At 61.8% G+C, this 57,369-nt stretch carries 53 protein-coding genes, 2 tRNA genes and 3 pseudogenes (2 of these 58 running past the window's edge); 38 read left to right on the forward strand and 20 right to left on the reverse strand.

The annotated features are described in order from the left end of the window. Positions 1-169: pseudogene (gene istA / locus BVG12_RS19980) on the forward strand (IS21 family transposase) (its annotated part extends 950 nt beyond the left edge of the window); the annotation flags it as partial. Between the two features lie 399 nt (positions 170-568). Here the strand turns inward: istA and istB are convergent. From istB to BVG12_RS20000, 5 genes and pseudogenes are all read right to left on the reverse strand, one after another. Continuing rightward, positions 569-1,321 (reverse strand): annotated as a pseudogene (istB, locus tag BVG12_RS19985) (IS21-like element helper ATPase IstB). A gap of 90 nt (positions 1,322-1,411) precedes the next feature. Then, positions 1,412-1,882, reverse strand: coding sequence for a hypothetical protein (locus BVG12_RS19990; RefSeq protein WP_156895686.1), 471 nt, complete (start codon positions 1,880-1,882; stop codon positions 1,412-1,414). Positions 1,883-2,116: 234 nt separating this feature from the next. Then, positions 2,117-3,811: a S8 family peptidase gene (locus BVG12_RS19995; protein ID WP_229503663.1), complete on the reverse strand. Its 1,695-nt coding sequence runs from the start codon at positions 3,809-3,811 to the stop codon at positions 2,117-2,119. Then, a complete protein-coding gene (locus BVG12_RS35215; protein ID WP_229503664.1) occupies positions 3,708-4,646 on the reverse strand; it encodes a hypothetical protein in 939 nt (312 codons plus the stop codon). Before BVG12_RS35215 ends, BVG12_RS19995 begins: the two co-directional genes overlap by 104 nt. A 53-nt stretch (positions 4,647-4,699) precedes the next feature. Beyond that, positions 4,700-5,677, reverse strand: coding sequence for an AAA family ATPase (locus BVG12_RS20000; protein WP_075793933.1), 978 nt, complete (start codon positions 5,675-5,677; stop codon positions 4,700-4,702). A 1,017-nt stretch (positions 5,678-6,694) separates the two neighbouring features. Between BVG12_RS20000 and BVG12_RS20005 the strand changes: the two genes are divergently transcribed. Beyond that, positions 6,695-6,970, forward strand: coding sequence for a hypothetical protein (locus BVG12_RS20005; RefSeq protein ID WP_075793934.1), 276 nt, complete (start codon positions 6,695-6,697; stop codon positions 6,968-6,970). Between the two features lie 156 nt (positions 6,971-7,126). Here the strand turns inward: BVG12_RS20005 and BVG12_RS20010 are convergent, their stop codons facing one another. The 4 genes from BVG12_RS20010 to glmS form a co-directional block, all read right to left on the reverse strand. Next, a complete protein-coding gene (locus BVG12_RS20010) occupies positions 7,127-8,377 on the reverse strand; it encodes an IS256 family transposase (RefSeq protein WP_075791135.1) in 1,251 nt (416 codons plus the stop codon). A gap of 92 nt (positions 8,378-8,469) precedes the next feature. Next, on the reverse strand, positions 8,470-8,679 hold the full coding sequence (locus BVG12_RS20015; protein ID WP_075793935.1) for a hypothetical protein: 210 nt from the start codon (positions 8,677-8,679) through the stop codon (positions 8,470-8,472). After that, complete coding sequence (locus BVG12_RS20020; RefSeq protein ID WP_218921025.1) at positions 8,676-8,894, reverse strand: hypothetical protein; 219 nt, start codon at positions 8,892-8,894, stop codon at positions 8,676-8,678. Before BVG12_RS20020 ends, BVG12_RS20015 begins: the two co-directional genes overlap by 4 nt. 578 nt (positions 8,895-9,472) lie before the next feature. Beyond that, entirely contained in the window at positions 9,473-11,302 is a 1,830-nt protein-coding gene (gene glmS / locus BVG12_RS20025; RefSeq protein WP_075793937.1) for a glutamine--fructose-6-phosphate transaminase (isomerizing), read from the reverse strand. Between the two features lie 145 nt (positions 11,303-11,447). On the opposite strand from glmS, the gene BVG12_RS20030 reads away from it, so the two are divergent. Continuing rightward, positions 11,448-11,921, forward strand: a complete 474-nt coding sequence (locus tag BVG12_RS20030) for an Lrp/AsnC family transcriptional regulator (RefSeq protein WP_075793938.1) — start codon at positions 11,448-11,450, stop codon at positions 11,919-11,921. A 240-nt stretch (positions 11,922-12,161) separates the two neighbouring features. Here the strand turns inward: BVG12_RS20030 and glmU are convergent, their stop codons facing one another. After that, a complete protein-coding gene (gene glmU, locus BVG12_RS20035; protein ID WP_075793939.1) occupies positions 12,162-13,538 on the reverse strand; it encodes a bifunctional UDP-N-acetylglucosamine diphosphorylase/glucosamine-1-phosphate N-acetyltransferase GlmU in 1,377 nt (458 codons plus the stop codon). Positions 13,539-13,565: 27 nt separating this feature from the next. Here glmU and BVG12_RS20040 point away from each other — a divergent pair, with 27 nt between their 5' ends. The 7 genes from BVG12_RS20040 to BVG12_RS20070 all read left to right on the forward strand — a co-directional run bounded on the left by BVG12_RS20040 (position 13,566) and on the right by BVG12_RS20070 (position 19,207). After that, a complete protein-coding gene (locus BVG12_RS20040; RefSeq protein WP_075793940.1) occupies positions 13,566-14,462 on the forward strand; it encodes a DUF6279 family lipoprotein in 897 nt (298 codons plus the stop codon). Positions 14,463-14,559: 97 nt separating this feature from the next. Then, a complete protein-coding gene (rsmD, locus tag BVG12_RS20045; RefSeq protein WP_075793941.1) occupies positions 14,560-15,201 on the forward strand; it encodes a 16S rRNA (guanine(966)-N(2))-methyltransferase RsmD in 642 nt (213 codons plus the stop codon). Positions 15,202-15,322: 121 nt separating this feature from the next. Further along, the gene (coaD, locus tag BVG12_RS20050; RefSeq protein WP_036237176.1) at positions 15,323-15,823 is read left to right on the forward strand and encodes a pantetheine-phosphate adenylyltransferase; all 501 of its coding nucleotides are present in this window, start codon (positions 15,323-15,325) and stop codon (positions 15,821-15,823) included. A gap of 14 nt (positions 15,824-15,837) precedes the next feature. Continuing rightward, the gene (locus BVG12_RS20055; protein ID WP_075793942.1) at positions 15,838-16,101 is read left to right on the forward strand and encodes a YfhL family 4Fe-4S dicluster ferredoxin; all 264 of its coding nucleotides are present in this window, start codon (positions 15,838-15,840) and stop codon (positions 16,099-16,101) included. A gap of 73 nt (positions 16,102-16,174) precedes the next feature. Then, the gene (locus BVG12_RS20060; RefSeq protein WP_075793943.1) at positions 16,175-16,723 is read left to right on the forward strand and encodes a DUF1003 domain-containing protein; all 549 of its coding nucleotides are present in this window, start codon (positions 16,175-16,177) and stop codon (positions 16,721-16,723) included. A 237-nt stretch (positions 16,724-16,960) separates the two neighbouring features. Next, positions 16,961-18,556: a methyl-accepting chemotaxis protein gene (locus BVG12_RS35680; RefSeq protein WP_307189078.1), complete on the forward strand. Its 1,596-nt coding sequence runs from the start codon at positions 16,961-16,963 to the stop codon at positions 18,554-18,556. Between the two features lie 51 nt (positions 18,557-18,607). Next, complete coding sequence (locus BVG12_RS20070; protein ID WP_075793944.1) at positions 18,608-19,207, forward strand: chalcone isomerase family protein; 600 nt, start codon at positions 18,608-18,610, stop codon at positions 19,205-19,207. 577 nt (positions 19,208-19,784) lie between these two features. Here the strand turns inward: BVG12_RS20070 and BVG12_RS20075 are convergent. After that, positions 19,785-20,024, reverse strand: a complete 240-nt coding sequence (locus BVG12_RS20075; protein WP_156895687.1) for a hypothetical protein — start codon at positions 20,022-20,024, stop codon at positions 19,785-19,787. Between the two features lie 168 nt (positions 20,025-20,192). On the opposite strand from BVG12_RS20075, the gene BVG12_RS20080 reads away from it, so the two are divergent. Further along, complete coding sequence (locus BVG12_RS20080) at positions 20,193-21,173, forward strand: LysR family transcriptional regulator (RefSeq protein ID WP_075793946.1); 981 nt, start codon at positions 20,193-20,195, stop codon at positions 21,171-21,173. Positions 21,174-21,285: 112 nt separating this feature from the next. On the opposite strand, the gene BVG12_RS20085 is transcribed toward BVG12_RS20080, so the two are convergent. Beyond that, on the reverse strand, positions 21,286-21,741 hold the full coding sequence (locus BVG12_RS20085) for an Lrp/AsnC ligand binding domain-containing protein (RefSeq protein WP_036171419.1): 456 nt from the start codon (positions 21,739-21,741) through the stop codon (positions 21,286-21,288). Between the two features lie 183 nt (positions 21,742-21,924). On the opposite strand from BVG12_RS20085, the gene putA reads away from it, so the two are divergent. After that, positions 21,925-25,560 (forward strand): trifunctional transcriptional regulator/proline dehydrogenase/L-glutamate gamma-semialdehyde dehydrogenase, encoded by a 3,636-nt coding sequence (gene putA, locus BVG12_RS20090; RefSeq protein ID WP_075793947.1) that lies wholly within the window; start codon positions 21,925-21,927, stop codon positions 25,558-25,560. A gap of 93 nt (positions 25,561-25,653) precedes the next feature. After that, complete coding sequence (gene ald, locus BVG12_RS20095) at positions 25,654-26,769, forward strand: alanine dehydrogenase (RefSeq protein WP_075793948.1); 1,116 nt, start codon at positions 25,654-25,656, stop codon at positions 26,767-26,769. Here ald and BVG12_RS20100 read toward each other — a convergent pair. Continuing rightward, positions 26,739-27,536 carry a 5'-methylthioadenosine/adenosylhomocysteine nucleosidase gene (locus BVG12_RS20100; protein ID WP_075793949.1) on the reverse strand — a complete coding sequence of 266 codons (798 nt, stop codon included), beginning with the start codon at positions 27,534-27,536 and terminating at the stop codon, positions 26,739-26,741. The genes ald and BVG12_RS20100 overlap by 31 nt on opposite strands. A gap of 1,142 nt (positions 27,537-28,678) precedes the next feature. On the opposite strand from BVG12_RS20100, the gene BVG12_RS20105 reads away from it, so the two are divergent. From BVG12_RS20105 to BVG12_RS20140, 8 genes and pseudogenes are all read left to right on the forward strand, one after another. After that, positions 28,679-30,304, forward strand: coding sequence for a GMC family oxidoreductase (locus BVG12_RS20105; RefSeq protein ID WP_075793950.1), 1,626 nt, complete (start codon positions 28,679-28,681; stop codon positions 30,302-30,304). Positions 30,305-30,448: 144 nt separating this feature from the next. Further along, positions 30,449-31,222 (forward strand): ABC transporter ATP-binding protein, encoded by a 774-nt coding sequence (locus tag BVG12_RS20110; protein WP_075793951.1) that lies wholly within the window; start codon positions 30,449-30,451, stop codon positions 31,220-31,222. Beyond that, the gene (locus BVG12_RS20115; RefSeq protein ID WP_075793952.1) at positions 31,219-31,926 is read left to right on the forward strand and encodes an ABC transporter ATP-binding protein; all 708 of its coding nucleotides are present in this window, start codon (positions 31,219-31,221) and stop codon (positions 31,924-31,926) included. The genes BVG12_RS20110 and BVG12_RS20115 overlap by 4 nt, the downstream gene beginning before the upstream one ends. A gap of 20 nt (positions 31,927-31,946) precedes the next feature. After that, positions 31,947-33,149, forward strand: a complete 1,203-nt coding sequence (locus BVG12_RS20120) for an ABC transporter substrate-binding protein (RefSeq protein WP_075793953.1) — start codon at positions 31,947-31,949, stop codon at positions 33,147-33,149. 68 nt (positions 33,150-33,217) lie between these two features. After that, positions 33,218-34,102 carry a branched-chain amino acid ABC transporter permease gene (locus tag BVG12_RS20125; RefSeq protein WP_075793954.1) on the forward strand — a complete coding sequence of 295 codons (885 nt, stop codon included), beginning with the start codon at positions 33,218-33,220 and terminating at the stop codon, positions 34,100-34,102. 10 nt (positions 34,103-34,112) lie between these two features. Next, positions 34,113-35,096, forward strand: coding sequence for a branched-chain amino acid ABC transporter permease (locus BVG12_RS20130; RefSeq protein ID WP_075793955.1), 984 nt, complete (start codon positions 34,113-34,115; stop codon positions 35,094-35,096). A 49-nt stretch (positions 35,097-35,145) separates the two neighbouring features. Then, positions 35,146-35,982 (forward strand): alpha/beta fold hydrolase, encoded by an 837-nt coding sequence (locus tag BVG12_RS20135; RefSeq protein ID WP_229503665.1) that lies wholly within the window; start codon positions 35,146-35,148, stop codon positions 35,980-35,982. A 61-nt stretch (positions 35,983-36,043) separates the two neighbouring features. Further along, positions 36,044-36,813 (forward strand): annotated as a pseudogene (locus BVG12_RS20140) (TSUP family transporter). A gap of 18 nt (positions 36,814-36,831) precedes the next feature. Here BVG12_RS20140 and BVG12_RS20145 read toward each other — a convergent pair. Then, positions 36,832-37,878: a DUF1176 domain-containing protein gene (locus BVG12_RS20145; protein WP_075793956.1), complete on the reverse strand. Its 1,047-nt coding sequence runs from the start codon at positions 37,876-37,878 to the stop codon at positions 36,832-36,834. A gap of 157 nt (positions 37,879-38,035) precedes the next feature. Between BVG12_RS20145 and mnmG the strand changes: the two genes are divergently transcribed. From mnmG to BVG12_RS20225, 16 genes are all read left to right on the forward strand, one after another. After that, positions 38,036-39,970 carry a tRNA uridine-5-carboxymethylaminomethyl(34) synthesis enzyme MnmG gene (gene mnmG, locus BVG12_RS20150; protein WP_075793957.1) on the forward strand — a complete coding sequence of 645 codons (1,935 nt, stop codon included), beginning with the start codon at positions 38,036-38,038 and terminating at the stop codon, positions 39,968-39,970. After that, a complete protein-coding gene (rsmG, locus tag BVG12_RS20155) occupies positions 39,967-40,614 on the forward strand; it encodes a 16S rRNA (guanine(527)-N(7))-methyltransferase RsmG (RefSeq protein WP_075793958.1) in 648 nt (215 codons plus the stop codon). Before mnmG ends, rsmG begins: the two co-directional genes overlap by 4 nt. Positions 40,615-40,730: 116 nt before the next feature. Continuing rightward, positions 40,731-41,501, forward strand: coding sequence for a ParA family protein (locus BVG12_RS20160; protein ID WP_075793959.1), 771 nt, complete (start codon positions 40,731-40,733; stop codon positions 41,499-41,501). Between the two features lie 18 nt (positions 41,502-41,519). Further along, on the forward strand, positions 41,520-42,404 hold the full coding sequence (locus BVG12_RS20165) for a ParB/RepB/Spo0J family partition protein (RefSeq protein WP_075793960.1): 885 nt from the start codon (positions 41,520-41,522) through the stop codon (positions 42,402-42,404). Between the two features lie 449 nt (positions 42,405-42,853). Continuing rightward, positions 42,854-43,198 (forward strand): ATP synthase subunit I, encoded by a 345-nt coding sequence (locus BVG12_RS20170; RefSeq protein ID WP_075793961.1) that lies wholly within the window; start codon positions 42,854-42,856, stop codon positions 43,196-43,198. Further along, the gene (atpB, locus tag BVG12_RS20175; RefSeq protein ID WP_075793962.1) at positions 43,195-44,025 is read left to right on the forward strand and encodes a F0F1 ATP synthase subunit A; all 831 of its coding nucleotides are present in this window, start codon (positions 43,195-43,197) and stop codon (positions 44,023-44,025) included. The genes BVG12_RS20170 and atpB overlap by 4 nt, the downstream gene beginning before the upstream one ends. Before the next feature lie 98 nt (positions 44,026-44,123). Continuing rightward, on the forward strand, positions 44,124-44,366 hold the full coding sequence (gene atpE / locus BVG12_RS20180; RefSeq protein ID WP_036171449.1) for a F0F1 ATP synthase subunit C: 243 nt from the start codon (positions 44,124-44,126) through the stop codon (positions 44,364-44,366). Between the two features lie 72 nt (positions 44,367-44,438). Continuing rightward, on the forward strand, positions 44,439-44,909 hold the full coding sequence (locus tag BVG12_RS20185) for a F0F1 ATP synthase subunit B (protein ID WP_075793963.1): 471 nt from the start codon (positions 44,439-44,441) through the stop codon (positions 44,907-44,909). 2 nt (positions 44,910-44,911) lie between these two features. Next, entirely contained in the window at positions 44,912-45,445 is a 534-nt protein-coding gene (locus BVG12_RS20190) for a F0F1 ATP synthase subunit delta (protein ID WP_075793964.1), read from the forward strand. Positions 45,446-45,520: 75 nt separating this feature from the next. Further along, positions 45,521-47,056, forward strand: a complete 1,536-nt coding sequence (gene atpA, locus BVG12_RS20195) for a F0F1 ATP synthase subunit alpha (protein ID WP_075793965.1) — start codon at positions 45,521-45,523, stop codon at positions 47,054-47,056. Between the two features lie 64 nt (positions 47,057-47,120). After that, entirely contained in the window at positions 47,121-48,002 is an 882-nt protein-coding gene (gene atpG, locus BVG12_RS20200) for a F0F1 ATP synthase subunit gamma (RefSeq protein ID WP_075793966.1), read from the forward strand. Positions 48,003-48,056: 54 nt separating this feature from the next. Beyond that, positions 48,057-49,460 carry a F0F1 ATP synthase subunit beta gene (gene atpD / locus BVG12_RS20205; RefSeq protein ID WP_075793967.1) on the forward strand — a complete coding sequence of 468 codons (1,404 nt, stop codon included), beginning with the start codon at positions 48,057-48,059 and terminating at the stop codon, positions 49,458-49,460. Between the two features lie 25 nt (positions 49,461-49,485). Next, positions 49,486-49,911 (forward strand): F0F1 ATP synthase subunit epsilon, encoded by a 426-nt coding sequence (locus BVG12_RS20210; RefSeq protein WP_075793968.1) that lies wholly within the window; start codon positions 49,486-49,488, stop codon positions 49,909-49,911. A gap of 224 nt (positions 49,912-50,135) precedes the next feature. Continuing rightward, complete coding sequence (locus BVG12_RS20215) at positions 50,136-50,567, forward strand: CoA-binding protein (RefSeq protein ID WP_075793969.1); 432 nt, start codon at positions 50,136-50,138, stop codon at positions 50,565-50,567. Further along, complete coding sequence (locus tag BVG12_RS20220; protein WP_075793970.1) at positions 50,564-51,400, forward strand: PPK2 family polyphosphate kinase; 837 nt, start codon at positions 50,564-50,566, stop codon at positions 51,398-51,400. Before BVG12_RS20215 ends, BVG12_RS20220 begins: the two co-directional genes overlap by 4 nt. A 60-nt stretch (positions 51,401-51,460) precedes the next feature. Beyond that, complete coding sequence (locus BVG12_RS20225; RefSeq protein ID WP_075793971.1) at positions 51,461-52,054, forward strand: glutathione peroxidase; 594 nt, start codon at positions 51,461-51,463, stop codon at positions 52,052-52,054. Positions 52,055-52,175: 121 nt separating this feature from the next. On the opposite strand, the gene BVG12_RS20230 is transcribed toward BVG12_RS20225, so the two are convergent. From BVG12_RS20230 to BVG12_RS20240, 3 genes are read right to left on the reverse strand one after another with little or no spacing between them, the layout of a single operon-like run. Then, on the reverse strand, positions 52,176-54,029 hold the full coding sequence (locus tag BVG12_RS20230) for a chorismate-binding protein (protein WP_075793972.1): 1,854 nt from the start codon (positions 54,027-54,029) through the stop codon (positions 52,176-52,178). Positions 54,030-54,037: 8 nt separating this feature from the next. Next, complete coding sequence (gene slmA / locus BVG12_RS20235) at positions 54,038-54,616, reverse strand: nucleoid occlusion factor SlmA (RefSeq protein WP_075793973.1); 579 nt, start codon at positions 54,614-54,616, stop codon at positions 54,038-54,040. Positions 54,617-54,620: 4 nt separating this feature from the next. Beyond that, positions 54,621-55,367 (reverse strand): HAD-IA family hydrolase, encoded by a 747-nt coding sequence (locus BVG12_RS20240; RefSeq protein WP_229503666.1) that lies wholly within the window; start codon positions 55,365-55,367, stop codon positions 54,621-54,623. 165 nt (positions 55,368-55,532) lie between these two features. On the opposite strand from BVG12_RS20240, the gene BVG12_RS20245 reads away from it, so the two are divergent. Beyond that, entirely contained in the window at positions 55,533-56,432 is a 900-nt protein-coding gene (locus BVG12_RS20245; protein WP_075793974.1) for a TraB/GumN family protein, read from the forward strand. Between the two features lie 457 nt (positions 56,433-56,889). Here the strand turns inward: BVG12_RS20245 and BVG12_RS20250 are convergent. The 3 genes from BVG12_RS20250 to argB all read right to left on the reverse strand — a co-directional run. Further along, positions 56,890-56,966: transfer RNA gene (locus BVG12_RS20250), tRNA-Asp, on the reverse strand. A gap of 159 nt (positions 56,967-57,125) precedes the next feature. After that, positions 57,126-57,200, reverse strand: a tRNA-Thr gene (locus tag BVG12_RS20255). 38 nt (positions 57,201-57,238) lie between these two features. Further along, positions 57,239-57,369: the end of an acetylglutamate kinase gene (gene argB / locus BVG12_RS20260; RefSeq protein WP_075793975.1), read on the reverse strand. 799 nt of this gene lie beyond the right edge of the window; the window shows 131 of its 930 coding nt (coding positions 800-930); its start codon lies off the right edge, out of view; the stop codon is at positions 57,239-57,241.

Below are 57,369 nucleotides of genomic sequence, written 5' to 3' on the forward strand. Positions count from 1 at the left end.
GCGCTACGAGTACGCCGAATGGAAGGTGGCCCGGGTGGGCATCGACTATCACGTCGAGATCGACGGGCACTACTACTCGGTACCATGCCAGCACGCGCGCGCCCAGGTGGACGTGCGCGTCACCAAGATGACCGTCGAAATCTTCCAGCGCGGCCAGCGCATCGCCAGCCAAGCTATCGAGGCTACGCAGAACGATGTACAGAAGCGCCTGACCGAATTGCTCAATCAAGCAAGTCAAGCCTCCATTGATCTCGCAAGCGGCTTACAAGCACTTACCGATACCGAGCGCGACACCGAAGAACAGCGGGCAGCGATGAGCGCTGCCGCCCAATCGGCCGATGAGCATGTCGACGCTCAGAAAGCAGTCCAGGCGGCCGCAAAAGCAGCTGTCACTGCTGCCCGCACGAGCCACCAACAGGCGAATCAAGCTTGGATGGGGTGCGTATTCCGCCGAAACTGGACACCCGTTCCGCCGCAAACTGGACACGCATTCCAGCGCAAACTGGACACCTGTTCCAGGCCAAACTGGACACTCGGGGCGTGACGGCACGGGGTCGAGGTTCGGGTTTTACTCCTGATGAGCTGGTCTTGTCAAATTGGCCCGTTTTTTTCGCAGGGAATCTCCTTTCAAGTTGAGCTGGTGGGCGTTGTGGACGAGCCGGTCAAGGATGGCGTCGGCCAGGGTCGGGTCGCCGATGGCGGGATGCCAGTGCTCGATGGGCAGCTGGCTGGTCACGATGGTCGAGCGGGTTCCGTGGCGGTCGTCGAGCACTTCCAGCAGGTCGCGCCGGTGGGCATCGTCGAGCACAGCCAGGCCCCAGTCGTCGATCACGAGCGTGTCGATCCTGGCCAGTTGCTTGAGCAGCTTGCCATAGCGCCCGTCGGCACGGCCAATGCCCAGTTCGTCGAGCAGGCGCGGCAAGCGCACGTAGTACGCGCTGTAGCCCTGGCGGCAGGCCTAGTGTGCCAGCGCGCATGCGAGCCAGGTCTTGCCCACGCCGGTGGGGCCGGTCAGCAGCACGTTCTGCCTGTCAGTCAGCCATTGCCCGGCCAGCAAGCGCTGAAACAGCGCCTTGTCGAGGCCACGCGGGTGGCGGTAGTCGATGTCCTCGGCGGCTGTGTTGGGTTTGAGCCTGGCGCGCTGTAGGCGCAGGGCCAGTGCCTTCCCGTCGCGCTCGGTCACTTCATGGTCTACCAGCAGGCCGAGACGCTCTTCGAAAGTCAGATGGTCCAGGTCCAGTGCGCTCTGCTCGGCAAAGGCGCGCGCCATTCCAAACAGCTTCAGGCGCGTCAGTTTGTCGTGGGTGGGATGATGCAACATGGTACGTCCTTTCATGGTTGCAGAGCGCGCCCGGGGGGGCGCAGCTTCCGCGTTCAATGCATAAATTGTTTATATCGTTTATTCGCGATGTCAGTGCAGCTGATGCGATTGGTAGTAGGCGGCGCCGCGCAGGTTCTCGTGCTCGGGCAAGTCGAGCGTGCGCTGCACGCCCTGCGGTTGCTGGTCGAGTCCGTTCTTGAGGATGGCCTGCACGCTCTTCCAGCTCACCGCACCGTGCTTGAGGGCGTGGGCGCAGGCCGCCTCCAGGCGTTCGACGCCATATCGCTGGCCCAACGACAGCACGCCGAGGCAGCTGCGGTAAGCCTGCTGGGGATGACGCCGCTGATGCAGCAGCCGCTCAACCAGCACCGCGCAACGCGGCCCGATCGCAGCGGCCCGCGTCGTCAGCGTGGTGGCGTTCCAGCCGGCGACTTCACGGTGCGCCGCGGGCATGTGCGCGTCGATCGTCGTATGGCGGCCCTTGACGGTGCAGTAGGCGTGGCTGGCGATGCGCTGGCCGCGCTGGAAGATTTCGACGGTCATCTTGGTGAGCCGAGCCAAGGGCGAACCTCTCGTACGCTGGCGTCTTCTACGCACCGCCGGATTGACCTGTCCTTTGGCACCTCAAGTTGAAAAGCTCCTGGGCGTACTTCTCCAAGGCAGGTGACAGACCACGTCGATTCACGATAAACATTCGATGAACAAACACTATTCCTATACGTCAAAGCTCGCCAAGAACGTGTTTCGGTTGCTGTCGCCGCTCCCGATTCTCGTAATTGAGGTAAATGTGTGATTTTAGGAGACGATATCAATCGTCGTCGCTTGCGCTGGCACCGCGATCGTCGTTTTCACCGCAATCGGCGCATACAGGTCGACGGCCGTCGTGACGCTTTCAGACACCTCCAGCGAGACGACAAGGGCATAGCGCGCGGTTGTCCTGAACTGACCAGCTTCCTTCCAGTCCTTCCACCAGCCACCGACGGGGATGACCGCAATCTGGGATTTGGTCGCCAATTGCGCGGCGGTGCCAACCCACACATCTGAGTGAACCGAGCCCTTTGCGCGAAGTTGTGTGCCCATTATCCAGTTCTCACTGTCGGGATCCCCATGCGTATCCGTGTCATCCTCGTCGCGTTCAAGCTTGTTAATGCGTTTGAGGAACATCTCTTCGGATTCGGTGGCGCCGCGTACGGCAAAGCGCAAGGCGTAGGACTGATAGCGGAACTTGCTTTGCCAGCCCCGCCGTGCCGGATTCGGCTCGACGAAATACGACAGCGTCACTCGCATCGCCACTTCGCCATCGAGTGCGAGCAGCTCGTCCCGGGGCCAAGGCAGGTCATGTAGCTGCATCTGTCCGAGCTTGACGTTGGAGCCGTCGAGACGATAGGGATAAAATTCCCGTTCGATGACCATGGTCGCGCGGCGCCGGGTAGATGACCGGGACCTCTCCGCGCTGACCAGGCCATAACCAAACGTGCGCAGCAGGTTAATCTTGTCCTGCTTTCGTACGTTAACCGGCAGGAGCCCCCGCATGGCGGGCGTATACCGTGCGCCGTGGACGACAAGTGCTCGGATCGTCTCGGGCCAGTAGGCCGGATATACCGCGCTGATATGGGCGCACAGGCGGGCCACTTCCGCCGCGGCCGCACTGGTGTCGCCGGATTCGGTCAGTGGCTCGTCGACCGGGTCTGGCGACGTCGTGAGCAGGCGCACGGATTCCGGCCCGACCGACACGTGCAAGCCGTGCTCCAGACAGCCGTTCCCTCCTTCTGCAACGACGTCCGGCTTGTAGGGCCAGGCGCCGCTCCATGCCGTGGACGTCCTTGAGGAGGGACTCAATGCGCCGGCCGCGGCAATTGCCACGTAGTTGGGATAGGTCGACGCATCCACATGCGTCAGGTCGGTCATGGCGCCGACGGTGATTGCATTCCAGGATTGCGCCGGGTTCTCGACGGTGCGCACCGCGTTCACGTGCGGGTATTGACTCCACTCTTGCCACGGCACATTTCCGGCGGATAGCACGAACAAACGCTGCTTCCGAACTTCCGGCTCGTCGTCGTCCTCGCTGCCAATCTCGGGGGCCGTCCTGCCGAACGATAGCTGGTCGATCGTCGCAGACCATTCGGACGGGGCACCGAATATGTCGCCAGACGAGGTGGTCATCATAGCGAAGGTCCGCCTTCTGCCGGGCGCCTGGATCTCAACCCGGTTGGTTGCCAGGGCGGTGACCGCGCCATACAGGTGCACAGGGTTTTCGCCCTCTGGTGGAAGGATTTTCACCGACTCGAGACCGTGCGGTATCGTCACCGGCTCGCCAGAGGCGAGCGGCTCAGTCAGGTCTCCATAAAGGGCGAGACCGGCCATGCCGGTGCCGTGGCCATGGTGATCAGACACACCCCAGGTCGGCTCGACAGCGTGACAGTCGTCCGTATGCAGCGCCGGCCGTAACAGAGGATGGCCGTTGTTCACGCCCGTGTCGAGGAGCGTCACGAAAGGTCCGTCGTCCTCTCTCTTGCGTGGTGCGATCCGCCAAATCCTTAATCCAGCCGGCTTGTTCTTCTGGACTCAGGTCGGCCAGGAAGAACGCCGCGGTCGGCGGCACCGCGCGTACCTCAGCCACCAGATCCAACAGCTGCAGGGCGTTCTCGAACATCGGCCGGTTGCCCTTGGCCGCCACCACGACCCTTCCTGGGAAGGTGACGAAGCCCGGATCGACCTCGATTCCAAGACGCCCCGCCAGGTCCGCGAACCTGTCCCTGACGGCGCTGGATGACAGCTTCGACTTTCTCAACCATACTTGGCACCAGGTCGGCTCGTCGGCGGGCATGGCCGCCGTGTCCGTCCAGAGCTGGGCAAACGCGGCGCGCCGGATATCGTGGATGGCGTTGACTAGGTTGGCATTGGCTGGCTTGTCGGTGTTGCGATAATTCTTGGACTGGTAGTCCTGGATGCGGCTGGCAAGTGCCGTCAGCTTTCCGTCCGGGACGAAAAGCGTGACCGTATCCGCAGCGCTGCCTTCGACCACTGAAAGCAGCTCCACACCATCTTTCTTCCATTCGAAGGTTTTATAATCGATCGAATTTTTCGGAACAATGTCGACGGCAATCGTCAGGCCACTTTGCTGCGGGAGTTCGAGTTCCGCTCGTTGCGCATTCAAGTCCTGCTCGTGGACTTGTAGGGCAGCGACTTTGGCAAGCAACTGGCGCCCGTGCTCTTCCCGATCACGCTGCGGCGCGGTTTGCCGTCGAACAGAAAGCGGGGACTGAAAATCCTGTGATTGAACGAATCCGTTAATCACAATATGCGGAAGATTCTGTTCTGCCATGCAAGGCCTTTCGAATTATCTCTTCGATAATTCTACAGGTTTCCTTGTGGATATTACAATGGTTTGCTGGCAGCTCTTTCCTGCAGATGTAGAACAACGTTATCGAACGATATTTGCTCGTCGCCCGCGATGACAGCGTCCTTTACCGCGTCCTGGCACGCGCGAACGATGTCCGCATGCGACTCACCCTGGCCGTATTTGGCCAGTTCGCGATAATCGAATGTATCTGGCGCATATAAGGCCAACTTATTCCGTAACAGAGCCTCAATCTGACGTTCGTCAGGTGCATCGTAGCGAATGATATCGTCAAAACGACGGAACAGGGCAACGTCCAGATCTTTCGCATGGTTGGTGGCGGCGACAATCAGGCTGTCGGACCCGTCTTGCTCGATCAGCTGGAGGAACATGTTGAGCGTTCTACGCATCTCGGCGACGTCATGCTGGCTTCCTCGCTGCAAGCCAAGCGAATCGAACTCGTCGAAAAAATACACGCCCTTGGTCGACTTGAGGGCGTCGAAAACGAGGCGAAGTTTAGCGGCGCTCTCTCCCATGAACTTGGTGATCAAGCTGTCAAACCGGGCTGTAAACAGGGGAAGTCTCAGCTCTCCGGCCAATACCGCCGCCGTCATCGTTTTACCGGTGCCGGGAGGACCTACGAGGAGAAGCTTGCGTCGCGGACTCAGGCCATGCGCCTTCAGTTGCGCGCCATGCCGCTGCTCCTTGAGCACCCGCTGCAATTTTCCTGAGACTCCCTCGGACAGCACCATCTGGTTAAAGTGCTCATGGGGGTACTGAACCGTCAGCAACTCCGAAAGTTCGCCTTTCGGTTGCGCCAGGGGTATCGGTTTGCCAGCCGCCGGTGTCGCCTCGACCTTGGCACGGTCGATCAGGTCGCGTAACTCAGCCGCCAACCTGACATGCCCCCGTAGCGCCTCGTCCGCAGCTACTTGCATTGCAACGGCATAGAAATGGTCGTTATCGTTGCTAGCATGCGCCTTCAACAGCGCTTTCATTTGGTCAGAACGGGCCATAGGAACTCCGGTAATCCTGGTGTGTTCGAAGTACGAACACCACAGTGCGACGACGTTGAGAAGCGAACCAACATGTCTCAACGGCAGAAAGACGTCCGGACAACATTGAGGTTACCAAAATGCTATGATTCAATCAAGCAATAAAAGCTTGGATTGCCTTTTGGTTCGTATGACTGCGAGTGTAGCTAGGCAGTCAAAGAAAAACCTATGATTCTATCATGCCACCATACGGTTGCGCGTGGCGCCATGCATCTCAAGCGTTGCCAACGAGAGGACAGGCGCTTACACCCTACGGTGCGCTCGATGTCCCAGCGCCATCAGCCGAGCCTTTCACGCGACTCAACGCTGTATCGCGCGATACATGCTGCGATACCTCTTCGGCGCAAACAAGCACGATCTGCACGTCAAGCGTACGCTTGGTCGGCGCGCAGCTTACCTGGACGCTTACGCGCACGGCCGATAAGTTTCTTAACCGCTGGGATGGCTTCGACGAGTGGAATAAGAAAACGCGAATCGTGCAACAAGTACACGAAATCTCGGCTACCGGCGGCAACCCACGTTGATCCACAAGCAGATGATGTTTGCAGCCGAGTTTGCCGCGATCTGTCGGATTTCGGCCCTTATGCTCTGCCCGCAGGGGCCGACACACTGGCAGCGTCAACGCAAGCTCGATCCCCTGGTTTGGTCGTGCTCGCGCAGGCGTCAGAGCACTGCCTCTTGGACGCGCTGCCGAACGCGATCTTTCATCCATTCGTGGGCCGGGGCCAGCAAGTTATGCCACCGCCGCAGCCGAGTTCACGCAGCGAATATTCCCACGATATCCCGGTCTTCGCACAAACAGAATCCCGGTTAGGGTCGCGCAATCGTCGAAACGTCGCCATCTGCCTTTCGGCTATCTGCGATGGGTCGGAAGATGGGCTGTTACAAGCGACCAAAAGTCTTCCGGGAGAAGTGCCTGGGCCATGACGTCAGTCCGGCTGGGAACACGGACGTCATCTTAGCTGCCAAACTACGGGTGTGTACTTCCGCTATCGATCCGAAGCAGACCTGAGCGAACAGCAAGCGCACACCCCGGATGACGTTATCGAATCAATCGAAGTCGATCTTTCTCTCGTTCACATGGTGCGCCACGTGAGGAGCCGCATTCATGACTTCGATGTTATCCAGATTCAAGGCCTGATCTGGATCGTCTGCTTTCCTGATCTTGTGATGAGCCTGGGCATTCGGTTCGAGCGGTTCTCCAGTCCGTTCGCAAGCCGTGATGTTGTCTCTCTCGATTTTTTGCTGCTTTAGATGTTTCTGCCTGCCTGAGCTCAGGGCAGGGCCCATGTGCACGTGGATACTTTGGATGAGGCGCGCTAGCGCCGCGGCGCCAAGTAAGCAGCTCGGAAGAAAAACGCTGGCTTCGCGCCAGGGGGTGTACCAGATTCTGTGTAAACGATTCTTCGTTTAAGTCTGCGGCACCCGGTCTTCAAACTGGATGGCGAAGCGGTTTAACGCAGCTTTCCAGTCCCGTATCGGCATCGTCCACTTCTTGCTGATGTTGTTCAGGGCAAGATAAAACAGCTTGCTGACAGCTTCATCGGTCGGAAAGGAACTGCGGGCCTTGGTCACTTTTCGCAGGCTCATGTTAATCGATTCAATAGCGTTCGTGGTGTATATCACCTTTCGGATTTCCGGCGGGTAGTCGAAGAACGGTATGACGCGCGCCCAGTTACGGCGCCAGGACTGACTTATCGGTTTATACTGTTTATCCCATTTATCTTCGAATTCGGCAAGCCTGAGTTCAGCCTCGTCGGTAGTGGCTGCACTGTAAATCAACTTCAGATCGGCGGCGACTTCCTTCTGCGCTTTCCAGGGCACGAAATTCAGGCTGTTGCGCACCATGTGAACGATGCACAGCTGAACCGAGGTCTGCGGGTAGACCGCCTCGATGGCGTCCGGGAAGCCTTTCAGGCCGTCGACGCAGGCGATGAATATGTCCTGCACGCCACGATTTTTTAGCTCGGTCACGACCTGCAGCCAGAACTTCGCGCCTTCAGTTTGGGAGATCCACAGGCCCAGCACCTCCTTGTGGCCATCCATGTTGACGCCGATGGCCAGGTAGACCGCCTTGGTACGCACCGCGCCGTTGTCGCGCACCTTGACGTGAATGCAGTCGAGATAGAGGATCGGGTACACGGCGTCGAGCGGGCGGGCCTGCCAGAGCTTCACATCCTCGCTGACAGCGTCCGTGACGTTGGAAATGAGGGTCGGTGACACCTCGGTGCCGTACATCTCTTCCAGATGGCTTTGGATCTCCCGCACGCTCAGGCCACGCGCGTAGAGCGAGATGATTTTGTCGTCGAAGCCGGTCCAGCGTGTCTGATGCTTGACGACGATCTGCGGCTCGAACGTGCCCTGGCGGTCGCGAGGAACGTCAAGCGGCAGCGCGCCGAAATCGCCCTTGAGCGTCTTGATGCTATGGCCGTTGCGGGTGTTGGCAGTGCTGTTGGTCACCTCGCCGCTTTTGTCGTGGCCCAGGTGGTCGGTCATCTCGACTTCCAGCGCGCGCTCGACCAGCATCTTGGTGAGCTGCTTGAGCAGCCCATTTTCGCCGATCAGGTCCTCGGGCTTCTGGTAGTTTGCCAGCAGGCCGTCGGCAAGTTTGAGCAGTTCCGGATCGGGCTTGGCCCGCTTGTTACGCTTTACAACGGTCATCGTTTCTCCTAATGGCGGCAGTGTCCTGCCAAATGACCGTTTACACAATATTATTTACACCCTCGCGAGCCAGCGTGTCCTTCCTGCTGCGACTACTTGAAGGGTAGCGTCATTTCCGTGGTCTTATTCGAGGTCGGGTCTTGGCGAACTTTGACGACAGCTTTGCCGCTACCGACCAGCAGCTGCTGGGTGTGCGGGTCAGTGTCGAACTCGATGCGCACTGACGTCAGAACGAACCCGGCCGGGGCGTTGACGAGCTCGGGCAGGCCAGTGGTGTTGTTGAAGGAAACGTGCACGGTCATTCCTCCTTTGAGTCGAGCGCGTCGTTGAAGAACTCGACGCCAGGCTGATTAAACCAAGCGACCGCCTCGCCGGTGTTGCCAATGTCTAGCGCGGCCATGACATGCGCCAGTCCGCCGATCGCCCGCTCACGGCTGACTTCACCGGCCCGAATGGCGTCGTACAGGCGACCGATCATGCCGTCCATCTGATTGTGTTGCTTGTTCGAAAGGGCCAAGGTGTTCCCCTTGTAGTTGTTGGCAAGCCTACATCGGGTTGATTTCCTTTTTTGCAAGGGACGCGAACGTCGATTTGCCTTCCTATTTTGTTGAAAAACTCGGCCAAGTTGGCGGCTGAGCAAAAATCCTGTAAGGCTCGACTTACCAGAACCGCCCCTATTCTACGATCTCGAAGTGGTTGGACGTTTGTGACCACCCCAAATTGTTGCCTTTCGATTTTTTCAACACAATAGGCCGAAAGCGGAAGTTCGTCCGGGGGCAGTGTACCTCAGCAGTACCGTGGACCGAAACCTTCAGTCAGTCACTTTTTTGTGTAATCGCGTTAATAGATGGAATCGACATTAACTGAACGATTATTCTGACGCTGGATGGACCACGAAAAATGGGAGGTTGCAACAATGCAAGCGCTTGAGGAATTCTTGGCTACGGTGACATAAAAAGAGCCGCCTACGCTCGTATGAACGTTGGCGGCTCTGCATTCACTAGTGTCAAACTTTATTGTTTTGTGTCCGACTTTATTGTTTTGTGTCCGACTTTATTGTCTGTCTACAACGGGCATCCCGATGTTCCATACGGCTTATTCGACCGTCACCGACTTCGCCAGGTTACGCGGCTTGTCGACGTCGGTGCCGCGCGCCAGCGCCGTGTGATACGCCAGCAGCTGCAGCGCCGCCACGTGCAGGATCGGCGACAGCAGGCCGTAGTGTTCCGGCAGGCGGATCACATGCACGCCCTCGCCCGACGTGATCTGGGTGTCGACGTCGGCGAACACGTACAGCTGGCCGCCGCGGGCGCGGACTTCCTGCATGTTCGACTTCAGTTTTTCCAGCAGGGCGTCGTTCGGGGCGATCGTCACCACCGGCATTTCTTCCGTCACCAGCGCCAGCGGGCCGTGCTTCAGTTCGCCGGCCGGGTAGGCTTCGGCGTGGATGTACGAGATTTCCTTCAGTTTCAACGCGCCTTCCAGGGCGATCGGGTAGTGCAGGCCGCGGCCCAGGAACAGGGCGTTTTCCTTGCGGGCGAATTCCTCGGCCCAGGCGATCACCTGCGGCTCCAGCGCCAGCACGGACGACAGCGCGACCGGCAGGTGGCGCATCTGTTTCAGGTAGTTCGCTTCCTGCTCGTCGCTCAGGCGACCGTTGACCTGGGCCAGCGTCAGGGTCAGCAGGAACAGCGCGGCCAGTTGCGTGGTGAAGGCCTTCGTCGAGGCGACGCCCACTTCGACGCCGGCGCGGGTGATGTAGGCCAGCTTGCACTCGCGCACCATGGCGCTGGTCGAGACGTTGCAGATGGTCAGCGTGTTCGTCATGCCCAGGCTGCGCGCATGTTTCAGCGCGGCCAGCGTGTCGGCCGTCTCGCCCGACTGCGAGATCGTCACGACGAGGGTGCCCGGGTGCGGGACGCTGTCGCGGTAGCGGTATTCGCTGGCGATCTCGACGTTCACCGGCAGCTTGGCCACCGACTCGATCCAGTACTTGGCCGTGAGGCCCGCATAATAGCTGGTGCCGCAGGCCAGGATCAGCACGCGGTCGATTTCCTTGAACACGCGGAAGGCCTGGTCGCCGAACAGTTCCGGCATGATGCCCGTCACGCCTTCCAGCGTGTCGCCCACGACGCGCGGCTGTTCGAAGATTTCTTTCTGCATGTAGTGGCGGTACGGACCGAGCTCGGCGGCGCCCGTGTGCGCGTGCACGGTCTTGACCTCGCGCTCGGCCGGACGGCCCTCGGCATCGACGATCCAGTAGCGGGCCAGTTGCAGGTCGACGACGTCGCCTTCTTCCAGATAAATGATCTGGTCGGTGGTGCCGGCCAGCGCCATCGCGTCGGAGGCGACGAAATTCTCTCCTTTGCCCAGGCCGACGATCAGCGGCGAGCCCTGGCGCGCGGCCACGACGCGGTGCGGTTCTTCGCGGCAGAACACGGCGATCGCATACGCGCCGTGCAGGCGTTTGACGGCCTGCTGCACGGTGTCGAACAGGTCGCCGTTGTACATGTGGTCGATCAGGTGGGCGATGACCTCGGTATCGGTCTGGCTCTGGAACACGTAGCCCAGGCCGGTCAGTTCGGCGCGCAGCTCGTCGTGGTTCTCGATGATGCCGTTGTGGACGAGGGCGATGCGCGCATCGTCGCTGTTCGGCGAGAAGTGCGGGTGGGCGTTCTTGGTGGCCGGTGCGCCGTGCGTCGCCCAGCGGGTGTGGGCGATGCCCGTAAAGCCTTGCAGATGGGTTTCCTGGATCTGGGACTCCAGATCGGCCACGCGCGACGTGCTGCGCGAACGCGCCAGACGGCCATCCACGTGCAGCGCCACGCCACAGGAATCGTAGCCGCGGTATTCAAGACGCTTCAGACCTTCGATGAGAACTGGGGTGATATTGCGCTGGGCGACTGCTCCGACGATGCCACACATGGAAAACCTCCGAAATTGGTGATGCATGCACTGTAGAGCAGAGGCAACGAAATAAGCTTTCTAAGTGCGCCATCTTTTGGTAGATTATTTCATGCCACCTTCAGCATGAAATATACTTTCATTTTTCTCTAAATATTTTATCGATATGTCGCCCGACACCCCGATACTGGACGATGTGGATCGTCGCATCCTGAATATCCTGCAGGTTGACGCATCGCAGACGAATGCAGAGTTGGCGGAATTGGTACACGTCTCGCCGCCGACTTGCTTGCGCCGCGTCAAACAGCTCACGGAGAACGGTGTTATCGAGCGGCAAGTCGCGATCGTCGCGCCGGACAAGGTCGGCTCCCGCCTGTCCGCCATCGTCGAGATCACGCTGGACGTCCAGGCCGCGGACCGCATGGAAGAATTCGAGCGCGTGGTGGCCGACGAGGCCGCCGTGCTGCAGTGCTATCGCGTGTCGCCCGGACCGGACTTCGTACTCGTCGTGCAAGTGGCCGACATGCCCGCCTACCACGCTCTGGCGCACCGCCTGTTCACCACGCACAGCAATGTGCGCAACGTGAAAGCGTATTTCTCTACGTTCCGCAGCAAGTTCGAAACGCGTATCGCGATCTGACAACCTGTGGATAACTCTGTGCGCTTACCCCCTGCGCATCGACGCGCGATTGGCATGATCTCCCGTCACCTGTGCATTTCATCGGGTTTCTGAAACGATCGGGCCTGCCGGAAAACGCGGCAGGCCTGTGGATGACTCTGTGGATGATGTTGTGGAAGGGCAGTTGACATCCCTGTGCACAGGCAGTGGACCAAGCTGTGAATTTGCCGTGGACTGCCTGTGTGTACCCGGTGGACAGGTTTACTTCTTGACCTTGACCGGCCGCTTCCAATTCTCGACCGTCAGCTGTTTCGGACGCGAGATCGTCAGCTTGCCGGCCGGCGCATCCTTGGTCAGCGTGGTGCCGGCGCCGATCGTCGCGCCCTTGCCGACCGTGACCGGGGCCACCAGCTGGCTGTCGCTGCCGATGAACGCCTCGTCTTCGATGACGGTGCGGAATTTATTGGCGCCATCGTAATTGCACGTGATCGTGCCGGCGCCAATGTTGACGCGCGAGCCGACGTCGGCATCGCCCACATACGCCAAGTGGTTTGCCTTGCTGTGCGCAGCGACCTTGCTGTTCTTGATCTCGACGAAGTTGCCCACGTGAACGTCCTCGCCCAGTTCCGTGCCCGGGCGCAGGCGCGCGTATGGGCCGATGATGGATTTTTCGCCGACAGACGCGCCTTCCAGGTGGCAGAACGGTTTAATTTGGGCGCCCGCCGCGACGGTCGCGTTCACGAGCACATTGTTGGCGCCGATCGTCACGCCGTCGCCCAGTTCCACGCGGCCTTCGAACACGCAGCCGACGTCGATGGTGACGTCGCGTCCGCAAATAAGTTCGCCGCGCACGTCGATGCGGGCCGGATCCAACAACGTCACGCCCTTTTCGAGCAGGGCGGTGGCGATGTTCAGCTGGTGACGACGCTCGAGCTCGGCCAGCTGCACCTTGCTGTTCACGCCCGCCACTTCCCATTCGGCCGACGGCTGGGCCGACACGACGGGCACGCCGGCCGCCACGGCCTGGGCCACGATATCGGTCAGGTAGTACTCGCCCTGGGCGTTATTGTTCTTCAGCGCGCCGAGCCAGCCGGTCAGGAAGCGGGTCGGGATGACCATGATGCCGCTGTTGATTTCCTTGATGGCACGTTCAAACTCGTTCGCATCCTTTTCTTCCACGATGCGCACGATGTTGCCGTTCTCGCGGACGATGCGGCCCAGGCCGAACGGATTCGCCTGCTCGACGGTCAGAATGGCCAGCTTATCGTTACCGGCAGCCTCGACCAGGCGGCGCAGCGAGGCGGCCGTCGTCAGCGGCACGTCGCCGTACAGGACGAGCGTCGGCGCATTTTCGTCGATTTGCGGCAGGGCCTGCATCACGGCGTGACCGGTGCCCAGCTGCGGTTCCTGCAAGGCGGTATCGATCACCACGCCACTTTCCGCCGACCAGGCTTGAACCGCACTCGGCACCGCTGCGCCGCCGTGCCCGTAAATCACGCATAATTTACTCGGGTTCAAGCTGCGTGCCGTATTGATAACATGCTGCAATAGCGGCTTGCCGGCCAATGGATGCAAGACTTTCGGCAGTGCGGATTGCATACGCTTTCCCATGCCGGCGGCGAGGATGACTACGTTCATAAGCCGTTCTCAAACGAGTTAATAAAGATGAAAAAGTTTAACACGCTACCTACCGCGTTCCAGCGAGCACGTCTGTTGTTCGTGATTGCCTTCATGGCGCTGCTGAGTGCGTGCAGCACGATCCGCTTCACCTACAACCACGGCGACACCTTACTGTACTGGTGGCTGAACGCTTATCTCGACCTCGACAGCGATCAATCCGACTGGGTCAAAAAGGACATCGACAACCTGTTCCAGTGGCACCGCACGACGCAGCTGCGCGATTACGCCGGCCTGCTGAGTAAAATGCAGCGCCAGCTCGGCGACGGCAATGTGACGCAGGATGAATTGCTGGCCGACTACCGCGACATCAAGGCGAGAACGGAATTGCTGGCCTTTAAGGCGCTGCCGGAATTGGCCGACCTGGCGATGTCGATCAAGCCGGAGCAGATCGCGCAAATGGAAAAGAAATTCGCCAAGAATAACGAAGACTTCCGCAAGAAATTCATGAGCGGCAGCGTCGAGGACCAACATAAAGCCCGTTTTAAAAAGGCGATGGAACAGCTCGACTTATGGTTCGGCAGTTTCAGCCGCGACCAGGAAGCCGCATTGCGCAAAGCATCGGACGCGCGCCCGCTCGACAACGAGATCTGGCTGCAGGAACGCGTCATGCGCCAGAAAAAGATCATCGCGCTGCTGCAGCGTATTCATAAGGATAAGCTGAACAAGGAACAGACGATGTCGGCGGTGCACGACCTGTTGCGCGAATTCTTCGACCGCATGGACGCGCCCGACCGCAAGGCCTTCTTCGACGCCTATATCGACAACACGTCGAAATTCATCCTGACGGCGATCCGCCTCACGACGCCGGATCAGAAAGCCCATGCGCAGAAACGCATGCAAGGTTGGATCAACGATTTCAACGCGCTGGCGGCCGGGAAATAAGCCGTAGGGTGGGTGGCCGTCCGCCCGCCCAATGCACGCGTTACGGCGATGCCATGGTGGGCACGGAGTGCCCACCCTACGTGCTATATTCCGGCCCATGCAAAAAAAGAAGTCCGCTCCCACCTATGCCCGCCGTCCCGGCCCGCCACAACAAGTCCGCATCATCGGCGGCACTTGGAAACGCACCCCGCTTCCCGTCCTTGATGCGCTGGGCCTGCGTCCCACGCCCGACCGCGTCCGTGAAACAGTCTTCAACTGGATCAACCACCAGATGACGGGCGACTGGGACCGCGCCGACTGCCTCGACCTGTTCGCCGGCAGCGGCGCCCTCGGCTTCGAGGCAGCCAGCCGCGGCGCGCGCTCCGTCACGATGATCGACACCGTCGGCGCCGTCGTGCGTCAGCTCGAACTGATCAAGGACAAGCTCAAGGCGGATAACGTGCGCGTGCTGCGCGCCGACGCCCTGGCCGTCGCGCGCGATTTTATTCAGCGCGGCCAGCGCTTCGACGTGATCTTTCTCGACCCGCCTTATCAACAGGATTTCCTGGTCCAGGCCCTGCCGCTGTGCGCGCAACTGCTGAATGAAGGCGGCCTCGTGTACGCGGAGTCGGGCGAGCGCCTGCCGTTCCCGGAAGCGATCGATGCCGCCGGTGACGTGCCCGAATGGCTGCAACCCTGGCAGCTGGTGCGTGCCGACAAGGCCGGCATGGTGCACTTCCACCTGCTGAAGTTGCATTAAAACACCGCTTTTACCTATAAAACTGCTTAAAGAATAAGCAAATGGTGCCCCAACCCGGGGCGGCTGCCGAAATTTCAGGCATAATGCGCGTCTATTCAGGTGCATTCTCCAGGGAGCCGCAATGGTTGTAGCCGTTTATCCAGGAACTTTCGATCCGCTCACCCGCGGCCACGAGGATTTGGTGCGTCGCGCATCGGGTCTGTTCGACACCCTGGTGGTCGGGGTCGCCGACAGCAAGAACAAGCGTCCCTTCTTCTCGCTCGCCGAGCGCCTGGAAATCGCCAACGAAGTACTGGGCCATTATCCGAACGTGAAGGTCGAAAGTTTTTCCGGCCTGTTGAAGGATTTCGTGCGCCAGCACGATGCACGGGTGATCGTACGCGGCCTGCGTGCCGTATCCGACTTCGAATACGAGTTCCAGATGGCGGGCATGAACCGCTATCTGCTGCCCGACGTCGAAACCCTGTTCCTGACGCCGTCCGACCAGTACCAGTTTATCTCCGGCACCATCGTGCGCGAGATCGCGATGCTGGGCGGCGACGTATCCAAATTCGTGTTTCCCTCGGTCGACCGCTGGCTGCAAAAGAAAATCGCCGACATGGCGGCCGCGCCGAAAGCGTAAGGTTAAAGTTTGTCATGGCATTACTGATTACCGACGACTGCATCAATTGCGACGTATGCGAGCCCGAGTGCCCGAACGAAGCCATTTCGATGGGCGCGGAGTTCTACGAGATCGATCCGCGCAAATGCACGGAATGCGTCGGCCATTTCGATGAGCCGCAGTGCCAGCAGGTGTGCCCCGTCGCGTGCATCCCGTTCAATCCCGAATGGCGGGAGACGCGCGAAGAACTCCAGGCGAAATACGAACGCCTGACCGCGGACAAGGCCAAAGCGGCCTGATCAGAAAGCCGGCCTTGCGCCGGCTTTTCTTTTGCGTCTGCGGCCATTCGATCGCCCATGCTATGCTGGTTTCATGAGCGACGATCCCTTGCCCTCCTCGGTCAGCGAAAACATCGACACCGTCGCCGAGTTTTATGCGCGGCACGAACAACGCGCGTCGGCAACGCAGCGCATCATGGAAAAGGTCGCGCTCTTCCTCGGCAGCCCCGGCTATGTCGCCGCGAACGTGTTGTTCATCGTGGTCTGGATCGCGGCCAATCTGTTCGCGCAGGACCTGGGCTGGAAGCAGATCGACGAACCGCCGTTCTTCTGGCTGCAGGGCATCATCGGCCTGAACGCCTTCGTCATCTCGACCACCGTGCTGATCCGCCAGAACCGTATGTCCAAGCTGGCCGACCACCACGCCCACCTCGACCTGCAAGTGAACCTGCTGACCGAGGAAAAGACCAGCAAGATCATCCAGTTGCTGGAGGAACTGCGGCGCGATATGCCCGGCGTACGCGAAAAGCACGATGACGAGGCGGCCGAACTGGCCAAGCCGGCGGATCCCAAGGCCGTGCTGACGGCGATCGAGCGCACCCGCGACGAAGCGTATGGCCGGGCGGGCGGGCGCAAATCCTGACGACGTATCAGGATTGACTGTTCCAAAACACAACACTCCGATGCCCCGCTTTGGTGCGCAGCAAATCCTCGCTGTCATTCATGGGCTTGGCATACCCGGGCCCGGGATTGTGCACTTGCAGCAATGAAATAGTTTTGAGTCTCTAATTTTGCCAACACATCGGTGCTATATTTATCTTGCAAAATTAGCACGCTCATTCTTTTTTTGGACGAGAGACTCACAATAATGATTAGAAATATGAGTATCGGCCAGCGTCTGGCCATCGGATTCGGTGTCGTGATTGCCTTGCTGGTTCTGCTGGCAGGGCTTTCTTATGTCAGGATTGCCAGCCTGAACAAGGAAATGAATACCTTAGTAAAAGTGCGCTACGCCAACACGGTGGCAGCGAACCGTATCAAGGAAGACGTGAGCGAAGCGACGCGCAGCATGCTCAACGTCCTCATCATGACCGATCCGGACCAGATCAAAAAAGAACTGGCGAACACGGAAGCGCGCAGCGCCAGCGCCACCGCCGAGGTCGCCGAACTGGCGAAGAGCACGGGCGATGCCGAGGCCGCCGACATCCTGAAAGCGCTGGCCGCCATCCAGAACAAATTCCTGCCCGCGCAAACCACCTTCATCAAACTCGTCAACGAGGACAAGAAGGACGAGGCGATGATGAAGTTCATGTTCTCGCTGCGTCCCCAGCAGACGCGCTATTTCGAACAACTGGACAAATTCGTCGCTTGGCAGAACACCGCGATGCATCAGGCAGGCGATAACACGGCCGCCGTCACGCAGCGCACGCAAATGCTGATCCTGGCGCTGACGACGGTCGCGGCCGCGCTGTCGCTGGGCGTCGCCTGGCTGGCCACGCGCAGCATCACCCGTCCGCTGGGGCAGGTGGTGGAAATCGCGCGCCGCGTCGCCGACGGCGACCTGACGAGCGACATCGCCGTCGACAGCCGCGACGAAGCGGGCCAGATGATGGAAGCGCTGCGCCACATGAACGCCAGCCTGATCCGCATCGTCGGCGAAGTGCGCGCGAGTACCGACTCGATGTCCTGCGCGTCCGGACAAATTGCCAGCGGCAACCAAGACCTGTCGACGCGCACGGAATCGCAGGCAATGTCTCTGGCCCAGACGTCGAGCTCGATGCGCGCGCTGACCGGCACCGTGCAGCAGAACGCGGACAACGCGCGCCAGGCCAACTCGCTGGCGGCCCAGGCGTCCGAGGTGGCGGCGCGCGGCGGGTCCGTCGTGTCGCACGTGATCGAAACGATGGGCTCCATTACGGCCTCGTCGAAAAAAATCGTCGACATCATCGGCGTGATCGACGGCATCGCCTTCCAGACGAATATCCTCGCGCTGAATGCGGCGGTCGAGGCCGCGCGTGCGGGCGAGCAGGGACGCGGGTTCGCCGTCGTGGCGTCCGAAGTGCGCGGCCTGGCGCAGCGTTCGGCCGCGGCCGCCAAGGAAATCAAGCTGCTGATCGGCGATTCCGTGGACAAGGTCAAGGAGGGCAGCACCCTCGTCGAACAGGCCGGCGTGACAATGGAAGAGGTCGTCGAAAGCGTGCGCCGCGTCACCGACATCATGGGAGAAATTTCGGCTGCCAGCCTCGAACAGAGCGCGGGCATCGCCCGGGTCAGCCAGACCATCGTCGAGATGGACGAGACGACGCAGCAGAATGCCGCCCTCGTCGAGCAGGCCGCCGCGGCGGCGGCCTCGATGCAGGAACAGGCGCAGCGCCTGGCGCGCGCCGTCAGCGTGTTCAAGCTGCAACATGCCGGCACGGATGCGCCGGCGGCGCCGCGCCTGGCACGATCCAAGCAAGCCCTGGCCGCGGCCTGAACCGCGGCCGACGATTTTCACAACGACAGTTCTTCCCATCAAGGAGACAACATGACTACTACCCGATTCGCCATCAAAGGCCTGCTCGCCGGCGCCATCCTGACCGTGGCCGCCAGCCTGCCGGCCGCCGCCGCCGTCGACATCAGCGGTTACAAGTTCGAGGACACGACCAAGGTCGCCGGCAAGGATTTGAAATTGAACGGCGCCGGCATGCGCACCAAGTTCGTCGTCAAGGTCTATGCGGCCGGCCTGTACCTGCCGGAAAAGAAGAACAACACGGCCGAGATCCTCAAGGAAGAGGGCCCGCGCCGCGTGACCCTGCAAATGGCGCGCGACATTTCGTCGGAAGACTTCGGCAAGGCCTTCATGGATGGCTTGAACGAGAACATCGACAAGGCCGAAAAACAGCGCATCGTGTCCCAGATCAGCAAGATGGGAGAATTGTTCGCCTCCGTCGACGGTCTGAAGAAGGGCGACGTGCTGCACCTGGACTGGATCCCGGGCACCGGCACCCAAGCCGAACTGAACGGCCAGAAGCTGGGCGGCCCTATCCCCGACATCAATTTCTACAACGCCATCCTGCGCATCTGGCTGGGCGATAAGCCGGTCGACCGCTCGCTCAAGCCGGCGCTGCTGGGCGAAGCCAAGTAATCCTCGTTTTGTTCCCGAAACGCGGCCCCGGGCAACCGGCGGCCGCGTTTTTTTTCGTCCTCCATTTTTTGACTGCGTGCCCGCCGGATTTTTGGATGGAGGGGGAGCTCAGCTGCGGCGTCGACGCCTCTGGCGGCCCGCCCGTTCGATGGATTCGATTCTTACGACAACTCATCCATGCATCGTAACCAATCATGAACTTCGGATATCTCATAGGCATATCAGACTAAGAATCATCCATATTCAATCATCTTTTCCACCTTATCGGCCAGCGCGAAGCGAAAACGGGATTCGCACAGGAGTCGCGTGATATCCGCCATATGCGATCAACATCATTCGATCCTCTTCCAACATACCGATAACTCATCCATTTATCAAGCATCGATTTTTTAGTTGGCATATCCGGTATCGACTGATTGTTAAATCAAACCGGCGAAAAACGACCTGACAACCCGAGCGACCCCGAGTTACCCGCGACGGGTGAGTCTGGCTTACGATATAGGGCGAAAAAAAAGCGGCGCCCGGTTATCCGGGCGCCGCTGTCGGGAATGAAGCTATGTAGACTGGATCGTATGGATCAGTGGGATCCCACTACGCCGACGTCGACTTGCGCGCGCAGCTTGCGGCGTGCGGCCAGCTCATCCTTCGTGGGACGAGGGCGCACCACCAGCACCAGCGCACGGGCGATGCCGATCAGAAGGGGACGGAAGAACATCACGACGCCGCCCAGCAGGGTCAGCTGGACCATGACGAGCAGCAGGTGGGTGAAGGGCAAGGCCATCACCGGCGTCTGGAAAAGGGTAGCTGAGAAGGACATGGCAAGTCTCGGAGTGGCGATCTGATCTATTCGTTCCATGTCACTATAGTGCAACGCAACATATAAATCTAATTACACTTAGTAATAGCTATTATATTGATCGTGAATGGAAATCGGGTACACTTGCCGTACCGATCAACCATTTCTGCTAGTCCTGAACGGAGTCCCATGAGCTTCCTCACGCTTGATCTGAACCTGCTCCGCGTCTTCGACGCCGTCATGACCGAGCAAAACCTCACCCGCGCCGCCGGTCACCTCGCGATGACCCAGCCGGCCGTCTCGAACGCCATCAAACGGCTGCGCGAAAGCCTGGGCGACGAATTGCTGATCCGTACCGCCTACGGCGTCAAGCCGACGCCGCGCGCGGAAGCGCTGTGGCCCGCCGTGCGCCAGGCCCTGGCCGCGCTGGAAGCGGCCGTGATGCCGGAAACGTTTGATGTGTCCAAAGCCCAGGCGACGTTCCGCATGGCGATGGCCGACGCCACCGCCGCGCTGTGGCTGCCGTCGCTCGTGCGATCGATCGAAAAAGAGGCACCGGGCGTGAATATCCGCATGGTGCCGCTGACCACGCGCGAACCGCGCCCCATGCTGCTGCGCGGCGACATCGACCTGGCCGTCGGCTTCTTCCCCGGCGTCGCGGCCCAGCTGTCGTACGAAACCGGCTCGCCGATCCGCCACGAGCGCCTGTATTCGGGAGAATACGTGGTCGTGATGCGCAAGAACCACCCGCTGGCCCAATCGAAGCTCGACCTGGACGATTATTGCAAGGCGAACCACCTGCTCGTGAGTTTCTCCGGCCGCGCCCACGGCCTCGTCGACGAAGCGCTGGCCCAGATCGGCCGCGAACGGCGCATCCTGTTGACCGTGAACCAGTTCTTCACGGCGGGCCGGGTCGTCGCGAACTCCGACCTCGTGACGGTGTTGCCGAAGCACCTGATCGCCTCGACGGGTGCCGCCGAGCAGCTCATCTGGAGGGAGTTGCCGTTCCAACTGCCGGCCGTCCACCTGGACATGCTCTGGCACGAGCGCGACGGCCGCAGCCCGGCGCACCGCTGGCTGCGCAAGAACCTGGAAAGCCTGTCCGCCACGGCGCAAAAGATGCTGCCGCAGAAGTCGGAAGCATCGGAAAAGATGGAAAAGATTGCCTGACACCGCCGTCCCCGCGAAAGCGGGGACCTATACTGAGCTGATCAGGACGCTCAGCATGCAGGGATAATGCAGGCACCATTCCCGCCTGCGCGGGAATGACGGAACATATTGCTCATTTGATCGGCAGCTTGGTCGTGTTCTTGACCTCTTCCATCACCGCATACGTGTGCGTCTCGCGCACGCCTTTCTGCAGTAACGTCTTGCCGAGGAATTCGCGGTAAGCTGCCATATCTTTTACGCGCGCCTTGACGAGGTAATCGAAGCCGCCGGCCACCATATGGCATTCCAACACTTCCGGAATCAGCTGGACGCTTTGTTTGAAGGCGTCGAAGACTTCCGGTGTCGTGCGGTCCAGCACCACTTCGATGAACACCAGCAGCGACACGTCCAGCAGCTGCGGGTTCAACTGGGCCGTATAGCCCATGATGTAACCGGACTCGTGCAGCTTGCGCACCCGCTCGAGGCAGGCGGCGGGCGACAGGTTGACCCGAGCGGCCAGCTCGACGTTGCTGATACGCCCGTCGCTTTGCAGTTCGGCCAGGATTTTCTTGCTGATCTTGTCCAGCATCTTCTTCTCTCTCCACTATAAATATTATTTGGTGAAATTCTCTCACCAAAAACTATCTATTGCTAGTCTTCTGTAAAAACAGAATTAATCCAGAAGATTTCCTTCTACAATCAAATCATTGATCCGCACCCCAGCGTCGTGCCGCGCCAGCGCTCGTCCTCATCCATTTTTTCCAGAACGTCCATGAACATTGCCGCCTTCCCGGCTTCCACCTACGTCCCCTTCGACGCCCTGCAGGCCGAAACCCGCCGCGAACAGACGCCGCTGCGTGCCGCGATCACCGCCGCCTACCGGCGTGACGAGACCACCGCCGTGGAATGGCTGCTGGCCCAAGGCGCCAGCGCCAACGGCGACGCCTACCTGCTGGCGCACCGCCTCGTGTCGGCCGTGCGTGAAAAACGCACGCGCTCGTCGGGCGTCGATGCGCTGATGCACGAATTCTCGCTGTCGTCGGAAGAAGGCGTCGCACTGATGTGCCTGGCCGAAGCGCTGCTGCGCATTCCCGACACGGAAACGGCCGACCGCCTGATCGCCGACAAGATCAGCAAGGGAGACTGGAAAAAACACCTGGGCGAATCGCCGTCGCTGTTCGTGAACGCCGCCACCTGGGGTCTGCTCATCACGGGCAAGCTCGTGTCGTCCAGCAGCGAGACGGGTCTCGGTTCGGCGCTGACGCGCATGATCGCGAAGGGCGGCGAGCCGCTGATCCGCAAAGGCGTCGACCTCGCCATGCGCATGCTCGGCAACCAGTTCGTCACGGGCCAGACCATCGCTGAAGCCTTGAAAAACAGCCGGGACAACGAGACCCGCGGCTACCGCTATTCCTACGACATGCTGGGCGAAGCCGCGCTGACGGAATCCGACGCCGACAATTACTATGCCTCGTACGTCGCGGCGATCCACGCGATCGGCAACGCCTCCAACGGCCGCGGCATCAAGGACGGTCCGGGCATCTCGATCAAGCTGTCGGCCCTGCACCCGCGCTACAGCCGCGCGCAGTACGCCCGTGTGATGGGAGAGTTGCTGCCGCGCGTGCGCAACCTCATCCTGCTGGCGAAACAGTACAACATCGGCATCAACATCGACGCCGAGGAAGCGGACCGCCTGGAAATCTCGCTCGACATGCTGGAAGCGCTCGCGTTCGACCCGGCCCTGGCCGGCTTCGAGGGCATCGGCCTCGTCGTGCAGGCTTACCAGAAACGCTGCCCGTTCGTGATCGACTTCGTCGTCGATCTCGCCCGCCGCAGCGGCCGCAAATTCATGGTGCGCCTGGTCAAGGGCGCGTATTGGGATGCGGAAATCAAGCGCGCCCAGGTCGATGGCCTGCCGGGCTATCCGGTCTACACGCGCAAGATCTACACGGACGTGTCCTATCTCACGTGTGCGCGCAAGCTGCTGGCCGCGACGGACGTCATCTACCCGCAGTTCGCCACGCACAATGCCCACTCGCTGTCCGTGATCTACACGTGGGCGAAGGCGGAGAATGTGTCCAATTACGAATTCCAGTGCCTGCACGGCATGGGAGAAACCTTGTACGACCAGGTCGTCGGCAAGGACAACCTGAACAAGCCGTGCCGCATCTACGCCCCGGTCGGCTCGCACGAGACGCTGCTCGCCTACCTCGTGCGCCGCCTGCTGGAAAACGGCGCCAATTCGTCGTTCGTGAACCAGATCGTCGACGAGAACGTGCCCATCGACACCTTGTTGGCCGATCCGTTCGAAGCTGCGCGCGCCGCGCAATGCCTGCCGCATCCGCGCATTCCGTTGCCGTTGAACCTGTTCCCGGACGGCCGCAAAAACTCCGCCGGTCTCGACCTGGCCAACGACCACGTGTTGGCCGGCCTGGCCGCCGATCTCGGCACGCCGCGCCACTACCTGGTCGCGCCGCTCGTCGACGGTCCCGTGACAGCCGCCGGCGCACTGAACATCGTGAATCCCGCGCAGTCGGCGGACATCGTCGGCCAAGTCACGGAAGCGACCACCGCCGACGTCGACACGGCACTGCGGGCCGCAACCGCCGCCGCACCGGGCTGGGAAGGCATCGGCAACGCCGCACGCGCCGACATCGTCGCCCGCGTCGGCGACTTGTTCGAGCAATACCGCGGCGAGCTGATGGCGCTCGCCGTGCGCGAAGCGGGTAAATCTCTGCCGAACGCGATCGCGGAAGTACGCGAAGCCGTCGATTTCCTGCGCTATTACGCGGCCGAGATCCGCCATGCACCGGAAGCCCGCGCACTGGGTCCCGTGACGTGCATCAGCCCATGGAACTTCCCGCTGGCCATTTTTACGGGCCAAGTCGCCGCAGCGCTGGCCGCCGGCAACGTCGTGCTGGCAAAACCGGCAGAGCAGACGCCACTGATCGCCCACCGCGCCGTCCAATTGTTCCACGAAGCCGGTGTATCGAAAGGCGCGCTGCAGCTGCTGCCGGGCCGCGGCGAAACCGTCGGCGCGGCATTAACGGCCGATGCGCGCATCAAAGCCGTGATTTTTACGGGCTCGACGGAAGTCGCGCAATTGATCAACCGCACGCTGGCCGAGCGCGCCGCGCGAGAAGGCGCCGATATTCCACTGATCGCCGAGACGGGCGGACAGAACGCGCTGATCGTCGATTCGTCCGCGCTGCCGGAGCAGGTCGTGCAGGACGTGCTGAGCTCGGCATTCGACAGCGCCGGCCAGCGCTGCTCCGCGCTGCGTGTGTTGTTCCTGCAGGAAGATATCGCGGACAAAACGATCAAGATGCTCAAGGGCGCCATGCAGGAGTTGCGCGTGGGCGTGCCGGACCGCCTGGCGACCGACATCGGTCCCGTCATCGACAAGGAAGCCCAGCAGAATCTGCTCGGCCACATCGAGCGCATGAAGGCGACGGCGAAGCAGCATTTCTCGCTGGTCTTGCCGGATGCTTTACTGGCGCAGGGCACCTTCGTGCCGCCGACCGTGCTCGAGATCGGCTCGATGAGCGAACTGAAACGTGAAGTCTTCGGCCCCGTGCTGCACATCGTGCGCTGGCGCCGTTCCGACCTGGACAAGGTCGTCGACACGATCAACGCCACCGGCTACGGCCTCACGCTGGGCGTGCATTCGCGCATCGACGAGACCATCGAATTCATCACGACGCGCGCCCACGTCGGCAACATCTACGTGAACCGCAACATCGTTGGCGCCGTCGTCGGTGTGCAGCCGTTCGGCGGAGAAGGGAAATCCGGCACCGGTCCCAAGGCCGGCGGTCCGCTGTATCTAAAACGCCTGCAAAAGGATGCGGCGCCGCTGCTGCGCCATGCACGTCGCAGCAATAACGCCCTAGATGGCCTGCTCGCCTGGGCCCGCGCCAACGGCCACGGCGACATTGTGCCGCTGGCGGAACACTATATGGAAACGACGCTGGACGGCGAGCGTATCGACCTGCCCGGTCCGACCGGCGAGCGCAACGAACTCGATTTCGTCCCGCGCGGCACCGTCCTGTGCGCGCCGACCGGCATGGCCAGCTTGCTGAACCAGCTGGCGGCCGCATTCGCGACGGGCAACCGCGCGCTCGTGCTGATGGCGCCGAACGCGTCGTTCCCGGCCGCCGTCAAGGAACGCATGGGTTTTATTACCGAGCAGGATCTGGACGGCAGCGATTTCGCCATGGCCCTCGTCGAGCAGAATCTGAAAGGAAATTTGCCGGCGAAGCTGGCGGCCCGTCCGGGTGCCATCGTCGGCATCGTCGATACCCGTGCGGGCGAACCGATCGCCCTGTGGAGACTGGTGGCGGAGCGCGCTTTATGTGTCAACACGACCGCGGCTGGCGGTAACGCAAGCCTGATGACGTTGGGCCTGTAAGCCAGGTCCACATGGCAGCGAACGCCGCGGAGTAGGTTTTACAAAGACCTGCGCCGCGGCGTTTTGTTTTTGGAGTTTACCTTGGAGGCAGACATGTTAGTAGGCGTACCAAAAGAAATCAAAAACAACGAATTCCGGGTGGGTCTTACGCCCCCCAGCGTGCACGAACTGGCCGCACGCGGCCATCGTGTGATCGTGCAAGCCGGCGCGGGTGCCGGCATCGGGCTGACGGACGAGCAGTACACGGCCGCGGGCGCGACGATCGTCCCGTCCGCGCAAGAGATCTTTGCGCAGGCGGAGATGATCGTGAAGGTCAAGGAACCGCAGCCGCAGGAATGCGCAATGCTGCGTCCGGGACAGATCCTGTACACGTATCTGCACCTGGCGCCGGATCCGGAGCAGACGGCGGCCCTCGTGAAATCCGGCGCCGTCTGCGTTGCCTACGAAACCATCACCGGCCCGGGCGGCGGCCTGCCGCTGCTCGCGCCGATGAGCGAGGTGGCGGGGCGGATGTCGATCCAGGCCGGTGCCGCTCACCTGGAAAAATCGAAGGGCGGCGCCGGCATCCTGCTGGGCGGCGTGCCCGGCGTGGCGGCTGGGCACATCGTCATCATCGGCGCCGGCGTCGTCGGCACGAATGCGTTGCAGATGGCCGTCGGCATCGGCGCGCGCGTCACCGTGCTCGATAAAAACGTCGACCGGCTGCGCCAGCTCGATCTCATCTACGGTAACCGAATCACGACCCTGTATTCGAACGCGCACGCGATCGAGGAAGCGGTGCTGTCGGCCGACCTCGTCATCGGCGGCGTGCTCGTGCCCGGTGCCGCGGCGCCGAAGCTGGTGACGCGCGCCATGGTGGCGCGGATGAAAAAGGGGGCCGTCGTCGTCGACGTGGCGATCGACCAGGGCGGTTGCTTCGAGACGTCGCATCCGACGACGCACGCGGATCCGACGTTCGTCGTCGACGGCGTCATTCACTACTGCGTGGCGAACATGCCGGGCGCGGTGGCGCGCACGTCGACGTTCGCGCTGAACAACGCGACGATAGGACACGCCGTGGCGCTGGCGAACAAGGGTTGGCGGCAGGCGCTGCGCGACGACGTCCATCTCAAGAACGGTTTGAATGTTTGCGAAGGCAAGGTGACGTACGCCGCCGTCGCGAAAGACCTTGGCTACGACTACGTGCCGGCCGATACCTTGCTGGCCTGACCGGCGTCCGCTTGCTGCCAGCCCAGGCAGAACTGCCTGACGATATGAAAAGCATAACGCGCGGCCACCGATTTCACGAAACGCATGAAATCGGTGGCCGCGTGTTCATTGGCGTTGTCGGAAATCGTCCGGGCGACGCCGAACGGGATGCCGAGCTCGAAACAGGCTTGCGCCACCGCGGCGCCTTCCATCTCCACGGCCAGTAAACCCGGCAATGCCCCATTCAACGCGTTCAGATGGTCCCTGTCGCTCACGAACTGGTCGGCGCTGGCGATGAGTCCACGATGCAGCCGCGGCCCGCTGAGCGCGAATACGGCCCTTTCTCCGGGATCGACGGCGAGGGCGAAGTCGTCTTCCAGGAAACGATGCGCCGCATTCGCCAGCTGGAGCGCCATGTGGTGGTCGGACAGGAAGTGCGTCAAACCCGTCAACGGCACTTCGTAGCGTGGAAACAAAGGGCTCGCATCCATGTCGTGCTGGACGAGCGATTCGGCCACGACGATGTCGCCGACGCGGATCGAAGCGTCGCCAGCACCAGCCACACCCGTAAAGAGGATGTGGGTAACACCGAACTTCTCCACAAGCGTTGCGGTCGTCAGTGCCGCGGCAACCTTGCCTATACGCGATAAAACGCACACAGCGTCGATTTCCCACAGTCGTCCGACAGCGTACTCACGCATGCCATGCATGAGCTTGTAGGGCCCTTCCATGGCTTCTATGAGCCCCTGCTGTTCTTCGTGCAATGCGCTGATGATCCCTAATCGCATGTTTCAGCCCGTTTTTGTTGGTAGATCGGCAAGAACAGGCGCCTTGTCCACGCTGTTCCCGGTCTTTTTTGTTTTATAGATAAAGATGTATATAAAAATTGGTAGTGATAGTAAACGCGCTTCAGTCTGTGGATAAGGAGGAATTTATCTACAGCGTCAACGGTTTACGCGATCACGGATCGGCTGGAAAAGCATTGTATCGATGCTGAACCGATGTTGGACAAAAAAACGGGAAGCCAGAAAAACGGGCTTTCTGCACATCCAGTCCTGTGGATATGCAGGCGGTTTTCCACAGTCGAGCTGGTTTTGCAGTCGATGTGGACGCTTCGCTTGCGGTTTTGGCATGCAAATCGGTGTTGGCAGCTGTCCCGGATGCGACGGATGCGTCTTGTTCTTCCTGTAGACAAAACAGAGGTCGAGCAGTGCCTGCGTTTGGTTTGTCACGACAGCTTGCCGGGCTTTTTTTTACGTCGCGGTACTTTTCCTTCTTTAGTTAACTTGGATAGAAAGAAAGGATAGTGATGATAGTAAACGCGCGCCGAACTGTGGATAAGTAGGATTTTTTCCACAAGCTCAAGGGTTTACGTGCTTTGCGAACGGTTGAACAAACCTTGCGTCTGGCAGGGATCGAAACTGGACAAAAAATCGGCGGTCGATCAAGACGGTAGTTCCGCACATTCGATCCTGTGGATATTCAGCAGCTTATCCACAAAGTGGGGCAAATCTGGTTTTCGGTGACGGTCAAGGTGATGTGTCTGCACGGTCGAAGTCGCTGTCGGCGTCGAAGCCGGGTTGTGGCCGAAGTCAAAAATTTTTCGGCAGGGCCGCCGTGTTTGCGACAAGTCCCAGGTTTACAACCAAAAGCTTGTATACAGAATAGTGGTAATAGTTAACGGTGGCACTCTTCTGTGGATAACCCAGGTTTTGTCCACAACATCAAACGTTTACGGTTCGTATAAGGCAGTGGGCCGGTCTTGTATGTTCCTTGTGGCAAAACTGGATAAAAAACGCGGCTGTGCGAAAAGTCCATCTTCCCCACATTTCGTACCTGTGGATATTCATACGCTTATCCACAGTCCGGAGACCTCATCTGTGCTTGATCATCTGGTAAGCTTGCTCAACCGAATCACGAATGAGGATCCATGGAATCCGCCGGAGCATTCGATTACATCATCGTGGGGGCCGGGACCGCCGGCTGCGTGCTGGCCAATCGCCTGACGCGCAGGCCGGACGTGCACGTCTTGCTGATCGAGGCCGGCGGCAAGGACGATTACCTGTGGATCCATATCCCCGTCGGCTATCTGTATTGCATCGGCAATCCGCGCACGGACTGGCTATTTAAAACGGAAGCGGATCCCGGCCTCGCGGGGCGGTCCCTCATCTACCCGCGCGGCAAAGTCCTGGGCGGCAGCTCGTCGATCAACGGCATGATCTATATGCGCGGCCAGGCGGACGATTACGATCGCTGGGCCGATATCACGGGCGATCCGACCTGGCGCTGGGACAGCGTCCTGCCCATTTTCAAGGCAAGCGAAGACCACCATGGCGGCGCCACGGCGACGCACGGCAGCGGCGGCGAATGGAGAGTGGAGCGCCAGCGGCTGTCCTGGGAAATCCTCGACGCGTTCCGCGATGCCGCCAGCGAGATCGGCATCCCGAAAGTCGACGATTTCAATGGCGGCGATAATGAAGGCTGCGCCTATTTCGACGTCAATCAGCGCCGCGGCATCCGGCTGAACACGGCGAAAGCGTTTCTCAGGCCGGCTGCCACGCGGCCGAATCTGACGATCATGACCGGCTGCCACGTCGAAAAGCTCATCCTCGAGCGGACGGAGCAGGGCGCGATCTGCCGCGGCGTGCAATTCACGGGCGGCGGCCGCGCCTTCACCGCCACGGCGCGGCGCGAAACCCTGCTGGCCGCCGGCGCGATCGGTTCGCCGCACATCCTGCAATTGTCCGGCATCGGGCCGGCGGGTCTGTTGCACCGGCACGGTATCTCTCCTGTCGTCGATGCGCCGGGCGTCGGCGAGAATTTGCAGGACCATTTGCAGCTGCGCATGGTTTATCGCATTACCGGTGCCCGTTCCCTCAACACGAGCGCCGCGTCCTGGTACGGCAAGTTAAAGATCGGCGTGCAATATCTGCTGTTCCAGAGCGGGCCGATGTCGATGGCGCCGTCGCAAATGGGGGCGTTCGCCCGCTCCGATCCTGGCCAAGCGACGCCGAACCTGGAATACCACGTGCAGCCGCTGTCTCTGGAAAAATTCGGCGATCCGTTGCACGGTTTTCCAGCGTTCACGGCCAGCGTGTGCAATCTGCGGCCGACGGCGCGCGGCCATGTCCGGCTCGCGGCCAACGACAGCTACGCGCCGCCGAAAATCGTCCCGAACTATCTCAGCACCCCGGAAGACCGCAAGGTCGCGGCCGACGCGCTGGCGCTGACGCGGCGCATCGTGACGGCGCCGTCCATGGCGAAATACCACCCGGAGGAATTCAAGCCGGGCCCGCACTACCGCACGGAAGACGAATTGGCGCAGGCGGCCAGCCTCATCGGTACGACGATTTTCCATCCCGTCGGCACGTGCCGCATGGGAAAAACGAACGATTCGCTCGCGGTCGTCGACAGCCATTTGCGAGTGAAAGGCGTGCAGGGCTTGCGCGTGGTCGACGCGTCCATCATGCCGACGATCACGTCCGGCAACACGAACACGCCCACCTTGATGATCGCGGAAAAGACCGCGCAACTGATCGCCCGCGAATGGGATTGAAGCCGGTTGGGCAAATTTGCACAACGGGTTTGCGCGCCGTCATGATCTGACGCAGGTTGATTCGCGGGGCGCGTGCTGTATCTTGACGAGTTCCAAAAGTGTGTATGATTTGTAAAGCTTGCATCACGACAGCGAGGAGACGCAATGTCGGACGTCATTCTGGAAACACGTGATCTGACGAAGGAATTCAAGGGTTTTACGGCCGTCAATCGGGTGAATCTGCAGGTGCAGCGCGGCCATATTCACGCGCTGATCGGACCCAACGGCGCGGGCAAGACGACATGTTTTAACTTGCTCACGAAATTCCTGACGCCGACCGCCGGCCGCATCCTGTTCAACGGCGCGGACATCACCCAGCTGAAACCGGCGCAGATCGCGCGCCGGGGCGTCATCCGCTCGTTCCAGATCTCGGCCGTCTTTCCACACATGACCGTGCTGGAAAACGTGCGCATCGGCCTGCAGCGCGCGCTCGGCACCAGTTTTTATTTCTGGCGCAGCGAAAGAACCTTGAGCCAGCTTAACGACCGCGCCATGCAGCTGCTGGCCGAAGTCGACCTGGAGAATTTTGCCGACACCGTCACGGCCGACCTGCCGTACGGCCGCAAGCGCGCGCTCGAGATCGCCACGACGCTCGCCATGGAGCCGGAACTCATGCTGCTGGACGAGCCGACGCAGGGCATGGGCCACGAAGACGTGCACCGCGTGACGGCATTGATCAAAAAAGTGTCAGCCGGCCGCACGATCCTGATGGTCGAGCACAATATGAACGTCGTCTCCGGTATCTGCGACCGCATCTCGGTGCTGCAGCGGGGCGCCGTGCTGGCGGAAGGCACATATGGCGACGTGTCGCGCAACCCGCAAGTGATCGAAGCGTATATGGGCAGCGCCGACGGCCATCTCGCGGGAGCGCACGGATGACGCCGGCACTGGAAATCGACAACCTGCAAGCCTGGTACGGCGAATCGCACATCCTGCACGGCGTCAGCTTATCGGTGCAGCCGGGCGAGGTCGTGACCCTGCTGGGCCGCAACGGCGCCGGCCGCACGACCACGTTGCGCGCCATCATGGGCCTGACGGGCACGCGCACCGGGTCCATCCGCGTCAATGGCGTCGAGGCGATCCGCCTGCCCACGCACCGCATCGCCCACCTCGGCATCGGCTATTGCCCGGAAGAGCGCGGCATTTTTTCGTCGCTGTCGACGGAGGAAAACCTGATGCTGCCGCCGCGGCTGGCCGGGCAGGACGTCGGCATGTCCGTCGCCGAGATCTACGAGATGTTCCCGAATTTGTACGAACGCCGCCACAGCCAGGGGACGCGCCTGTCCGGCGGCGAGCAGCAGATGCTTGCCGTGGCGCGCATCCTGCGCACCGGCGCGCGCCTGCTGCTGCTGGACGAGATCTCGGAAGGGCTGGCGCCCGTGATCGTGCAGGCGCTGGCGAAGATGATCACGACGCTCAAGGCGAAGGGCTACACGATCGTCATGGTGGAACAGAATTTCCGGTTCGCGGCGCCGCTGGCGGACCGGTTTTACGTCATGGAACACGGCCGCATCGTCACGACGATCGCGGCCGCGGAACTGCAGACCAGCATGCCGGCCCTGACCGAGCTGCTGGGTGTTTGATCATCGACCACGGAGACCACATGAAAACAGCGATTGCCTTTACGGTTGCCACGTTAGCCGCCGGTTTGTCCGCCTCGGCCCAGGCCCAGATTTCCGGCGACACCATCAAGATCGGCCTGATCACGGATTTGTCGGGCGTGTATTCCGACATCGACGGCAACGGCGGCGCCGAAGCCGTGCGCATGGCGATCGCGGATGCGGGAGGCGCCATCAACGGCAAGAAGATCCAGTTCATCGTCGCCGACCACCAGAACAAGCCGGACATCGCCGCCAGCAAGGCGAGGGAGTGGTTCGACCGGGAGGGCGTCGACATGCTGATCGGCGGCACGAACTCCGGTGCCGCCCTGGCCATGGCCAAGGTGGCCGCGGAAAAGAAAAAAGTGTTTATCGCCATCGGGTCCGGCAGTGCGCAGCTGACCAATGAACAGTGCTCGCCGTTCACCGTGCACTATGCCTACGACACCGTCGCGCTCGCGCGCGGGACGGGTGCCACGATGGTCAAGCAGGGCGGCAAGACGTGGTATTTCCTCACCGCCGACTACGCTTTCGGCCAGTCGCTGGAAAAGGACACGACCGACGTCATCAAAGCCAATGGGGGGAGCGTGCTGGGCAGCGTCAAGCACCCGCTGGGCGCGTCCGACTTTTCGTCGTTCCTGCTGCAAGCGCAATCCTCGAAAGCGCAAGTGCTGGGGCTGGCGAACGCCGGCGGCGACTTCATCAACTCCGTCAAGGCGGCGAAGGAATTCGGCCTGATGAGCAAGATGAAGATCGCGGGCCTGCTCGTATTCATCAACGACATTCACACCTTGGGTCTGCCGACGACGCAGGGCCTGTACCTGACGGACGCCTGGTACTGGGACCTGAACAACGACACACGCGCCTGGTCCAAAAAATATTTTGCAAAGATGAAGAAGGAACCGTCGTCGCTGCAAGCGGCCGATTACTCCGCCACGATGAACTACCTGAACGCCGTCAAGGCGATCGGCACGGACGATGGCGAGAAAGTCATGGCCCAGCTTAAAAAGACCAAGATCAACGACATGTTCGCGAAGAATGCCGAGATCCGCCCGGACGGCCGCATGGTGCACGACATGTATCTGATGCAAGTCAAAACGCCGGCCGAGTCGAAGGCGCCTTGGGATTACTACAAGGTCGTGGCCACGATCCCCGGTGCCCAGGCGTACACGACCAAGGCCGAGACGAAGTGCGCGGCCTGGAAGTGAGCCCGACGTAAGCGTGTGGCGGCCGGCACCGGCCGCCTTCATTTTTTTCGAAGTTTGCTGAAGGTCCCATGGAAATATTCGGCGTCCCCCTGCAGGCGATGATGAGCCAGCTGCTGCTGGGCCTGGTCAATGGTTCGTTTTACGCGATGCTGTCGCTGGGCCTGGCCGTGATCTTCGGCCTGCTCAACGTGATCAATTTCTCGCACGGCGCGCTGTACATGATGGGCGCGTTCGCCGCCTACATCGGCGTCACGTCGTTCGGGCTGAACTACTGGACGATGCTCGTGCTGGCGCCCTTGATCGTCGGCGCGTTCGGCATCCTGATCGAAAAGACGATGCTGCGCTGGCTTTACCAGTTCGATCATCTGTACGGCCTGCTGCTGACCTTCGGCATCACCCTGCTGCTGGAAGGCGTGTTCCGCTCGTTCTTCGGCGTGTCCGGCCAGACCCTGGACGTGCCGGAAGCGCTGTCCGGCGCCACCGACCTCGGCTTCATGATGCTGCCGAACTACCGCGCCTGGGTCGTGCTCGCCTCGCTCGTCGTGTGCCTGGCGACCTGGTTCACGATCGAAAAGACGCGGCTGGGCGCCTACCTGCGCGCCGGCACGGAGAACCCGAAACTGGTGGAGGCGTTCGGCGTCAACGTGCCCTTGATGGTGACATTGACGTATGGTTTCGGCGTCGCGCTGGCCGGCTTCGCGGGCGTGCTGGCGGCGCCCGTCATCAACGTCACGCCGCTGATGGGTTCCAATCTCATCATCGTCGTGTTCGCCGTCGTCGTGATCGGCGGCATGGGATCCATCCTCGGTTCCATCGTCACCGGCCTGGCGCTGGGCGTCATCGAGGGGCTCACGCGCGTGTATTACCCGGAAGCGTCGGAAGTCGTCGTGTTCGTGGTGATGGTGATCGTGCTGTTGCTGCGTCCCGCCGGCCTGTTCGGCAAAGAACGATAAGGAGCCGTCCATGAACAAAACGCTGGCCTGGGGGATCGCACTGGCGGTGGCGCTGGCGGCGCCGTTCGTCGGCTACCCCGTCTTCTTGATGAAGCTGTTGTGCTTCGGCCTGTTCGCCTGCGCATTCAATTTGCTGATCGGCTACACGGGCTTGCTGTCGTTCGGCCACGCCGCGTTCTTCGGCGGCGCCGGTTACGTTACGGGACACGCGCTGACGGTGCTCGGGCTGCCGTTCGAAGTGTCTCTCGTGCTGGGCGTGCTGGCGTCCGCCGCGCTGGGTCTCGTGATGGGTCTGCTGGCCATCCGCCGCCAGGGCATTTATTTTGCGATGATCACGCTGGCCCTGGCGCAAATGGTGTACTTCGCCGCGCTGCGCGCGCCGTTTACGCACGGCGAGGACGGCCTGCAGGGCGTCCCGCGCGGCAAGCTGCTGGGCGTATTGGATCTCGGCAATGACGTCACCTTGTACTTCGTCGTGCTGGCGATCTGCGTGGGCGGCTTCGCCTTGATCGTGCGCACGGTGCACTCACCGTTCGGTCAGGTGCTGAAGGCGATCAAGGAAAACGAAGCGCGCGCCATTTCTCTGGGCTACGACGTGGACCGCTACAAACTCGTCGCCTTCGTGCTGTCGGCCGCGCTGGCGGGCCTGGCCGGCGCGACGAAGACCGTCGTGCTCGGCTTCGAGACGCTGACGGACGTGCACTGGACGATGTCCGGCCTCGTCATCCTGATGACCTTGGTCGGCGGCATGGGCACGCTGGCCGGGCCGATTCTGGGCGCCTTCCTCATCGTCGCACTGGAGAACAAGCTGGGCGACCTGGGGAACTTCCTGGCCGAGACGACGCATGTAGAATGGTTCGCATCACTCGGAGAATCCGTGGGCATCGTCACCGGCTTTATCTTTGTTGCCTGCGTGCTGTTGTTCCGACGGGGCATCGTCGGCGAGATCGCGGCGGCACTGTCACGCGGAGGACGCCGGCGCGCAGCCGCATAAAGTCGGCCGCATAAAGTCGGGTGCCTGGATAGCTTTCAAGGAGGCGGACGTGATTGACGAATCGCTCATGCTGGACGTGAACGGCATCCACATCCACACGACGACGACGGGGCAGGGGCCGCCGGTGCTGCTGCTGCACGGCTTTCCCGACACGCACCTCGTCTGGCGCAAGCAGGTCCCCGCGCTGGCCGCTGCCGGCTTTCGTGTGCTGGCGCCCGACCTGCGCGGCTACGGCCGCAGCGATGCGCCGCGCGGCGTCTTCGACTACACGATGGATAAATTGCGCGGCGACGTGCTCGGCTTGCTGGACGCGCTGCACATCAATAAAGTCTTCCTCGTCGGCCATGACTGGGGCGGCATCATCGGCTGGCAGATTGCGGCGCTGGCGCCGGAGCGCGTGCACCGCTACGTGGCGATGTCGACCGGTCACCCGGACGCCATCGCACGCGCCGGCCTCCTGCAGCGCTTGCGCATGACCTATATCCTTGGTTTCATCATGCCGGTGCTGGCCGAGCACACGCTGCGCACGGCCGACTGGTTCATCATGCGCCAGTTCACCGACGAGCCTGGCCAGGCCGACCACTGGAAGCGCGATCTGTCGCCGCCGGGGCGCCTGACGGCGGCGCTGAATTATTACCGCGCCAATCTGAATCTCGCGTTGCCGCATGGGCACCGTAAAGTCAAAGTACCCGTGATGGGCTTGTGGAGCGACCGCGATCCGGCGCTGGGCGAAAAACAGATGCGCGACTCGGCCCACTATGTCGACGGCGAATTCCGCTTCGAGCGCATCCGCGGCGCCGACCACTGGCTGCAGCTGACGGCGGCGGGCGAGGTCAACCGGCTGCTGCTCCAGTTCTTCGAAGAAGGGCGAGCGGCGGCCGTCTGATTGTTTGTTGCATCGCAACAAGAGCCGTACCGTACAATAGCGCTTTTACGCGTTATTGATCATGTTCGATTTTGCCCTGCTGGCCGTCGCGGCCTTCGTTGCCGGTCTCGTGGATGCTGTCGTCGGTGGGGAGGATTGATCCAGATTCCCGCGATGTTCGCCGTATTCCCTCGTGAAGTGCCAGCGACCTTGCTGGGCACGAACAAGTTGGCAGCCATGTTCGGTACGGCGGTGGCCGCGGTCAAATATACCCGCCGCGTGACGGTCGCGTGGAGTACGGCGGCACCGGCCGCCGTCGCCGCGTTCGCGTTGTCGTTCATCGGCGCCTGGACGGTGACCCGCGTGCCCGGCGACTTCGTGCGCAGCCTGCTGCCGTTGATCCTGCTTGCGGTGGCCGTGTACACGTTCAAGGAAAAGAACCTGGGTGCCGTCCACGCACCGCTGCACAGCGGCATGACGGAACGGTTGCTGGCGACGGGCGCCGGTGCCGCGATCGGTTTTTATGACGGCTTCTTTGGCCCGGGCACCGGCAGCTTCCTGATCTTCCTGTTCGTGCGCTTCTTCGGCTTCGATTTCCTCAGCGCGTCGGCGGCGGCTAAGATCGTCAACGTCGCCTGCAATATCTCGGCGCTGATCTGGTTCGGGGTCAGCGGTCACCTGATCTGGCAGCTCGGCCTGTTGATGGCCGTGTGCCAGATCGCGGGGTCGCTGATCGGAACGCGCTTGGCGCTCAAGCACGGCAGTGGCTTCGTGCGCAAATTGTTCCTGGTCGTCGTCGGCGTGTTGATTGTAAAGACAGCGGTCGACACGTTCCGGCATCTGGGCTGGTGAATGTTCCACGTGAAACAGTCAGCGCCCCTTGTGCACGCGGGTGACGAGTGTCGGTAAATCCCAAGCCCCGCCGGCCGCGGTCTGGCGGCACATGCCGGTCGTCGTCGCCGACGTCTGCGCGAACGATTGGCCATCCCACATCCAGGTCGCCGAGCTGACGCAGTCGCCGATGCCGCGCCCCTTTTGCACCGACGAGATGACGCCATCCGCGTAATCGGTGGCGGACGTCGTGACGAGGACAGCCGCGTAGGGCGGCTTAGCGTCGATGACCCAGTAGCCGTCGCCCGAGTTGTAGGCGGCCGTCCAGCAGACGTGCGAAACCAGCAGTTTATCTTTCGTGAGGCGCCTGACCTCGAGCTTGCTGGCGTCGTCGGATGTCGTGTCCACGAACTCGCAACTGCCGTCCTGCACCGTTTTGCGCAACGCGGCCAACAGGTTCCGGATTTGCGCGGATGTGAGTTTGACCGGATGCGTATCCTGGCTGACGGCCCCCGCCGCAATCTCCGGTGCCGGAACTGGCGGCAGAACATTTGATTCCGGTTTAGTGCCCTTGCGCGCCAGTGCGCCGGGCGTGTCCAGGCGCCCCTGGAATTCATCCATTTTCAACAGGACGGCATTGGCGCCGGCGGTCGAGATGGTCCACGTCGTCCCTTTTGCTGACCACGCGATGCGGCCGTCCTTGAGCAGGGCCGGCAGCAGAGTCTTGACCTGTGCGTCGGACAGCTTGCCGATGTTGGACGTCGTATCGATGGGGACGGTGCCGAGGTTGCCGCCGTCGATCGTCATCGCGACCTGGTCCGGCGCTGGATGGTGTTCATCGTCGGCCAGCTGCAGTTGCACGGTGACGGGTTGGTCCGGTCCGGCCGCGCGCGTCAGCAGGATGGTGGCGCCCGGCTCGTCATCCTCGGGGTGGTAGCCGGCCGCTCTACACGTTCTCGTGTTGTCGCAGGCGAGTTCCCAGTCCTTGTGATCGAACGAGATCGACGGCAAGTCGGAGCGGGGATAGGCCCCAACAGCGGTGCTGGCGGCGAGCAGGGCAAGGGTGATTGGACGCGGTTTTGGCATGGCGGCAAAGGGCGAATTGGCGTGGCAAAAGCCTAACATGCGCCGACGTCCACTGTTTCACGTGAAACAAAATCTGTCGTTTTCGTGGCCGTGCCGAAGCCGCACGGAAAAAAGAATCTATAATCCTTGCTTAATCCTCCTCGCAACACATTCCATCATGCTATTTCCGACAGAATTCGACGTGATCGTCGTAGGCGGCGGCCATGCCGGCACCGAAGCGGCGCTCGCGTCCGCGCGCATGGGCCAGAAGACCCTGTTGCTCACTCACAATATCGAAACCCTGGGTGCGATGTCCTGCAACCCGTCCATCGGCGGCATTGGCAAGGGCCATTTGGTGAAGGAAGTCGACGCCATGGGCGGCGCGATGGCCATTGCCACCGACGAAGCCGGCATCCAGTTCCGCATCCTGAACTCGTCCAAGGGCCCGGCCGTGCGCGCCACGCGCGCCCAGGCTGACCGCATGCTGTACAAGCAGGCGATCCGTTCGCGCCTGGAAAATCAGCCTAACTTGTGGCTGTTCCAGCAAGCCGTCGACGATTTGATGGTCGAAGGCGACCGCGTCGTCGGCGCCGTGACGCAGATCGGCCTGCGCTTCCGGTCGCGCGCCGTCGTGCTGACTGCGGGTACTTTCCTCGACGGTAAGATCCACGTGGGCCTGCAAAATTACTCGGCCGGCCGTGCGGGCGATCCGCCGGCGGTCTCGCTGTCGTCGCGCCTGAAGGAACTGAAACTGCCGCAAGGGCGTCTTAAAACCGGCACGCCGCCGCGCATCGACGGCCGCAGCATCGACTTTTCCGTCATGACGGAACAGCCGGGCGACCTGGATCCGGTGCCGGTGTTTTCGTACATGGGCAACACGGCCATGCACCCGAAACAGTTGCCGTGCTGGGTCACGCACACGAATGCCCAGACGCACGAGATCATCCGCAATGGCCTCGACCGCAGCCCGATGTACACGGGTGTGATCGAAGGCGTCGGCCCGCGCTACTGCCCGTCGATCGAAGACAAGATCCACCGCTTTGCTTCGAAGGAGTCGCACCAGATCTTCCTGGAACCGGAAGGCTTGACGACGAACGAGTTTTATCCGAACGGTATCTCGACGAGCCTGCCGTTCGACGTGCAGCTGGCCCTGGTGCGCTCGATGCGCGGCCTGGAAAACGCGTTTATTTTGCGTCCCGGCTATGCGATCGAATACGACTATTTCGACCCGCGCGGCCTGAAAGCGTCGCTGGAAACGAAGGCGGTCCAGGGGCTGTTCTTTGCCGGCCAGATCAACGGCACGACCGGTTACGAGGAAGCCGCGGCCCAGGGCATGCTGGCCGGTATCAACGCGGCGCTGCAGACGCAAGGCAAGGAAGCGTGGACGCCATCCCGTTCCGAAGCCTATCTCGGCGTGCTGGTCGACGACCTCACGACGCAGGGCGTGGCGGAGCCGTACCGGATGTTTACGAGCCGCGCGGAGTATCGCCTGTCGCTGCGCGAAGACAATGCCGACATGCGCCTGACGGAGATCGGCCGCAAGCTGGGCGTCGTCGGCGATGCGCAGTGGGAAGCGTTCGAGCGCAAACGGGAAGCCGTCGCGCGCGAACTGGAACGCCTGCGGTCGACCTGGGTCAACCCGCGCATCCTGGCTGCCGCCGAATCCGAGCGCGTGATCGGCCAAGCCATCGAGCGTGAATACAATCTGGCCGATCTGCTGCGTCGTCCGGGTGTCGAGTACGACAAGCTGGTGAGCCTGCAGGGCGTCGACGGCCAGGCGCTGGGCGGTCCGGGCGTCGAAGATCCAGCCGTGAAGGAGCAGGTCGAGATCCAGCTGAAGTATTCGGGCTATATCAACCGCCAGGCGCGCGAAGTGGAACGTCACGACTACTACGAAAACCTCAAACTGCCGGAAAACCTGAACTATCTGGAGATCACGGCGCTGTCGATCGAAGTGCGCCAAAAGCTGGATAAACAGCGTCCGGAGACGCTGGGCCAGGCCTCCCGCATCTCCGGCGTGACGCCGGCGGCCATTTCTCTGCTGCTGGTGCACCTTAAAAAGCGCGGCGCGAAAGGGTTTACGAACGTGCCGAACGAGGAGTCGGCCGCGTGAAGAATTTCGACCGTACCGCCTTGTCCGCCGTGCTGGGCGAGGGTATCGCCGCGATGCATCTCGACGTGAGCCCGGCCCAGCAGGACAAGTTGATGGATTATTTGGGCCTGATGTTCAAGTGGAATGCCGTCTACAACCTGACGTCGCTGCGCGGCCCGATGCAGATGGTCACGCACCACCTGCTGGATTCGCTGGCCGCGGTGCCGGCGTTTGCGCAAGCACACAACGTGCTGGACGTGGGTTCGGGCGGTGGCTTGCCGGGCATCGTGCTGGCGATCGTGCGCCCGGACATGAAAGTGTCGATGATCGACACCGTGCATAAAAAAACGGCTTTTTTGACGCAGGTGAAAGCGGAATTGAGCCTGACCAACGTCACGGTGTACACGGCGCGGGTGGAGCAACTGCAGGTGAGCGACAAATTCGACGTCATCACCTCGCGCGCTTTTGCCGACCTCTCGGATTTCGTCAACTGGTCCTGTCATCTGCTGGCAGACGGCGGACGCTATATTGCCCTGAAAGGGGTGGCCCCGAAAGACGAGCAGGAACGGCTGCCGGCGGAATGGAAGGTAACCGGGCTGGAGCCGCTGCAGGTGCCCAAATTGGGCGCGGAACGTCACCTGGTGTATATCGAACGTTCCACGTGAAACATCCAAAGCAACGCACAACCAAATAAACTGTATAACCAGTTTATATCGTTATTACCATGTAAACCGTATAAATCGTTTTAATGGTATTAACCGTATGGCTGATAAAGGGATACATGGCGAAAATTTTTTGCGTAGCAAACCAGAAGGGCGGGGTCGGCAAGACCACCACCAGCGTCAACCTGTCCGCCGGTCTCGCCAAGCTGGACCAGCGCGTGCTGCTGGTCGACCTCGACCCGCAGGGCAACGCCACCATGGGCGCGGGCATCAACAAGGCGGGGCTGACCTCGTCGATCTACGAGGTGCTGCTGGGCGAGGCCGACGTGGCCGCCGCGCGCCTGCGCAGCGAAGCGGGGCGCTTCGACGTGCTGCCGGCCAACCGCGAACTGGCCGGCGCCGAAGTCGAGATGGTCGCGCTGGAAAACCGTGAGCGCCGCCTCAAGGAAGCGCTGGCCAAAGTGGATGCCGACTACGACTTCATCCTCATCGACTGCCCGCCCGCATTGTCGATGCTGACGCTGAACGGGCTCGTGTCCGCGCACGGCGTCATCATTCCGATGCAGTGCGAGTATTACGCGCTGGAAGGCCTGTCCGACCTCGTGAACACGATCAAGAAGGTGCACGCGAATCTGAACCATGATCTGCGCATCATCGGCCTGCTGCGCGTGATGTTCGATCCGCGCATGACGCTGTCGCAGCAGGTGTCAAGCCAGCTCGAACAGCATTTCGGCGACAAGGTGTTCAAGACGATCATCCCGCGCAACGTGCGGCTGGCGGAAGCGCCGTCGTACGGCATCCCGGGCGTCACGTTCGATCCGGCCTCGAAAGGCGCGCAGGCCTACATCGCCTTCGGCGCCGAGATGGTCGAGCGCATCAAGACAATGTAATCAGAAATCAGACAAGTCATGGCAACCAAAAAACTCAAAGGCCTCGGCCGCGGTCTCGACGCGCTGCTGGGAGGAGACGCTTCCGAAACGCCGGCCGCGCCCAGCGGTGCGCCGTCCTCGCTGCCCGTGGCGCAGATCCAGGCCGGCAAATACCAGCCGCGCACGCGCATGGACGACGGTTCGCTGTCCGAGCTGGCCGCGTCCATCAAATCGCAGGGCATCATGCAGCCCGTGCTCGTGCGGCCCATCGATACGTCCGCGTCCGGTGCCCGCTACGAGATCATCGCCGGCGAACGCCGCTTCCGCGCGGCGCAGCTCGCCGGGCTGGACGAGATCCCGGTCCTGGTGCGCGAGGTGGACGACCAGAACGCCGCGGCGATGGCGCTGATCGAGAACATCCAGCGCGAAGATCTGAATCCGCTGGAGGAAGCGCAGGGCATCGCGCGCCTGATCTCGGAATTCAGTTTTACGCACGAGCAGGCCGCGCAGGCCGTCGGCCGCTCGCGCAGCGCCGTGTCGAACCTGCTGCGCCTCGTGAACCTCGCGCAGCCCGTGCAGACGATGCTGATGGCCGGCGACATCGACATGGGACACGCGCGCGCGCTGCTCGCCGTCGACGCGGCCAGCCAGATCGCGCTGGCGAACCAGGTGATCGCCAAGCGCCTGTCCGTGCGCGAGACCGAAAAGATGGTGGCGCGCACGCTGGAGGAGCAGAACGCGCCGCCGGCCGCCGCGCGTCAGAAGGAAAAGTCGGGCGACATCGTCCGCCTCGAGGAAGAACTGTCGGACCGCCTCGCGACGCCCGTCGCGTTCAAGATGGGGCCGAAAGGCAAGGGGCAGCTGATCATCGACTTCGCCGACCTCGACATTCTGGACACGGTCCTGGCACGCCTGCGCGCCTGACTTGCTCGTCAATTCGGGGTCAGAGCCCTTTTTTGAGCAATTGCTCAAAAAAGGGCTCTGACCCCGGTTTTTACCCCGGTCTTACACCCATCCGGCGCACCACGGCGACGCGCTTGCGCACTCCCACCGCTCAGCGTCCTCACTGCCACGGTGCAAACGCGCGCCGCCCCGAGCGCCTTCCTGGTCTCATCGCCACGCTTGTCCGGTCGGCATCCGGATGGCAGAAACTATCGGTTTACCACCCTTGACAGTCGTAATTACACAACATTTCGTAGGAAATTTAACAGTTTATTGTCGAAATAGTTTGTAGTTTTTACACCCGATATAAGTAAGCGCAAGGATGGAAGAGTTTGACTATGGCTCCGATAACACCTTATAATCCCGCTGATTCATGTAATTACCATACCGTTACACGGTTCCACTACGGCTGGCGCGATTAGAACAGAAAAATGCTGCGCTTGGTCTCCCTGCAAATCACGGCAACACTTGTGGCCGGCGTGATCGCCGGACTGCTTGGGGGGTGGGCTGCGATGTTTTCGGCGGTACTTGGCGGGATGTGTTGTGTCGTGCCCAATGGCATCATGGCTTTTCGCCTGTTCGCCAGTTCACAAAAAATGGGCGGTGCAAACCCTGCCACATTTTTCATCTGGGAATTTGTAAAGATTGCTTTAACGCTCGCGCTGCTCTTCGCAACGGCGCGGCTGTACCACGGCCTGAACTGGCTGGCCCTGTTGGGCGGGTTCATCGTGGCGCTGAAAAGTTACATCATTTTATTATTTGGGCATAAACAATGACGAACACGGTAGAAACCGCGGCGGAGCATGCGCCAACCGCAGGAGAGTACATCCAGCACCACCTGGGCCACCTGACCCAGGGTCACCAGTCCTTCGTGGTCGACTTCCACGTGTGGAACCTCGACACCATCCTGTGGTCGGTCACGCTGGGCGTGATCGGCTGCCTCATCATGTGGACGGCCGCGCGTCGCGCCACCGCCGGCGTGCCGGGCCGCTTCCAGGCCTTCGTCGAAATGATCGTCGAAATGGTCGAAGACCAGTCGAAAGCCATCGTGCACGGCGATCGCCGCTTCATCGCACCGCTGGCGTTGACCGTATTCGTCTGGGTCGTGCTGATGAACGCGATGGACTTCCTGCCGGTCGACATGTTTGCAGCCCTGTTCCGTGCCCTGGGCATGGGTGAACCGCATTTCCGCAGCGTGCCGACCGCCGACCTGAACGGCACCATGGGCATGTCGCTGGGCGTGCTGGCCGTCGTCCTCTATTACAACGTCAAGGTCAAGGGCATCGGTGGCTGGGTTCACGAACTGTTCGCCGCCCCGTTCGGCATTTATATGGCTCCGTTCAACCTGCTGTTGAACGTCATCGAATACGTAGCCCGCACCGTGTCGCTCGGTATGCGACTGTTCGGCAACATGTACGCCGGCGAGCTGCTGTTCCTGTTGATCGCCCTGCTGGGCTCCATGGCAACCGTGTTCGGCTTCGTCGGCCACGTGATTGCGGGTTCGATCTGGGCGATCTTCCACATCCTGATCGTTGTCCTGCAGGCATTCATCTTCATGATGCTGACGCTGGTCTACATCGGTCAGGCCCACGAGAGCCACTGACCGACGCGATCGCAAGAACGAACAAGATAGTGGTAGTAAAGAAGTTGTAAATCCTAGTAAATCTGTAATTTTTTAAATTAACTTTTGGAGTAAATCTCATGACTGACGTTTCTTTCGTTGCACTGGCTTGCGGTCTGATCATCGGCCTGGGTGCTATCGGCGCATGTATCGGTATCGCGATCATGGGCGGCAAATACCTGGAAGCCTCGGCACGTCAGCCTGAACTGATGAACACCCTGCAGACCAAGATGTTCCTGCTGGCTGGTCTGATCGACGCGGCGTTCCTGATCGGCGTCGGTATCGCCATGCTGTTCGCCTTCGCAAATCCGTTCCACGGCTAATCGAATCATCATTCGATTCTGAAGAGCCGAACCCCCAGGTTCGGCATCCGTTTTTGTGAGAAGGAATTTACCGTGAACTTGAACGCAACCTTGTTTGCCCAGTTCGTGGTCTTCTTCATCCTGGCCGGCTTCACGATGAAATTCGTGTGGCCGCCGCTGATGAAAGCGCTCGACGAGCGCGCCGAGAGGATCGCGAATGGTCTGGCAGCCGCCGACCGTGGCAAGGCCGAAATGGCCGCCGCCGAAAAACGTATCGCCGCCGAACTGGCCGCGACGCGTGACGAAAGCGCCAAGCGCATCGCCGACGCCGAAAAGCGCGCCGCAGCGATCATCGAAGAAGCCAAGCAGCAGGCAAGTGTCGAAGCCGCCCGCATCATCGAAGGTGCGAAGGCCGACGCCGAGCAGCAGGTTACCCGCGCGCGCGAAGAACTGCGTGCCCAGGTGGCTGCCCTGGCAGTGACCGGTGCCGAACAGATCCTGAAGCGCGAAGTCAACGCAGCGGCCCACGCCGATCTGCTGAACCGCCTTGCGGCCGAGCTCTGATCATGGCTGAACTCGCAACCGTCGCCCGCCCTTACGCCGAAGCCCTGTTCCGCGTCGCCCAGCAGGGCGACATGGCCGCCTGGTCGGCCATCGTCGCGGAACTGGCGCTGATCGGTGCCAATCCGGATGTGCAGGCATTTGCTGCCAATCCGCATGTCAAGCACGCACAGCTGGCCGATGCGATTGCGTCGATGGTCAAGTCGCCACTGAACGCTGAAGCGAAGAACTTTATCGCGATGCTGGCCGAGAACGGCCGCGTTGCCCTGCTGCCGGAAATCGGTGCCCAGTTCGCTGTGCTCAAGAACGCACAGGAAGGCGCCGCCGACGCGACGATCTACAGCGCGTTCGAACTTTCGGCCGACCAGCTCAACCCGCTGGTCGCCACGCTGGAAAAGAAATTTGGCCGCAAGCTGAACCCCACGGTCGTGCTCGATCCGTCGCTGATCGGTGGCGTGCGCGTGGTCGTCGGCGATGAAGTGCTCGATACCTCGGTCCGCGCGAAGCTGCAGCAGATGCACAACGCGCTGGTCGCCTGAGAATCGCTAGACAAGCACCGTCGCCGCGTCCAGGACTTGCCCTACGCATCAAGAAACTATTAGGAGTTAGCACTCATGCAACTTAATTCGTCTGAAATCAGCGAACTGATCAAGAGCCGCATCCAGGGCCTCGAAGGTTCGGCTGATGTTCGTAACCAAGGCACGGTGATCTCCGTCGCCGACGGTATCTGCCGCATCCATGGTCTGTCGGACGTGATGCAGGGCGAGATGCTGGAATTCCCGGGCAACACCTTCGGTCTGGCCATGAACCTCGAGCGCGACTCGGTCGGCGCCGTGATCCTGGGTGCTTACGAGCACATCTCCGAAGGCAACACCGTCAAGACCACCGGCCGCATCCTGGAAGTGCCGATCGGTCCGGAACTGCGCGGCCGCGTCGTCAACGCACTGGGCCAGCCGATCGACGGCAAGGGTCCGATCGATGCCAAGCTGACCGCCCCGATCGAAAAGATCGCCCCGGGCGTGATCGCCCGCGAATCCGTCTCGCAGCCGCTGCAGACCGGCATCAAGTCCATCGACTCGATGGTGCCGATCGGCCGTGGCCAGCGCGAGCTGATCATCGGCGACCGCCAGACCGGTAAATCGGCTGTCGCAGTCGACGCGATCATCAACCAGAAGGGCCAGGGCGTCACCTGCGTGTACGTCGCGATCGGCCAGAAGGCCTCGACCATCAAGAACATCGTGCGCTCGTTGGAAGAGCACGGCGCGATGGAATACACGATCGTCGTCGCCGCGTCCGCTTCGGAATCGGCCGCCATGCAGTACATCTCGGCCTACTCGGGCTGCGCGATGGGCGAATACTTCCGCGACCGCGGCGAAGACGCGCTGATTGTGTACGACGACCTGTCGAAGCAGGCAGTCGCTTACCGCCAGATCTCGCTGCTGCTGCGCCGTCCGCCGGGCCGCGAAGCTTACCCGGGCGACGTGTTCTACCTGCACAGCCGTCTGCTGGAGCGTGCCGCACGCGTCAACGCCGACTACGTCGAAGCCTTCACCGGCGGCGCCGTCAAGGGCAAGACCGGTTCGCTGACCGCACTGCCGATCATCGAAACGCAAGCGGGCGACGTCTCGGCGTTCGTGCCGACCAACGTGATCTCGATTACCGACGGCCAGATCTTCCTGGAGACCTCGCTGTTCAACGCCGGTATCCGTCCGGCGATCAACGCGGGTATCTCGGTGTCGCGCGTCGGTGGCGCAGCTCAGACCAAGGTCATCAAGAGCCTGTCCGGCGGTATCCGTACCGACCTGGCACAGTACCGTGAACTGGCCGCGTTCGCGCAGTTCGCATCGGACCTGGACGAGTCGACCCGCAAACAGCTGGACCGCGGTGCGCGCGTGACCGAACTGCTGAAGCAGAAACAGTTCTCGCCGCTGCCGATCTCGCTGATGGCCGCTTCGCTGTTCGCCGTGAACAAGGGCTACTTCGACAGCATCGACGTCAAGCGCGTGCTGGACTTCGAAGCCGGCCTGCACGGCTACCTGAAGTCGAGCCACGGCGCCCTGCTGTCGAAGATCGAAGAGACCAAGGCACTGGACAAGGACGGCGAAGCAGCGCTGGCCGCCGCCATCGCCGATTTCAAGAAGTCGTTCTAAGACCGGCTTATTGATGGATCTCGGGACGGGGAGCAATCCTCGTCCCCTTAAGGAGTAAGGGCTCATGGCAGCAGGCAAAGAGATACGTGGCAAGATCAAGAGCGTAGAAAATACGAAGAAGATCACCAAGGCGATGGAAATGGTCGCCGCGTCCAAGATGCGCAAGGCGCAGGACCGGATGCGCGCCGCCCGTCCCTACAGCGAGAAGGTCCGTAACATCACGGCCAACCTCGCCACTGCGAACCCGGAGTACACCCACGCGTTCATGGCGCAAGCCAAGGACGTCGAGGCGAAAGCCGTCGGCTTCATCGTCGTCACGACCGACAAGGGTCTGTGCGGCGGCATGAACACCAACGTGTTGCGCCAGGTGACGCAGAAGTCCCGCGAGCTGGAAAGCGCGGGCAAACGCATTGAAGCCGTTGCAATCGGCAATAAAGGTCTGGGTTTCCTGAACCGCATCGGCGTGAAGGTCGTGTCGAGCGTCACCCAGATCGGCGACACCCCGCACCTGGAAAAGCTGATCGGCCCGATCAAGGTCATGCTCGACGCTTATCAGGATGGTCAGCTGGACGCGGTGTACCTGTGCTACACCAAGTTCATCAACACCATGCGCCAGGAACCGGTCATCGAGCAGCTGCTCCCGCTGCCGGCCGGTCACCTGGAGGCGGACAGCAACGCCCACTCGTGGGACTACATCTACGAGCCGGACGCGCAAGTCGTGATCGACGAGCTGCTGGTGCGTTACGTGGAAGCGCTGATCTACCAGGCGGTGGCCGAGAACCTGGCGTCCGAGCAATCGGCGCGTATGGTGGCGATGAAGGCCGCGACCGACAACGCGGGTAACGTCATCGGCGAGCTGAAGCTGGTCTACAACAAGACCCGCCAGGCGGCGATTACCAAAGAACTCTCCGAGATCGTGTCGGGCGCAGCTGCGATCAGCAGCTAAGCGACGCGAGCGACCTCACGAAACGACATTAAAACTATATCTGAAGGAACGAAAATGGCTGATGGCAAAATCGTTCAGTGTATCGGCGCGGTGGTTGACGTGGAATTCCCGCGCGACGCCATGCCGAAGGTGTATGACGCACTGAAAATGGAAGGCTCCGAACTGACGCTGGAAGTGCAGCAGCAGCTGGGCGACGGCATCGTCCGCACCATCGCGCTGGGCAGCTCGGAAGGCCTGCGTCGCGGCATGACCATCCAGAACACCGGCAACCCGATCATGGTGCCGGTCGGTCCGGCCACCCTGGGCCGCATCATGGACGTGCTGGGCAACCCGATCGACGAGCGCGGTCCGGTCAGCCAGGAGCGCACCGCGTCGATCCACCGTACCGCCCCGCAGTACGACGAGCTGTCGCCGTCGCAAGACCTGCTGGAAACCGGCATCAAGGTGATCGACCTGGTCTGCCCGTTCGCCAAAGGCGGTAAGGTCGGCCTGTTCGGCGGCGCCGGCGTCGGCAAGACCGTGAACATGATGGAACTGATCAACAACATCGCGAAAGCGCACTCGGGTCTGTCCGTGTTCGCCGGCGTGGGTGAGCGTACCCGTGAAGGTAACGACTTCTACCACGAAATGGCCGATGCGAAGGTCGTCGATCTGGACAACCTGGGCAACTCGAAGGTCGCGATGGTCTACGGCCAGATGAACGAACCGCCGGGCAACCGTCTGCGCGTCGCGCTGACCGGCCTGACGATGGCCGAAGCGTTCCGTGACGAAGGCAAGGACGTTCTGTTCTTCGTCGACAACATCTACCGTTACACGCTGGCCGGTACCGAAGTGTCGGCACTGCTGGGCCGTATGCCGTCCGCCGTGGGCTACCAGCCGACGCTGGCCGAAGAAATGGGCCGCCTGCAAGAGCGCATCACGTCGACCAAGACCGGTTCGATCACCTCGATCCAGGCCGTGTACGTCCCTGCGGACGACTTGACCGACCCGTCGCCGGCCACCACCTTCGCCCACCTGGACTCGACCGTCGTTCTGTCGCGTGACATCGCCTCGCTGGGTATCTACCCGGCCGTCGACCCGCTCGACTCGACCTCGCGCCAGCTGGACCCGCTGGTCGTCGGCGAAGAGCACTACAGCACCGCACGCGCCGTGCAGGGCACGCTGCAGCGCTACAAGGAACTGCGCGACATCATCGCGATTCTGGGCATGGACGAACTGGCACCGGAAGACAAGCTGGTCGTCGCACGCGCTCGTAAGATGCAGCGTTTCCTGTCGCAGCCGTTCCACGTCGCTGAAGTGTTTACCGGCGCACCGGGCAAGTACGTCTCGCTGAAAGACACGATCAAGGGCTTCAAGATGATCGCGTCGGGCGAGCTGGACCACCTGCCGGAGCAGGCGTTCTACATGGTCGGCACCATCGAAGAAGCGATCGAAAAGGCCAAGAAGCTGGCTGCCTAATCGCTAGCCTCTTCAAAGGACACTTATGGCAAATACCATTCACGTTGACGTCGTCTCGGCCGAAGAGCAGATCTTTTCGGGCGAAGCGGAATTCGTCGCGTTGCCGGGTGAATCGGGTGAGCTGGGTATCTACCCGATGCACACCCCCTTGATCACGCGCATCCGCCCGGGTGCCGTGCGCATCAAAGTGCCGGGCCGCAGCGACGAAGAATTCGTGTTCGTCGCCGGCGGCATCCTGGAAGTCCAGCCGAAAGGCGTGACGGTCCTGGCCGACACCGCGATCCGCGGTGCCGACTTGGACGAAGCGAAAGCCCAGGAAGCCAAGCGCCGTGCCGAAGAGCAGATGCTGAACAAGGAATCGCAGGTCGACTACGCCAAGGCGCAAGCCGAACTGGCGGCGGCGATCGCCCAGCTGGCGGCCATCGCCAAGCTGCGTCATAAAGGACGCTGATCGCTGGTTGTTCGAGCGCTCAAAGAAAAGCAGCCTCCGGGCTAGCAAAAGGCAGCCCCCGGGCTGCCTTTTTTATTTCCCAAAACCGGGGTCAGACCCCGGTTTTAGGAAATAGCTCGTAGGCCGTTGCCAAAACTCGGGATCTGACCCCGGTGTAAGCTGCGCCGTCCGGTGATGCAAACCTGATAAGCTAGCTTCAATGACAAAACGTTGAGATAGACATCGTGCGAACCATTGAACAAATCCTCCGCGCCGCCCGGACCGTCGCCGTGGTCGGGCTCTCGAACAAGCCCGAACGCGCCAGCCTGGAAGTTGCCGGCTACCTGCAGAAGCAGGGCTACCGCATCATCCCCATCAATCCCGCCTATGCCGGCCAGCAGATTCTCGGCGAGACCGTGTATGCCACGTTGCAGGACGCCGCCGACGTGCTCGCATCCGACGGCACCCGCATCGACATCGTCGACTGCTTCCGCAAGCCGGAAGAGATCCCGCCCATCGCCAAGGATGCCATCGACGTGCGCGCCGGCTGCCTGTGGATGCAGCTCGGCATCGAGAACCAGGTCGCCGCCGACCTGGCCCGTGCCGCCGGCCTGGACGTGGTGATGAACCACTGCATGCTGATCGAGCACCGCAAGCTGGGCGAGCGGGCCGCATGAGCATGCTGGAACGCTTCCGCGCACCGAAGAACCTCGAACTGCGCGACAAGGATGCCAGCGCTACCCCGCTGCGCGACGACAAGAAGGGCAAGCTCAAAAATGGCGAGATCAAGGAGCGCGAGCGAACGCTCACTGCCGAGCTGACGGCCGAGGTGGCCAAGCTGCAGGAAAAACTGTACGCGGCGCGCGACCAGAAACTGCTGCTGATCCTGCAAGGCATGGACACGTCCGGCAAGGACGGCACCGTCCGCGCGCTGTTCTCGCAGATCAATCCGATGGGCTTGCACGCCACGGGTTTCGTCGCGCCGACCGACAAGGAAAAGGCGCACGATTTTCTCTGGCGCGTGCACGCGTGCGTGCCGGGCAAGGGAGAAATCGGGATTTTCAACCGCAGCCATTACGAAGACGTGCTCGTGCCGCGGGTCTCGGGCGACCTGGATGACGACGCGCGCGAGCGCCGCTTCGCCCAGATCCGCGACTTCGAGCGCATGCTGGCCGAGACGGGGACGACGGTGATGAAAGTCTTCCTGCACATCTCCAAGGATGAGCAGCGCGAGCGCCTGCAGGCGCGCCTGGACGATCCGGAGAAGCACTGGAAGTTCGATCCGTCCGACCTGGCCGCGCGCTCGAAATGGGACGTCTACCAGCGCGCCTACAGCGAGACGATCAACGCGACGGACAGCGACCACGCGCCGTGGTACGTCGTGCCGGCCGATTCGAAGACGCACCGCAACCTGATCATCGCCCACCTGCTGCTGGAGACGATGCAGGGCATGAAGCTCGACTGGCCGGCGCCCAAGGCGGACATGTCGAAGGTGAAGATCGACGGGTGAGCCGCAGGTCCGCGCGGATTGGCATAGAATGAAGATCCACCAACCGCGCACCTTCCGACCATGCTCAAGACCACCGCTTTGCTGCTTTCCCTCGGCGCCGCCGTGACGTTCACCGCGGTGCCCGCGCTGGCGCAGACGCCGGCCGCCGTTGCCCAGCCGTCCGCCCATCCGGCCAGCTGCCCGGCCGTGTTGAAGCACACCTTCAACCGCCTGCAGGACGAAGCGCCGCAGGACTTGTGCCAGTACGCCGGCAAGGTGGTGCTGGTCGTGAACACGGCCAGCTACTGCGGTTTTACGAAGCAGTACGACGGCCTGGAAAAGCTGTACGCGAAGTACGCGCCGCGCGGCCTCGTCGTGCTGGGCTTCCCGTCGAACGATTTTAAACAGGAAGATGCCGACGTCAAAAAGATCGCCGACCTGTGCTACAACACGTACGGCGTGAAATTCCCGATGTTTACCAGCACCGTCGTGACAGGGGCCCACGCCAATCCGCTGTACTCGGAGCTGATCAAGGCCACCGGCAACCAGCCCAAGTGGAATTTTAATAAATACCTGATCGACCGGAACGGTAAAGTCATCGATTACTTCCCGAGCAAGGTGACGCCGGAAGATCCGGCCCTCGTCGGCAAGATCGAGCAGGCGCTGGGCGGCTAAGTCTCCCGCCGTCTCCCCCGCGAGCGCGGGGGACCATGTTGAGTCACCGAAGGCGTAACGGTAACCCGGGCATCACGATTATTGAAAGTCAGTATGCATTCCCGCTTTCGCAGGAATGACGTTATTTGCGCAGCACCGCCCTGAGCACCCCGCGCAAGGCATTGCAGACGACGATCTCCTGCGCATGCGCGAGGCTGTCGCGCGTGAGCGGGCACTCGATCGCGTCCCAGGCCGGATCGTCCAGCAGCACGCCGCGCATCACCCCGGGCAGCACGCCGGCCGACAACGGCGGCGTGTACCAGCGGCCGCCGATCTTCACGAACACATTGCTGCGTCCACCCTCCGTCAATTCCCCGCGTTCGTTGAAGAACAGCGTGTCGAAGGCGCCCACGCTTTCCGCCGCGCGCCAGGCCGCGTCGTAGCGGCTGCGGATGCTCGTCTTATGGCGCAGGAACACGTCGTGCGCGCGTGTCGGCTCGTCCGACAGGAGCAGCGTCACCGGCTCGCTCAACGGCGCCAGCGCGCCCGTCTGCACAACGATTTCCCCGTCGGGACGCAGCGCCAGGCGCACGCGGTGCGGCGCATCGTTCGGCAGCGCCGCGCAGGCTTGCAGCGCGGCGGCGCGCGCGAGATCAGGCTGGAACGGATGGCCGAAATACGCGGCGGATGCGCCGAGGCGCGCGAGGTGGCGTCCCAGGTGGCGGCAACCGTCGGCGCGCGTGGCGTAGATGGTCTCGAAGATCTCGAAGTCGTTCGTCAGGCCCGTGAGGAAGCTGGCCTTGAGCCGGCATTCGGCAAACTCCGCGCCGGCGTCGCTGTCGTACACGATGCCCGCGCCGACGCCCAGTTCGCCGTGACGCACGCCGTTCTGTTCCGGCTGCAGCGTCAATGTGCGGATCGGGACCGACAGACAAAAATCGCCGAACCGGGCACCCTGCAGCGCGCCGAATCCGCCGCCCGGCGGCGGCGGATCGATCCAGCCGATCGCGCCCGTGTAGATGCCGCGCGCGGCCGGCTCGAGTTCGCGGATGATCTCCATCGTGCGGCGCTTGGGCGCCCCCGTGATCGAGCCGCAGGGATACAGCGCGGCGAAGATGGCCGACAATTCCGTGCCCGGCACGAGCTGGGCCTGCACGGTCGACGTCATCTGCAGCACGCTGCTGTAGCGCTTCACTTCGAACAGCGCCGGCACGCCCACGCTGCCGGTGCGCGCGATGCGTCCGAGGTCGTTGCGCAGCAGGTCGACGATCATGAGGTTCTCGGCGCGGTTCTTTGGGTCGGCGGCCAGGTGCTGCGCGCGCACGGCGTTCACGACATCGTCATCGTCCGCCGGCGCCGTGCCCTTCATCGGACGCGCCAGCAGGCGACCGGCGTCGTGGCGCACGAACAGTTCCGGCGACAGCGACAGCACGGCGCGTCCGTCCGGCAGGCCGATGAGGGCCCCGTACGGCACCGGCTGGCGTGCGCGCAGGCGCGCGTACAACGCGCACACGGGACCGAAGGCATCGAAGCGCAAGCGGTACGTGTAGTTGACCTGGTAGGTGTCGCCGGCCGCGATGTAATCCCGGATGCGTTCGATGGCGTGCGCGAACGCGGGCTCGTCGACGTTGGCGCGCACGGCACCGATGCCGGCCGGGCCGCCGCCTTGTTCTTCCGCGCGCGCGGTCAGCCAGGCGTCGACCTGGGCGGCGTCGAGCATGTCGTAGCGTTCGAACAGCAGCACCTGGGCCAGCGGCGCGTGCAGCTCGCGCGCGGGCGCGGTGCCGACCAGCCGCTCTCCCAGTTCATACGTCAGCACGGGCACGGCGTGCAGGCCGCGCGCGAGCGCATCCTGGACGCCGTCCAGCAGGCGCGGCCAGTCGCGCGCGTCCTGGCAGGCCAGCGTACCGGCATAGCCGCCGTACAGGCGCGAGCGCGGCTGCGCATGGCCTTCGGGGCTCGCGTCGTCGAGCAGGGCGAATACGGTGGCATCCATGGCGATATTCAGGCGGCGAGCAGCAAGGCGAGTTGCAGCGGGCTGTTTTCGGTCGGGTGTTGTTTGAAGCCGCTTTTGGCGTAGCGGTGCCAGCGGCCGGTCACGTACGAGACGAGCATCGCGGCGCGTGCGGCCACGTCTTCCTCGCGTCCGTGCCCCTGGGTGGTGGCCACGCGCAGCGCCTGTTTGAACGCCAGCTCGACCTTGTCGTAGAACTGGTTCATGCGCAGCTGCAGGCGGTCGTCCTCGCCGACGAGGGCGTCGCCGATCAGCACGCGCGTCATGCCCGGGTTGTTGGCGGCGAACGACAACAAAATCTGCAGCATCGCATGCGCCTGCGCGACGCCGTTGTCCTCGCGTTCCGTAACCTGGTTGAACAAGGTGAACACGGTCGCCTCGATGAATTCGATCAGGCCTTCGAACATCTGCGCCTTGCTGGCGAAATGGCGGTACAGGGCCGCTTCCGACACCGACAGCCTGGCGGCCAGCGCCGCCGTCGTGATCTTCTCGCCCTTCGGATGTTCGAGCATGGCCGCAAGGGCCTGGAGGATCTGCTGTTTGCGTTGGCCCGGCTTCGTGCTTGCCATGTTGTTAGAAGTTCTCCGTGTGGGGTCGAGGTGCCAGCCGGCGCAAATGCGCGGACAGCCGAAGAACGGATTTTACTTTGACATCGACGTAACCGGGGCGTTTGACCATTTTCGGCAGGGGGGCTTTGCCGATCGGATCGCTGTAGCGCAGGTATTGCGTGACCCAGACCGTGCGTACGCCGAGCTGCTTGGCGCGCTTGAGGTTCACGAGCGTGTCCTCGACGAGGATGCAGCGGCTGGCGGCGAGACCTTGGCGGCGCAACAGGCGGCGCAGCATCAGCGTCGACGGTTTCGGACGCAGCTGGCCGTGCACGCGCATGTCTTCGATCGAGACGTGGTGCGCGAACTGGCGCTGCAGCCCGATGTGGCGCACGACGCCCGTCGAATACGCCGTCGGCGCGTTCGTCAGCAGGATCTTGCGCCCCGGGAGGCGGCGCAGCATGCGTTCCAGTCCGCGCTCGTAACGTACCAGCTCGTGCAGCGCGCCGATGTCGTGCGTCTGGCGCAGGAAGTCGGCGGCGTCGACGCGGTGGTGGCGGATCATCCCGAGCAGCGTGGCGCCATAGCGTTTCCAGTAGCCGACGCGGGCCGCGTTGACGGCCTCCTGGGTCGCGGGCGTGACGCCGTCGCCGAGCACGCGCGCGATGTACGTGTTCATGTTGGCGCTGATCGCCGGGAAGATCGCGTGCGATGCATCGTGCAGCGTGTTGTCGAGGTCGAACAGCCAGACGGGCGAGGAGGGCTTGGGCACAGGAAACGAAATCGGACAAGGGGAGTCGCGATTATATCGGGATGACGCGGGGGCTTCCGACCTCTGATCCAGATCGCACGCCGTACCGCTGAGCAGATCAATAATCGACTCAGCACGGTTACCCGAATTGGATGCAGAACGGCAATTCTTCCTGCGAGGATGCGTATGCGACGTTTCTTCCGCACGTTTCCGGTGTTGCTGCTGGGCTTGTTTTTGCTGGCCACACCAACGGCCCACGCGACCGACCGCGGCGCGTTATTCCGACTGACCCTGGACGGCCACGTGATGTATCTGTTCGGGACCCTGCATGTCGGCCTGCCGGCCTTTTATCCACTCGAAGACCGCCTCACGGGCGCGCTGGCGGCGTCCTCCACGCTGGCGCTCGAGATCGACCCCGACCAGCCCCGCGCCGACCTGCAGGACGCGCTGCGCACCTACGGCATGCTGGCGCCCGGCAACCCGGCCTATGACAGCCTGCCGCCCCAGCAGAAACGGCGGCTCGACAGGCTGTTGCAGCAGGGCGGCCTCGACGCATCGTCCATGCTGAGCTTCAAACCGGTGCTGCTGGCGACGATGCTGGCGCTGGCCGAATACACGCGGCAGGGTTACCGGTCGGACCTGTCGAGCGACGCCTGGCTGGTCCGCGAGGCGCGCCATCGCCACGTCCGGGTGCTGGCGCTGGAGTCGCTGGGCAGCCAGCTGGCGCTGCTCGACCGCCTGCCGGCGCCGGACCGCTGGCGTTTTCTGGAAGAGATGATGGACACGATCGAATCCGGCGCCCAGCGCACGGAAGCGCAGGAAGTCGTGCGGGCGTGGAGCACGGCGGACCGGGGCGCGCTCGACCGGCTGGCGGCGCAATGCGAGACCGATCACAGCGTCTCCGGACGGTTCGTGACGCAGGTGCTGCTCAAGGAGAGAAACGTGGACCTGGCGGACCGTCTGCTGCAATTGCTGCGTGCCGAGGAGCGGACGGTGGCCTCGATCGGCGTGATGCATTTGCTCGGGACCGGGAGTGTGCCTGACCTGCTAGCGCAGAGCGGGGTAATTGTGGAGCGAATTTATTAAGTGTCGGCCGGAACCGTCATTCCCGGCATTGCCGGAAATGACTTCCCGCGCAAGCGGGAATCCATACTGACGTTGCTAAAGACGCTCAGCATGGGTCTCCGCTTCCGCGGGGACGACGGCGGCTGAAATGAAGAAGGGCCGACGAATCGGCCCCTTTTTTAAATTCTGGCGGAGCGGACGGGGCTCGCCCACGTTCCGCGGGCCGCGGTTTCGCTTGCAAGCGAAACCCTTCGAGCCCTAAACCGCGCCTCCCGCAGGGGAGGCACTCCGATAGCAAAAATGGTCCGAAAATCGGACCCTTTTTTAAATTCTGGCGGAGCGGACGGGGCTCGCCCACGTTCCGCGGGCCGCGGTTTCGCTTGCAAGCGAAACCCTTCGAGCCCTAAACCGCGCCTCCCGCAGGGGAGGCACTCCGATAGCAAAAAAGGGTCCGAAAATCGGACCCTTTTTTAAATTCTGGCGGAGCGGACGGGGCTCGAACCCGCGACCCCCGGCGTGACAGGCCGGTATTCTAACCAACTGAACTACCGCTCCAGCTTTCCTGCGATCTCGCTTTATGACGCTTGTCATCGCGCCGCGAGTGTTCCACATTTCCTGCCGCGCGGGCAAACGCGCAGCGTGGACAAGTGTCTTGTCTTATCCGTTACGTCAGGCATCGGGGATACCACAACAGGCGGGAATGGGGACAAATCCTGGTGCCCTTGACGTGGATTGAACACGTGGCCTCTCCCTTACCAAGGGAGTGCTCTACCACTGAGCTACAAGGGCAAACAACGTTTGTGGCGTCATTCGGACACCACAAAAATTCAATGCGAGCGGATCATAGTGCCAAAAGCCTGTTCGGTCAAGACTTCCAGCAACAAAGAGTGCTCGATGCGGCCATCGATGATGTGCACGGTGTTCACGCCCGACTTGGCGGCGTCCAGGGCCGACGAGA

Source organism: Massilia putida (assembly GCF_001941825.1).
Lineage (GTDB): Bacteria > Pseudomonadota > Gammaproteobacteria > Burkholderiales > Burkholderiaceae_D > Telluria > Telluria putida.

Coding starts and splice junctions, on each gene's coding strand:
- BVG12_RS20120 (WP_075793953.1), top strand. CDS start 31,947: ATGAAAACAGCGATTGCCTTTACGGTTGCCACGTTAGCCGCCGGTTTG.
- BVG12_RS20230 (WP_075793972.1), bottom strand. CDS start 54,029: ATGGATGCCACCGTATTCGCCCTGCTCGACGACGCGAGCCCCGAAGGC.
- BVG12_RS20105 (WP_075793950.1), top strand. CDS start 28,679: ATGGAATCCGCCGGAGCATTCGATTACATCATCGTGGGGGCCGGGACC.
- BVG12_RS20040 (WP_075793940.1), top strand. CDS start 13,566: ATGAAAAAGTTTAACACGCTACCTACCGCGTTCCAGCGAGCACGTCTG.
- glmU (WP_075793939.1), bottom strand. CDS start 13,538: ATGAACGTAGTCATCCTCGCCGCCGGCATGGGAAAGCGTATGCAATCC.
- BVG12_RS20015 (WP_075793935.1), bottom strand. CDS start 8,679: ATGACCGTGCACGTTTCCTTCAACAACACCACTGGCCTGCCCGAGCTC.
- putA (WP_075793947.1), top strand. CDS start 21,925: ATGAACATTGCCGCCTTCCCGGCTTCCACCTACGTCCCCTTCGACGCC.
- BVG12_RS20210 (WP_075793968.1), top strand. CDS start 49,486: ATGGCAAATACCATTCACGTTGACGTCGTCTCGGCCGAAGAGCAGATC.
- rsmD (WP_075793941.1), top strand. CDS start 14,560: ATGCAAAAAAAGAAGTCCGCTCCCACCTATGCCCGCCGTCCCGGCCCG.
- BVG12_RS35215 (WP_229503664.1), bottom strand. CDS start 4,646: ATGGCAGAACAGAATCTTCCGCATATTGTGATTAACGGATTCGTTCAA.
- slmA (WP_075793973.1), bottom strand. CDS start 54,616: ATGGCAAGCACGAAGCCGGGCCAACGCAAACAGCAGATCCTCCAGGCC.
- atpA (WP_075793965.1), top strand. CDS start 45,521: ATGCAACTTAATTCGTCTGAAATCAGCGAACTGATCAAGAGCCGCATC.
- atpE (WP_036171449.1), top strand. CDS start 44,124: ATGACTGACGTTTCTTTCGTTGCACTGGCTTGCGGTCTGATCATCGGC.
- BVG12_RS20000 (WP_075793933.1), bottom strand. CDS start 5,677: ATGGCCCGTTCTGACCAAATGAAAGCGCTGTTGAAGGCGCATGCTAGC.
- BVG12_RS20220 (WP_075793970.1), top strand. CDS start 50,564: ATGAGCATGCTGGAACGCTTCCGCGCACCGAAGAACCTCGAACTGCGC.
- BVG12_RS20055 (WP_075793942.1), top strand. CDS start 15,838: ATGGCATTACTGATTACCGACGACTGCATCAATTGCGACGTATGCGAG.
- BVG12_RS20225 (WP_075793971.1), top strand. CDS start 51,461: ATGCTCAAGACCACCGCTTTGCTGCTTTCCCTCGGCGCCGCCGTGACG.
- ald (WP_075793948.1), top strand. CDS start 25,654: ATGTTAGTAGGCGTACCAAAAGAAATCAAAAACAACGAATTCCGGGTG.
- BVG12_RS20075 (WP_156895687.1), bottom strand. CDS start 20,024: ATGTCCTTCTCAGCTACCCTTTTCCAGACGCCGGTGATGGCCTTGCCC.
- BVG12_RS20010 (WP_075791135.1), bottom strand. CDS start 8,377: ATGACCGTTGTAAAGCGTAACAAGCGGGCCAAGCCCGATCCGGAACTG.
- BVG12_RS20125 (WP_075793954.1), top strand. CDS start 33,218: ATGGAAATATTCGGCGTCCCCCTGCAGGCGATGATGAGCCAGCTGCTG.
- BVG12_RS20190 (WP_075793964.1), top strand. CDS start 44,912: ATGGCTGAACTCGCAACCGTCGCCCGCCCTTACGCCGAAGCCCTGTTC.
- BVG12_RS20160 (WP_075793959.1), top strand. CDS start 40,731: ATGGCGAAAATTTTTTGCGTAGCAAACCAGAAGGGCGGGGTCGGCAAG.
- BVG12_RS20030 (WP_075793938.1), top strand. CDS start 11,448: ATGTCGCCCGACACCCCGATACTGGACGATGTGGATCGTCGCATCCTG.
- mnmG (WP_075793957.1), top strand. CDS start 38,036: ATGCTATTTCCGACAGAATTCGACGTGATCGTCGTAGGCGGCGGCCAT.
- BVG12_RS20080 (WP_075793946.1), top strand. CDS start 20,193: ATGAGCTTCCTCACGCTTGATCTGAACCTGCTCCGCGTCTTCGACGCC.
- glmS (WP_075793937.1), bottom strand. CDS start 11,302: ATGTGTGGCATCGTCGGAGCAGTCGCCCAGCGCAATATCACCCCAGTT.
- BVG12_RS20060 (WP_075793943.1), top strand. CDS start 16,175: ATGAGCGACGATCCCTTGCCCTCCTCGGTCAGCGAAAACATCGACACC.
- BVG12_RS20145 (WP_075793956.1), bottom strand. CDS start 37,878: ATGCCAAAACCGCGTCCAATCACCCTTGCCCTGCTCGCCGCCAGCACC.
- BVG12_RS20115 (WP_075793952.1), top strand. CDS start 31,219: ATGACGCCGGCACTGGAAATCGACAACCTGCAAGCCTGGTACGGCGAA.
- atpD (WP_075793967.1), top strand. CDS start 48,057: ATGGCTGATGGCAAAATCGTTCAGTGTATCGGCGCGGTGGTTGACGTG.
- BVG12_RS20130 (WP_075793955.1), top strand. CDS start 34,113: ATGAACAAAACGCTGGCCTGGGGGATCGCACTGGCGGTGGCGCTGGCG.
- BVG12_RS35680 (WP_307189078.1), top strand. CDS start 16,961: ATGAGTATCGGCCAGCGTCTGGCCATCGGATTCGGTGTCGTGATTGCC.
- atpB (WP_075793962.1), top strand. CDS start 43,195: ATGACGAACACGGTAGAAACCGCGGCGGAGCATGCGCCAACCGCAGGA.
- BVG12_RS20085 (WP_036171419.1), bottom strand. CDS start 21,741: ATGCTGGACAAGATCAGCAAGAAAATCCTGGCCGAACTGCAAAGCGAC.
- coaD (WP_036237176.1), top strand. CDS start 15,323: ATGGTTGTAGCCGTTTATCCAGGAACTTTCGATCCGCTCACCCGCGGC.
- BVG12_RS20110 (WP_075793951.1), top strand. CDS start 30,449: ATGTCGGACGTCATTCTGGAAACACGTGATCTGACGAAGGAATTCAAG.
- BVG12_RS20100 (WP_075793949.1), bottom strand. CDS start 27,536: ATGCGATTAGGGATCATCAGCGCATTGCACGAAGAACAGCAGGGGCTC.
- BVG12_RS20070 (WP_075793944.1), top strand. CDS start 18,608: ATGACTACTACCCGATTCGCCATCAAAGGCCTGCTCGCCGGCGCCATC.
- BVG12_RS20245 (WP_075793974.1), top strand. CDS start 55,533: ATGCGACGTTTCTTCCGCACGTTTCCGGTGTTGCTGCTGGGCTTGTTT.
- BVG12_RS20170 (WP_075793961.1), top strand. CDS start 42,854: ATGCTGCGCTTGGTCTCCCTGCAAATCACGGCAACACTTGTGGCCGGC.
- BVG12_RS20165 (WP_075793960.1), top strand. CDS start 41,520: ATGGCAACCAAAAAACTCAAAGGCCTCGGCCGCGGTCTCGACGCGCTG.
- atpG (WP_075793966.1), top strand. CDS start 47,121: ATGGCAGCAGGCAAAGAGATACGTGGCAAGATCAAGAGCGTAGAAAAT.